Source organism: Actinosynnema sp. NPDC020468, from assembly GCF_040642015.1.
Classification (GTDB): Bacteria; Actinomycetota; Actinomycetes; order Mycobacteriales; family Pseudonocardiaceae; genus Actinosynnema.
The window spans coordinates 113779-168958 of the sequence record NZ_JBFAEO010000005.1; the positions used below are offsets into that span (position 1 = coordinate 113779).

61 protein-coding genes and 1 CRISPR repeat array (2 of these 62 running past the window's edge) are annotated in these 55180 nt (G+C 72.2%); of the genes, 38 read left to right on the forward strand and 23 right to left on the reverse strand.

The annotated features are described in order from the left end of the window. The 6 genes from AB0G50_RS06415 to AB0G50_RS06440 all read right to left on the reverse strand — a co-directional run. Positions 1 to 824: the 5' portion of a hypothetical protein gene (locus AB0G50_RS06415; RefSeq protein WP_360102939.1), read on the reverse strand. Its footprint begins 172 nt before the window's first position; the window shows 824 of its 996 coding nt (coding positions 1–824); the start codon lies at positions 822 to 824; its stop codon lies off the left edge, out of view. A 377-nt stretch (positions 825 to 1201) separates the two neighbouring features. Next, a complete protein-coding gene (locus AB0G50_RS06420) occupies positions 1202 to 1351 on the reverse strand; it encodes a hypothetical protein (protein ID WP_360102941.1) in 150 nt (49 codons plus the stop codon). Then, positions 1348 to 1902, reverse strand: coding sequence for a sigma-70 family RNA polymerase sigma factor (locus AB0G50_RS06425; protein WP_360102943.1), 555 nt, complete (start codon positions 1900 to 1902; stop codon positions 1348 to 1350). The genes AB0G50_RS06420 and AB0G50_RS06425 overlap by 4 nt, the downstream gene beginning before the upstream one ends. Positions 1903 to 2173: 271 nt before the next feature. Beyond that, a complete protein-coding gene (locus AB0G50_RS06430) occupies positions 2174 to 4447 on the reverse strand; it encodes an FtsX-like permease family protein (protein ID WP_360102945.1) in 2274 nt (757 codons plus the stop codon). Next, a complete protein-coding gene (locus tag AB0G50_RS06435; RefSeq protein ID WP_360102947.1) occupies positions 4444 to 5121 on the reverse strand; it encodes an ABC transporter ATP-binding protein in 678 nt (225 codons plus the stop codon). The genes AB0G50_RS06430 and AB0G50_RS06435 overlap by 4 nt, the downstream gene beginning before the upstream one ends. Further along, a complete protein-coding gene (locus tag AB0G50_RS06440; RefSeq protein ID WP_360102949.1) occupies positions 5118 to 5684 on the reverse strand; it encodes a PadR family transcriptional regulator in 567 nt (188 codons plus the stop codon). Before AB0G50_RS06440 ends, AB0G50_RS06435 begins: the two co-directional genes overlap by 4 nt. Positions 5685 to 5825: 141 nt before the next feature. On the opposite strand from AB0G50_RS06440, the gene AB0G50_RS06445 reads away from it, so the two are divergent. Further along, on the forward strand, positions 5826 to 6362 hold the full coding sequence (locus AB0G50_RS06445; protein WP_360102950.1) for a CGNR zinc finger domain-containing protein: 537 nt from the start codon (positions 5826 to 5828) through the stop codon (positions 6360 to 6362). Positions 6363 to 6444: 82 nt separating this feature from the next. On the opposite strand, the gene AB0G50_RS06450 is transcribed toward AB0G50_RS06445, so the two are convergent. Further along, positions 6445 to 7650 carry a DUF445 domain-containing protein gene (locus AB0G50_RS06450; RefSeq protein WP_360103132.1) on the reverse strand — a complete coding sequence of 402 codons (1206 nt, stop codon included), beginning with the start codon at positions 7648 to 7650 and terminating at the stop codon, positions 6445 to 6447. An 80-nt stretch (positions 7651 to 7730) separates the two neighbouring features. Between AB0G50_RS06450 and AB0G50_RS06455 the strand changes: the two genes are divergently transcribed. Beyond that, positions 7731 to 8903, forward strand: coding sequence for a pyridoxal phosphate-dependent aminotransferase (locus AB0G50_RS06455; protein ID WP_360102952.1), 1173 nt, complete (start codon positions 7731 to 7733; stop codon positions 8901 to 8903). On the opposite strand, the gene AB0G50_RS06460 is transcribed toward AB0G50_RS06455, so the two are convergent. Then, entirely contained in the window at positions 8862 to 10802 is a 1941-nt protein-coding gene (locus AB0G50_RS06460; RefSeq protein ID WP_360102954.1) for an NACHT domain-containing protein, read from the reverse strand. The two genes, AB0G50_RS06455 and AB0G50_RS06460, sit on opposite strands and share 42 nt — an antisense overlap. Before the next feature lie 73 nt (positions 10803 to 10875). Between AB0G50_RS06460 and AB0G50_RS06465 the strand changes: the two genes are divergently transcribed. Further along, positions 10876 to 11247, forward strand: a complete 372-nt coding sequence (locus AB0G50_RS06465; protein ID WP_360102956.1) for a zf-TFIIB domain-containing protein — start codon at positions 10876 to 10878, stop codon at positions 11245 to 11247. 7 nt (positions 11248 to 11254) lie between these two features. On the opposite strand, the gene AB0G50_RS06470 is transcribed toward AB0G50_RS06465, so the two are convergent. Further along, entirely contained in the window at positions 11255 to 12370 is a 1116-nt protein-coding gene (locus AB0G50_RS06470; protein WP_360102958.1) for a methyltransferase domain-containing protein, read from the reverse strand. Positions 12371 to 12493: 123 nt separating this feature from the next. On the opposite strand from AB0G50_RS06470, the gene AB0G50_RS06475 reads away from it, so the two are divergent. The 5 genes from AB0G50_RS06475 to AB0G50_RS06495 all read left to right on the forward strand — a co-directional run bounded on the left by AB0G50_RS06475 (position 12494) and on the right by AB0G50_RS06495 (position 15167). Continuing rightward, positions 12494 to 12877, forward strand: a complete 384-nt coding sequence (locus AB0G50_RS06475; protein ID WP_360102960.1) for a helix-turn-helix transcriptional regulator — start codon at positions 12494 to 12496, stop codon at positions 12875 to 12877. Between the two features lie 5 nt (positions 12878 to 12882). Then, entirely contained in the window at positions 12883 to 13518 is a 636-nt protein-coding gene (locus tag AB0G50_RS06480; RefSeq protein ID WP_360102962.1) for a hypothetical protein, read from the forward strand. A gap of 115 nt (positions 13519 to 13633) precedes the next feature. Beyond that, positions 13634 to 13954: a DUF2516 family protein gene (locus AB0G50_RS06485; RefSeq protein WP_360102964.1), complete on the forward strand. Its 321-nt coding sequence runs from the start codon at positions 13634 to 13636 to the stop codon at positions 13952 to 13954. Next, positions 13951 to 14634: an alpha/beta hydrolase gene (locus AB0G50_RS06490; RefSeq protein WP_360102966.1), complete on the forward strand. Its 684-nt coding sequence runs from the start codon at positions 13951 to 13953 to the stop codon at positions 14632 to 14634. Before AB0G50_RS06485 ends, AB0G50_RS06490 begins: the two co-directional genes overlap by 4 nt. Then, positions 14619 to 15167, forward strand: a complete 549-nt coding sequence (locus tag AB0G50_RS06495; RefSeq protein ID WP_360102967.1) for a type 1 glutamine amidotransferase domain-containing protein — start codon at positions 14619 to 14621, stop codon at positions 15165 to 15167. The genes AB0G50_RS06490 and AB0G50_RS06495 overlap by 16 nt, the downstream gene beginning before the upstream one ends. A gap of 45 nt (positions 15168 to 15212) precedes the next feature. Here AB0G50_RS06495 and AB0G50_RS06500 read toward each other — a convergent pair whose 3' ends face one another. Next, positions 15213 to 15971 carry a TipAS antibiotic-recognition domain-containing protein gene (locus AB0G50_RS06500; RefSeq protein ID WP_360102969.1) on the reverse strand — a complete coding sequence of 253 codons (759 nt, stop codon included), beginning with the start codon at positions 15969 to 15971 and terminating at the stop codon, positions 15213 to 15215. Positions 15972 to 16042: 71 nt separating this feature from the next. Between AB0G50_RS06500 and AB0G50_RS06505 the strand changes: the two genes are divergently transcribed. Next, positions 16043 to 16591 (forward strand): YbaK/EbsC family protein, encoded by a 549-nt coding sequence (locus tag AB0G50_RS06505; RefSeq protein ID WP_360102971.1) that lies wholly within the window; start codon positions 16043 to 16045, stop codon positions 16589 to 16591. Here AB0G50_RS06505 and AB0G50_RS06510 read toward each other — a convergent pair. Then, positions 16588 to 16776 carry a DUF397 domain-containing protein gene (locus AB0G50_RS06510; RefSeq protein ID WP_360102973.1) on the reverse strand — a complete coding sequence of 63 codons (189 nt, stop codon included), beginning with the start codon at positions 16774 to 16776 and terminating at the stop codon, positions 16588 to 16590. The genes AB0G50_RS06505 and AB0G50_RS06510 overlap by 4 nt on opposite strands. A gap of 13 nt (positions 16777 to 16789) precedes the next feature. Continuing rightward, a complete protein-coding gene (locus tag AB0G50_RS06515) occupies positions 16790 to 17692 on the reverse strand; it encodes a helix-turn-helix transcriptional regulator (RefSeq protein WP_360102975.1) in 903 nt (300 codons plus the stop codon). Positions 17693 to 17857: 165 nt separating this feature from the next. Here AB0G50_RS06515 and AB0G50_RS06520 point away from each other — a divergent pair, with 165 nt between their 5' ends. Further along, entirely contained in the window at positions 17858 to 18103 is a 246-nt protein-coding gene (locus tag AB0G50_RS06520) for a hypothetical protein (RefSeq protein WP_360102977.1), read from the forward strand. Between the two features lie 9 nt (positions 18104 to 18112). Here AB0G50_RS06520 and AB0G50_RS06525 read toward each other — a convergent pair whose 3' ends face one another. The 6 genes from AB0G50_RS06525 to AB0G50_RS06550 form a co-directional block, all read right to left on the reverse strand. After that, positions 18113 to 19192 (reverse strand): hypothetical protein, encoded by a 1080-nt coding sequence (locus AB0G50_RS06525; RefSeq protein WP_360102979.1) that lies wholly within the window; start codon positions 19190 to 19192, stop codon positions 18113 to 18115. Positions 19193 to 19257: 65 nt separating this feature from the next. Beyond that, complete coding sequence (locus tag AB0G50_RS06530) at positions 19258 to 20139, reverse strand: hypothetical protein (protein ID WP_360102981.1); 882 nt, start codon at positions 20137 to 20139, stop codon at positions 19258 to 19260. Positions 20140 to 20237: 98 nt separating this feature from the next. Beyond that, positions 20238 to 21113, reverse strand: coding sequence for a formyltetrahydrofolate deformylase (gene purU / locus AB0G50_RS06535; protein WP_360102982.1), 876 nt, complete (start codon positions 21111 to 21113; stop codon positions 20238 to 20240). 28 nt (positions 21114 to 21141) lie between these two features. Further along, positions 21142 to 21882: a maleylpyruvate isomerase family mycothiol-dependent enzyme gene (locus tag AB0G50_RS06540; RefSeq protein WP_360102984.1), complete on the reverse strand. Its 741-nt coding sequence runs from the start codon at positions 21880 to 21882 to the stop codon at positions 21142 to 21144. A gap of 10 nt (positions 21883 to 21892) precedes the next feature. Further along, positions 21893 to 22696, reverse strand: coding sequence for a class I SAM-dependent methyltransferase (locus AB0G50_RS06545; protein ID WP_360102986.1), 804 nt, complete (start codon positions 22694 to 22696; stop codon positions 21893 to 21895). A 1118-nt stretch (positions 22697 to 23814) separates the two neighbouring features. Then, complete coding sequence (locus AB0G50_RS06550; protein ID WP_360102988.1) at positions 23815 to 24309, reverse strand: DUF2505 domain-containing protein; 495 nt, start codon at positions 24307 to 24309, stop codon at positions 23815 to 23817. On the opposite strand from AB0G50_RS06550, the gene AB0G50_RS06555 reads away from it, so the two are divergent. The 3 genes from AB0G50_RS06555 (at position 24308) to AB0G50_RS06565 (ending at position 27015) form a co-directional block, all read left to right on the forward strand. Then, positions 24308 to 25417 (forward strand): UDP-N-acetylmuramate dehydrogenase, encoded by a 1110-nt coding sequence (locus AB0G50_RS06555; protein ID WP_360102990.1) that lies wholly within the window; start codon positions 24308 to 24310, stop codon positions 25415 to 25417. The two genes, AB0G50_RS06550 and AB0G50_RS06555, sit on opposite strands and share 2 nt — an antisense overlap. A gap of 109 nt (positions 25418 to 25526) precedes the next feature. After that, positions 25527 to 26486, forward strand: a complete 960-nt coding sequence (locus AB0G50_RS06560) for a hypothetical protein (protein ID WP_360102992.1) — start codon at positions 25527 to 25529, stop codon at positions 26484 to 26486. A gap of 4 nt (positions 26487 to 26490) precedes the next feature. After that, complete coding sequence (locus AB0G50_RS06565; protein ID WP_360102994.1) at positions 26491 to 27015, forward strand: HIT family protein; 525 nt, start codon at positions 26491 to 26493, stop codon at positions 27013 to 27015. Here AB0G50_RS06565 and AB0G50_RS06570 read toward each other — a convergent pair. Further along, positions 26966 to 27700: an SDR family NAD(P)-dependent oxidoreductase gene (locus AB0G50_RS06570; protein ID WP_360102996.1), complete on the reverse strand. Its 735-nt coding sequence runs from the start codon at positions 27698 to 27700 to the stop codon at positions 26966 to 26968. The two genes, AB0G50_RS06565 and AB0G50_RS06570, sit on opposite strands and share 50 nt — an antisense overlap. Positions 27701 to 27780: 80 nt before the next feature. On the opposite strand from AB0G50_RS06570, the gene AB0G50_RS06575 reads away from it, so the two are divergent. The 8 genes from AB0G50_RS06575 (at position 27781) to AB0G50_RS06610 (ending at position 35810) form a co-directional block, all read left to right on the forward strand. Then, positions 27781 to 28938 (forward strand): Ig-like domain-containing protein, encoded by a 1158-nt coding sequence (locus tag AB0G50_RS06575; protein ID WP_360102998.1) that lies wholly within the window; start codon positions 27781 to 27783, stop codon positions 28936 to 28938. A gap of 59 nt (positions 28939 to 28997) precedes the next feature. Next, positions 28998 to 29798: an alpha/beta hydrolase gene (locus tag AB0G50_RS06580; RefSeq protein ID WP_360103000.1), complete on the forward strand. Its 801-nt coding sequence runs from the start codon at positions 28998 to 29000 to the stop codon at positions 29796 to 29798. Further along, on the forward strand, positions 29795 to 31048 hold the full coding sequence (gene mshA, locus AB0G50_RS06585) for a D-inositol-3-phosphate glycosyltransferase (protein WP_360103002.1): 1254 nt from the start codon (positions 29795 to 29797) through the stop codon (positions 31046 to 31048). Before AB0G50_RS06580 ends, mshA begins: the two co-directional genes overlap by 4 nt. Then, complete coding sequence (locus tag AB0G50_RS06590; protein ID WP_360103004.1) at positions 31045 to 31527, forward strand: YbjN domain-containing protein; 483 nt, start codon at positions 31045 to 31047, stop codon at positions 31525 to 31527. Before mshA ends, AB0G50_RS06590 begins: the two co-directional genes overlap by 4 nt. A gap of 69 nt (positions 31528 to 31596) precedes the next feature. Continuing rightward, positions 31597 to 32466 (forward strand): DUF4349 domain-containing protein, encoded by an 870-nt coding sequence (locus tag AB0G50_RS06595; protein WP_360103006.1) that lies wholly within the window; start codon positions 31597 to 31599, stop codon positions 32464 to 32466. 419 nt (positions 32467 to 32885) lie between these two features. Then, positions 32886 to 34445, forward strand: a complete 1560-nt coding sequence (locus AB0G50_RS06600) for a 4-coumarate--CoA ligase family protein (protein WP_360103008.1) — start codon at positions 32886 to 32888, stop codon at positions 34443 to 34445. A gap of 264 nt (positions 34446 to 34709) precedes the next feature. Beyond that, positions 34710 to 34940, forward strand: a complete 231-nt coding sequence (locus AB0G50_RS06605; RefSeq protein WP_360103010.1) for a hypothetical protein — start codon at positions 34710 to 34712, stop codon at positions 34938 to 34940. Positions 34941 to 35063: 123 nt separating this feature from the next. Continuing rightward, positions 35064 to 35810: a phosphoglyceromutase gene (locus AB0G50_RS06610; protein WP_360103012.1), complete on the forward strand. Its 747-nt coding sequence runs from the start codon at positions 35064 to 35066 to the stop codon at positions 35808 to 35810. A 38-nt stretch (positions 35811 to 35848) separates the two neighbouring features. On the opposite strand, the gene AB0G50_RS06615 is transcribed toward AB0G50_RS06610, so the two are convergent. After that, entirely contained in the window at positions 35849 to 36472 is a 624-nt protein-coding gene (locus AB0G50_RS06615; protein WP_360103134.1) for a DNA-binding response regulator, read from the reverse strand. 76 nt (positions 36473 to 36548) lie between these two features. Here AB0G50_RS06615 and AB0G50_RS06620 point away from each other — a divergent pair, with 76 nt between their 5' ends. The 13 genes from AB0G50_RS06620 to AB0G50_RS06680 all read left to right on the forward strand — a co-directional run bounded on the left by AB0G50_RS06620 (position 36549) and on the right by AB0G50_RS06680 (position 48830). Continuing rightward, a complete protein-coding gene (locus tag AB0G50_RS06620; RefSeq protein ID WP_360103014.1) occupies positions 36549 to 37361 on the forward strand; it encodes an oxidoreductase in 813 nt (270 codons plus the stop codon). A 108-nt stretch (positions 37362 to 37469) separates the two neighbouring features. Then, complete coding sequence (locus tag AB0G50_RS06625; protein WP_360103016.1) at positions 37470 to 38645, forward strand: ATP-binding protein; 1176 nt, start codon at positions 37470 to 37472, stop codon at positions 38643 to 38645. Next, entirely contained in the window at positions 38642 to 39322 is a 681-nt protein-coding gene (locus AB0G50_RS06630) for a response regulator transcription factor (protein WP_184665632.1), read from the forward strand. The genes AB0G50_RS06625 and AB0G50_RS06630 overlap by 4 nt, the downstream gene beginning before the upstream one ends. A gap of 27 nt (positions 39323 to 39349) precedes the next feature. Beyond that, complete coding sequence (locus tag AB0G50_RS06635; RefSeq protein ID WP_360103018.1) at positions 39350 to 40360, forward strand: Ppx/GppA phosphatase family protein; 1011 nt, start codon at positions 39350 to 39352, stop codon at positions 40358 to 40360. Continuing rightward, on the forward strand, positions 40360 to 41694 hold the full coding sequence (locus tag AB0G50_RS06640) for a hypothetical protein (protein WP_360103020.1): 1335 nt from the start codon (positions 40360 to 40362) through the stop codon (positions 41692 to 41694). Before AB0G50_RS06635 ends, AB0G50_RS06640 begins: the two co-directional genes overlap by 1 nt. Continuing rightward, positions 41691 to 42479: a sugar phosphate isomerase/epimerase family protein gene (locus AB0G50_RS06645; protein WP_360103022.1), complete on the forward strand. Its 789-nt coding sequence runs from the start codon at positions 41691 to 41693 to the stop codon at positions 42477 to 42479. Before AB0G50_RS06640 ends, AB0G50_RS06645 begins: the two co-directional genes overlap by 4 nt. A 30-nt stretch (positions 42480 to 42509) precedes the next feature. Beyond that, positions 42510 to 43421: a proline dehydrogenase gene (locus tag AB0G50_RS06650; protein WP_360103024.1), complete on the forward strand. Its 912-nt coding sequence runs from the start codon at positions 42510 to 42512 to the stop codon at positions 43419 to 43421. Between the two features lie 8 nt (positions 43422 to 43429). Further along, entirely contained in the window at positions 43430 to 44233 is an 804-nt protein-coding gene (locus tag AB0G50_RS06655) for a thioesterase family protein (protein ID WP_360103026.1), read from the forward strand. Positions 44234 to 44404: 171 nt separating this feature from the next. Then, positions 44405 to 45044: direct repeats of the CRISPR family, unit length 28 nt; unit sequence GGACCACCCCCGCGTGTGCGGGGAAGAC. A gap of 294 nt (positions 45045 to 45338) precedes the next feature. Next, positions 45339 to 46151 carry a pyrroline-5-carboxylate reductase gene (proC, locus tag AB0G50_RS06660; protein ID WP_360103028.1) on the forward strand — a complete coding sequence of 271 codons (813 nt, stop codon included), beginning with the start codon at positions 45339 to 45341 and terminating at the stop codon, positions 46149 to 46151. 122 nt (positions 46152 to 46273) lie between these two features. Further along, the gene (locus AB0G50_RS06665) at positions 46274 to 46477 is read left to right on the forward strand and encodes a helix-turn-helix domain-containing protein (RefSeq protein ID WP_360103136.1); all 204 of its coding nucleotides are present in this window, start codon (positions 46274 to 46276) and stop codon (positions 46475 to 46477) included. Between the two features lie 124 nt (positions 46478 to 46601). Continuing rightward, positions 46602 to 46703, forward strand: coding sequence for an AURKAIP1/COX24 domain-containing protein (locus AB0G50_RS06670; protein ID WP_015105422.1), 102 nt, complete (start codon positions 46602 to 46604; stop codon positions 46701 to 46703). Between the two features lie 155 nt (positions 46704 to 46858). Then, complete coding sequence (locus AB0G50_RS06675; RefSeq protein ID WP_360103030.1) at positions 46859 to 47899, forward strand: NAD-dependent epimerase/dehydratase family protein; 1041 nt, start codon at positions 46859 to 46861, stop codon at positions 47897 to 47899. A 61-nt stretch (positions 47900 to 47960) separates the two neighbouring features. Then, a complete protein-coding gene (locus tag AB0G50_RS06680; protein WP_360103138.1) occupies positions 47961 to 48830 on the forward strand; it encodes a lysophospholipid acyltransferase family protein in 870 nt (289 codons plus the stop codon). A gap of 4 nt (positions 48831 to 48834) precedes the next feature. On the opposite strand, the gene AB0G50_RS06685 is transcribed toward AB0G50_RS06680, so the two are convergent. The 3 genes from AB0G50_RS06685 to AB0G50_RS06695 all read right to left on the reverse strand — a co-directional run bounded on the left by AB0G50_RS06685 (position 48835) and on the right by AB0G50_RS06695 (position 51578). Then, the gene (locus tag AB0G50_RS06685; RefSeq protein ID WP_360103032.1) at positions 48835 to 49719 is read right to left on the reverse strand and encodes an HAD-IB family hydrolase; all 885 of its coding nucleotides are present in this window, start codon (positions 49717 to 49719) and stop codon (positions 48835 to 48837) included. 55 nt (positions 49720 to 49774) lie between these two features. Beyond that, complete coding sequence (locus AB0G50_RS06690) at positions 49775 to 50905, reverse strand: DUF5667 domain-containing protein (RefSeq protein ID WP_360103034.1); 1131 nt, start codon at positions 50903 to 50905, stop codon at positions 49775 to 49777. A 73-nt stretch (positions 50906 to 50978) separates the two neighbouring features. Continuing rightward, complete coding sequence (locus AB0G50_RS06695; protein ID WP_360103036.1) at positions 50979 to 51578, reverse strand: sigma-70 family RNA polymerase sigma factor; 600 nt, start codon at positions 51576 to 51578, stop codon at positions 50979 to 50981. 224 nt (positions 51579 to 51802) lie between these two features. Here AB0G50_RS06695 and AB0G50_RS06700 point away from each other — a divergent pair, with 224 nt between their 5' ends. The 4 genes from AB0G50_RS06700 to AB0G50_RS06715 form a co-directional block, all read left to right on the forward strand. Further along, positions 51803 to 53281: an AMP-binding protein gene (locus AB0G50_RS06700; protein WP_360103038.1), complete on the forward strand. Its 1479-nt coding sequence runs from the start codon at positions 51803 to 51805 to the stop codon at positions 53279 to 53281. A gap of 16 nt (positions 53282 to 53297) precedes the next feature. Further along, positions 53298 to 53534 (forward strand): glutaredoxin family protein, encoded by a 237-nt coding sequence (locus AB0G50_RS06705; RefSeq protein WP_360103040.1) that lies wholly within the window; start codon positions 53298 to 53300, stop codon positions 53532 to 53534. A gap of 58 nt (positions 53535 to 53592) precedes the next feature. Next, complete coding sequence (locus AB0G50_RS06710) at positions 53593 to 55089, forward strand: molybdopterin-dependent oxidoreductase (protein ID WP_360103042.1); 1497 nt, start codon at positions 53593 to 53595, stop codon at positions 55087 to 55089. 77 nt (positions 55090 to 55166) lie between these two features. Next, positions 55167 to 55180 carry the 5' portion of a fasciclin domain-containing protein gene (locus AB0G50_RS06715; protein WP_360103044.1) on the forward strand. It continues 652 nt past the right edge of the window, so 14 of the gene's 666 nt are visible here — the first part of the coding sequence; its start codon is at positions 55167 to 55169; its stop codon lies beyond the right edge, outside the window.

A 55180-nucleotide genomic window follows, 5' to 3' on the forward strand; every position in this document is an offset into this window, starting at 1 on the left:
GTCGGCGCGCTCGGCGTCGGCGTCTGCTGGGGGGCGGGCGCCGGGGTGTGGTGTGCGGGCTTCTCCCAGGTCACGTCCGACGGCGCCGGGGTTTCGGCGGTGGCGGGGGTGTCGGCCTGGGTGGTGGGGTCGACGGTGCGCACCGGGAGCGGTGACGTCGGCGCCGGGGGGAGCGGCGCGGCGATCACGCGGGGTGGTGCGGGCGTCGGTGCGGCCGCCGGTGGTGCGGGGGCGGGCGCGGGTGGGGCGGTTGCGGCTTTTTCGGCGGCTTTGGCCGCGGCCTTCGCTTCGAGGAGCGGCGTGGGCACGGAGTTCGTCACGGTGCCGCTCTGCTCGAACGTGGTGCCTGTGCCTGTGCCGGAGTCGAGGTCGGTGCCGGCGAAGGTGATCACCTGGGCCTGGCTCGGTGTGGACTCCGGCGACGGGTGGGTGGTGGGGCGGCGGACCGGCTGCCGCACCGGGCGGAGTTGGGGCGCTGCCTGGGGTGGTGCGGCGGTGATCGCCGTCGTGGAGAAGGCCGTGGTGGAGAAGACGGCGGTGGAGGCGGTCGAGAAGGTGGCCGTGGAGGAGGCTGCCGTGGAGGAGGCTGCCGTGGGGCGGTTCGCCACCAGGCCGGCCAGGAGTTCGGCGCCTGCCTCGTGGTGGTCGGCCACGATCTGCTGCACGGCTTCCAGGGTGGTCGGCTCGTCGGTCGGGGTGGACTCGTCGGGGGACGCGGTCGCCGCGCCGCCGCACACGAGCCACGCCGCGGTCGCCAGACCGCCCACCGCCACGGCTCGGAGGAGCAGTGACGCGCCGCGGCGCACGGACTTCGGGAATGCCACGGGATCGTCACCACCGTTCCGGGTGTTGGCGAACGGGACGGACCGTTCGAGGTCGACGTTGGGGTATGTGTAGCACTGGTCGGGGCATTTTCGTGGGTTCTCGGGAGAAGCCCACTCGGAAGGGCGGTCGGGTGCGGCTGTCCGGGTTGCCTCGGGCCTTGGTGAACACGGCCCGTCGTGTGGACCGCGACTTTCGGTGGCCAACATATGTCCGTTGTGGACGTCCGAGGAGAACCCGTTCGGGTGAGGGGTGTTGTCAGCCGAACGGTGCAGTGCGTGTCGGCGCTTGCGAATGCGGGTTTCCGGAGGTGTCGCTGTGATGTGCAAGCGCCGCTTGCAACTTGCGGATGGTATCTCTCCACTGTGGATTTTGTCATTCACGAGTGGTGATTCTTTGGCGCCGCGAGGTTGTGGAAGGTCGCGATTGCGCGCGGTTTCAGGTGCGGCGGGATCGGGTCGGCCTCGTTGATCAGGGTGGCCAGTTCGGTCAGCAGGGGGTGGTGCGTCGGGAGGGTGGTGGGGCTCATGCGGGTTCCGCGGTGAGGCGGCGGCGGAGCGTGTCCAGGCAGCGTTGGCGGGTCGGGCCGAGGCTGTTCGCGGGGATGCCGACCGCTTCGGCCAGGTGGCGGAAGGGGAGGTCCGGGGCGAAGGCCATCAGGCGGAGGATTTGTTGGCAGCGGGTGGAGAGGGTGGTGAAGGCCTGCCACAGGCGGGATCGGGTGTCCCGGGTGACGGCTTCGTCTTCCGGGGTGGGGAGGTCGAGCGGGGTTTCCGGGAGGGTGGGTGTGGGGTGTTCCCGGGCTTGGCGGCGGAGGGTTCGGAGGGATTCGTGGCGGGCTGTGGTGATCAGCCAGGCCGGTAGGCGGTGGGGGTGGGTGAGGCGGGTCAGGTTTTCCGAGAGGCGTAGCCAGGTTGTTTGGAAGACGTCCGCCGCGTCTTCCTGGGGGAGGCGGTGGGAGCGGGGGACGGACCAGACGAGGCGTTCGTAGCGGGTTACCAGGTGGTGCCAGGCTTCTGCGTTTCCCTGGGCGGCTTGGGTTACCAGGGTTTCCGTGGAGGGGGTTTCCGGGGTTTCCATGTCTGGTGGGAGGCGGGTGGGTGGGGTGTGGATTCCGGTGGGGCACGATCGTGTGTTCTTGGGAACCTGGAGGGTGGGGGTGGGGGTCCTAGGTTGTTTTGGGGTGTGTTGTTTGGGTGTTGCTCGTGTGAGGGTGTGTTTGTTTGGGTGTGGCCTGTGTCTGTTTGGGTGTGGGTGCTGTTCAGGGATTGAAGAGCGTCCTCGCCGGACGGGCAGCGCCTCCGGGGGTTAGGGCGAGGCCACCGGTCTGGTCGGGCGCGACCTTGGCTTGTTATTCGGCTCGTAGGCCTGTTGCGGCTGTTGCCCTGTTCAGGGACGGGAGGGTCAGGGCTGTTACCGCCAGGGTCAGCAGGGCTGCGGCTGTGGTCATGATTGCTATTCCCGCCCAGTCCAGGGTTGGGGGTTCGGCGGTGATTCTCACCAGTAGTGAGGCTGTTTCTCCTCCTACCGCCACGCCGGTTGCCAGGGCGAGGAGTAGGGGGAGGGCGTTTTGCAGGAGCAGGGAGGTGGCCAGGGTGGATTTCGGGACGCCTGTCGCGGCCAGGACTGCCAGGGGGCGGCGGCGTTCTCGGACTTGTTCCAGGGCCAGGACCAGGAGGCTCGCCGAGGCCAGTACGAGGGTCAGCAGGGAGCCTGCCAGTAGGGCCTTGCGGATGCTGGCGAATTGTTTTGCCTGGTTGGTGGGGGGTAGGTCGCCCTCGTAGGAGGTGTGGGTGCGCCAGGTGAGAGGGGCCGTGGCGTTGCGGACCTGTTCGGCCGTGTCCTGGTTGGACGGGTCCACGGTGACGACCACGGTGATGGAGGTCGGGGCGATTTCCAGGGTGCCCAGGGCTTGGGGGGTGAGCAGCAGGCCGCTCGAGTAGTTGTGTTCGGCGTGCCGGACGATGGTGTTCCGGGGGATTGTCCAGGTTGTGCCCTCCAGGGACTGGGGGGTTGTGGTCACCGTGACCTCGGTGCCCGCGGCCGGGAATGGCGAGCCGCCTTGTTCCGGGATTTGGAAGGCGTCTCCGTCCTGGCAGGACGGGAGTTCGCCGAGGGTGCGGAGGGCGTCGCACGTTCCCGTGTAGAGGGAGTGGAACTGGTTTTTCGCCACCACGATCGAGGTTGAGCGCAGGGTGAGCAGGTTGTCCTTGCCGACCGTGCGGTCGAGGATGCCCAGCAGGGTGGCGGCGGTGTCCGGGGTGCCGTTGTTCAGGTGCACCGCCAGGTGGGAGCGGTCGCCCGCGGTGCCGGGGGACTGCGCGACCCTGGACTGGGCACTGAGCATGATCGACTGGAGGGCGATGGCGCCGGCCAGGACCACCGCGACGCCTGCCACCACGCGGGCCGCGGTGCCGCTTTCCAGTTGGAGGCGGCGGATGGCCAGTTGCCAGGACGGCGGGCCGACGTTCAGGCGGGACACCGCGCGTTCCACCAGCCACGGGAGCAGCAGGGGGATGCTGAGCAGGGTCAGGGTCAGGCCGGCCACCACGATGACTTGCGCGGTGGTGCCGAAGGAGCCGTAGAGGGCGCCGTCCTGGGTGACGAGGGCCGTGACGCCGAGGATCAGCGGGATGACGCGCCACCACAGGACGCGGCGGGTGGGCTTGGTCTGGCGGACGACGCCCAGGGGCTCGATCACGGTGCGGCGCATGGCGATCAGGGACGTGGCGACGGCCAGCACCGGCACCAGCACGACCAGGAGGACGGTCGGCGCGACGGCCGGGGTCAGGTCGCCGACGAAGACCGACAGGCCGAGGAGTTCGACGTGCTCCACGAACCGGCGGGCGACGAGGAACAGGGCGGTGCCGGTGGCCAGGCCCGCCAGGGCGCCCAGGAGGGATTCGCCGGCGGCGATGCGGCGGACCCGGTGGGCGCCTGCTCCGACCAGGCGCAGCGCGGAGAGCCTGCGGTCGCGTTGGGCGGCGGCCAGGCGGGTGCTGACGCCGACGAAGACCAGGACCGGGAACAGCAGGGCCACCATGCCGACCATGATCAGCAGGGTCAGCACCGGGTCCTGGGCGATCTCGTCGGGTTGGCCGCCGTAGCCGGTCACCGACGTGGCGGAGGAGGGGTCGAGGGACGAGTCGCCGGCTACGAACCTGAGGTCGTTCGGCGCCATGAGGCCCGGCTCGGTGATCTTGCCGACGACCTGCTGCGGGAAGCGGTCGCGGAGCAGGGCGCCCTCCGGGGAGGCGAGCAGGGCGGCCAGGGCGGGCGACAGGAAGATCTCGCCGTCGCCCGGTAGCCGGGTCAGGCCCGGTGGCACGGGCGAGGTCGGGCTGGTGGCCTCGACGAACGAGCCGCTGATGGGCGTGCCGCGGTACTCGGTGACCCAGGGCGTCTCCAGCAGGGCGCGCGGGGTGTTCTCCCCGGTGATCGGCTGGTTCTCGGCCTGGTGCCGGTCGCGGGCGGAGAGGATCGTCGGCACGGACGACGCGGTCAGCAGCAGGGCGACGCCGATGCCGATGCCCACCGCGGTGAGGGCGAGGCGGGCCCACGAGGTGCGGCCGCCGCCCAGGGCCAGGCGGACGCCCAGGAGGAGGTCGGAGGTCCAGGACTTCACCGGGCGAACTCCGTTTCGCGGGACCGGCCGTCGCGGACGACCACCTCGCGGTCCGAGTACGCGGCCACCCTGGGCTCGTGGGTGACCAGCACGACGGCGGCGTTGGTGTCGCGGGCCGCGGTGACCAGGAGCTGCATGACGCGCTCGCCGTTCAGCGAGTCGAGCGCGCCGGTCGGCTCGTCGGCGAACACCACGCGCGGGCCGGTGACCAGGGCGCGGGCCACGGCGACGCGCTGGCCCTGACCGCCGGACGTCTCGCCGGGGCGCTTCGCGGCGACGTCGGCGACCTCCAGGCGCTCCAGCCACTCGCGGGCGCGGGCTTCCGCGGCGCGGCGCTTCACGCCGCCCAGGCGCAGCGGCAGCGCCACGTTCTCCAGGCAGCTCAGCTCGGGCACGAGCTGGCCGAACTGGAACACGAAGCCGAAGTCGGTGCGGCGCAGGTCGCTGCGCCGGGTGTCGGACATCGAGCTGAGCAGGGCGTCGCGGTAGCGGACGGTGCCCGTGTCGGGGGTCAGGATCCCGGCCAGGCAGTGCAGGAGGGTGGACTTGCCCGAGCCCGACGGACCCATCACGGCGACGACCTCGCCGGCGTGCAGGCTCAGGCCCGCGCCGTCCAGAGCGGGGGTCGGGCCGAACGACTTGTGCAGGTCGACGGCTTCCAGGATGGCGGTCACGGGGTCGGCTCCGGTCGGGTGGACGAGGTCGGGGAGGGCGTGGTGCCGACGCTGGCCCGGAGGGCGGACAGGCGGGCGGCGGTGAGTTCCAGCCAGCGCAGGTCGGCTTCCAGGTGGAACAGGGCGTGGTCGCAGATCAGCTGGTCCACCAGGTCGCCCGCGGCCTTGCGGCGGGTCAGGGCGCGCATGGAGCCCAGGTGGGCGGCGCGCTGGGTGTCGAGGACGTCGTCCGCGCTGCGGTCGGACAGCAGGGCCAGCACGACCTTCGTGTACAGCGTGTTCTGGAGGTACGGCTCGGGCTTCTCCGGCGTGGCCAGCCACTGCTCCACGTCCGTCACGCCGGCGTCGGTGATCGCGTAGCGCTTGCGCTCGGGCCCGTCGCCCGCCTCGACGCCGGCCTCCTGCACGAGGCCGTTGCGCAGCAGGCGGGACAGCGTCGTGTAGACCTGCCCGTAGTGCAGCGGCCGGTCCTGGCCGAAGCGCTCGTCGTAGGCCTTCTTGAGGTCGTAACCGTGTCTCGGGCCCTTTTCCAGCAGGCCGAGGAGGGTGTGTCCGATCGACATGTGGGCGACTATACACACGAGGTATACACATGGTTCATAGCCTGATCGGCGGTCATCCGGGCGGGTCAACGGGGTAACCCTTGAAAACCACTTGACGGTTACTTGCCCACATGAGCGCGCCGTGACGCCTACAGTGGAGGTGTGACTGGTCTGGCGGCCGGCTGGGACCACGCGGATTTCGCGCACGGTCGAGCCGGCGATGCGGAACACGATGTGGAGCTGCTGCTCGCTTTCCTGAACACCCGGGACCTCGAACTCGGCACCGACGTGCTGGACGACGCCGGCACCTGGAGTCTTTGGGTCACCGAGCGTGACCTGGGGCTCGCGGGCGACCCGGACGAGGCGCGAGCGGTCCGGAACTCGTTGCGGTCGTCACTGGGCGAACGCCACGACGGGCCCGACCCGACACCCGCCGCGGGTGTCATCCGGGTCGACCTGAGTCACGGCGTGCCGACGTTGGCCAGCGCGGACGCGGTCGGCGCGGTGCTGGGCGCGGCGGCCAGGCTCGCCGTCCTCGGCTCGTGGGAGCGGTTCAAGATCTGCCAGGCGGACGGCTGCCGGTGGGCCTTCTACGACCGCTCGCGCAACCGTTCGCGCACCTGGTGCTCGATGCAGGTGTGCGGCAACCGGGAGAAGGCGCGCAACTGGCGGGAGCGGCGGGCACTGAGCGTCACCTAGTGCCGCGTGGTCGCCCGGTGCGTCGAGGTCGGTGCGCTCCGGAGGGCGTCGCTCGGCGCGTCCTGGCGGGTGTGCGTCGTGGCTAGACGACCAGTTGGCCCACCGCGTAGATCACCAGGCCGGCCAGTGCGCCGACCACGGTGCCGTTGATGCGGATGAACTGAAGGTCGCGGCCGACCTGGAGTTCGATCTTGCGCGAGGTCTCCTCGGCGTCCCACCGCTCGACCGTGTCGGTGATCAGCGTGGTGATCTCGTCGCGGTAGTTCGCCACGACGTACCCGGCCGCGCCCTCCAGCCAGCCGTCGACCTTGGCGCGCACGGCCTCGTCGCCCACCAGCTTCGCGCCGAACGACGTCAGCCCCTCGCGCACCCGGCGGCGCAGTTCGGACGACGGGTCCTCGGCCGCGTCCAGCAGCATGCCCTTCGCGGTGCCCCACGCGGACCCGATCAGGCGTTGCACGTCCGGGTGGCCGATGACCTGCTGCTTCACCTGCTCGGCGCGCTGCATGGTCGCCGGGTCGGTGCGCAGGTCGGCGGCGAACTCGATCAGGAACTGGTCGACCGCGAGCCGCATCGGGTGGTTGACGTCGGTCTTCACCGCCCACGCGAAGTTCAGCAGCTCGTTGTAGACCTTGTCGCCGAGCATCGAGTCCACGAACTTGGGCGACCACGACGGCGCGCGGTCCGACACCACGTGGCTGACCTTGTCGTAGTTGTCCCGCACCCAGTCGTAGGCGCGGTCGCACATCAGGTCCACGAGCTTGTGGTGCGCGCCGTCGCCGAGCACCTGGCCGAGCAGCTTGCCCAGCGGCGGACCCCACGGCTGGTCGGTCAGCCGGCGCACCACGGCCTGTTCCACGACCGCCTGCACGTCCTCGTCCCGCAGCACGGTGACCGCGCCCTTGATCACGTTGGCCAGCTCGGAGGTGACCCGCTCCGCGTTCTCCTCGCGGACCAGCCACTCGCCGAGCCGCTTGCCGACGCCGACCCGGCGCAGCTTGTCCTTCACCACCGCCTCGGACAGGAAGTTCTGCCCGACGAACGACCCCAGCGCGTCGCCGAACGCGTTCTTGCGGCTGGGGATGATCGCGGTGTGCGGGATCGGCAGGCCCAGCGGCCTGCGGAACAGCGCGGTGACCGCGAACCAGTCGGCGAGCGCGCCGACCATCCCGGCCTCCGCCGCGGCGCGCAGGTACCCGATCCAGGCGGGTCCGCCGGCCTCGAACGCGAGCGCCGCGAAGAAGATCGCGGTCGCGGCGAGCAGGAAACCGGCCGCGACGAGTTTCATCCGGCGCAGGCCCTGGCGCTTGAGCTGGTCGGCCGAGGTCAGTTGCTCCACGCCGCCATTGTCCGTGAAGATTCGGTGTTGTGCGGTCACCGGAGCTGGTCACCAGGATGCGTCCCTTCACCTCGACGATCTTCGCGGAGATGACCGCGTTGGCGAACCGCCACGGAGCGGTGAACCTCGGGCAGGGTTTCCCGGACACCGACGGGCCCGTCGGGATGCTGGAGGCGGCCAAGGCCGCGATCGACGGCGGGGTCAACCAGTACCCGCCCGGGCCGGGGATCCCGGAGCTGCGGCAGGCGATCGCCGCGCACCGCTCCCGGTACGGCGTCGAGTACGACCCGGACACCGAGGTGCTGGTCACCGTGGGCGCGACCGAGGCGATCGCGTCGGCGCTGCTGGGTCTGGTCGAGCCGGGCGACGAGGTCGTGCTGATCGAGCCGTACTACGACTCGTACGCGGCGTCGGTGGCGCTGGCGGGTGCGACCAGGCGGACCGTCGGGCTGGTCGAGGACCCGGTGACCGGGCGGCTGGGGCTGGACGTGGACGCGCTCGCGGCGGCGTTCGGGCCGCGCACGCGGGCGGTGCTGGTGAACACGCCGCACAACCCGACCGGCACCGTGTTCACGCCCGGGGAGCTGGCCGCCGTGGCCCGGCTGTGCGTCGAGCACGACGTCGTCGCGATCACCGACGAGGTGTACGAGCACCTGGTGTTCGACGACCTCGCGCACGTGCCGCTGGCCACGTTGCCGGGCATGCGCGAGCGGACCGTGACGATCTCCAGCGCCGGCAAGAGCTTCAACTGCACCGGCTGGAAGATCGGCTGGGTGTGCGCGACGCCGGAGCTGGTCGGCGCGGTGCGGGCGGCCAAGCAGTTCCTGACCTTCGTCGGCGGCGCGCCGTTCCAGCCGGCCGTGGCGCACGCGCTGCGCGAGGAGCTGCCGTGGGTCGAGCAGCTGCGGTTGTCGTTGCAGGACAAGCGTTCCCGGCTCGCGGACGGGCTGGCCGAGGCCGGCTTCGCGGTGCGGCCGAGCGAGGGCACGTACTTCATCACCGCCGACGTGCGCCCGCTCGGGTTCGCCGACGGCGCGGAGCTGTGCCGGGCGCTGCCCGAGCGGATCGGCGTGGCCGCGGTGCCGGTGCAGGTGTTCACCGATCACCCGGACGAGTGGCGGCACCTGGTGCGGTTCGCGTTCTGCAAGCGCGACGAGGTGCTAGACGAGGCGATCCGGCGGCTGCACAAGCTCAACGCCTGACGCCCGGCCGGTCAGCCGGTCCTGGACGAGCGCGTGCCGGAACTGGTGGCACGCGCCCGCCTGCCGCAGCACGCCCAGCTTGCGCGCGTCGTCCAGGAACACGGTCAGCTCCCACGGCAGCTTGCCGCGCGCCGCGAGCCACACGCGGGCCACGGTGAACCACCACCAGCGCAGGTGCAGCACCGACAGGGTGAACCCGAGCAGCAGCCCGCAGGCGAGCCCGAGCCCGACCATGCCCGTCTGGTACGGCCCGAAGACCAGGCCCGCCGCGCCGCCGAACACCACCGCGAGCACCAGCGACCCGGTCCACACGGCGACCCGGTCGCGGGCCATCGTCCACTGCGGGCTCGACGGGTGGGTCAGCTCGGCGCTGCTGCCCAGCGCGAACCGCAGCGCGCTGGCGACCGCCAGACCCAGGCCGACGACGAGACCGGCGGACAGGCCGTAGAGCGCGCCGAACACGAGTCCTACGGCCGTGCCGACCACCCCGCTGACCACCACGAGACTGCGCCACACGCCCAGTCGCGGCTTCGGCGCGCGGTCCCGCGAGGCGGACAGCGCGGCCACCGCCACCGCGACACCGGCGGCCAGACCGGTGACGGGCGCGAGCTTCGGCGTGCTCGCGTACGCCATCAGCCAGCCGACGCCGAACCCGCCGATCGAACCCAGGACCAGCGCGCCCAGCAGGGCCAACCACGTCGCGTGCACCGAGCGGCGCAGTTCCCACCAGGCCAGCTCGCGGGTGCCGCGGCGGTCCATCGCGGACGCCAGGAACGCGAGCCAGCGGCGGGCCCGGTCGCGCGGCCACACCTGGCTCGCGCCGACCTGGTGGGCGATGCCGCGGTCGCCGAAGGCCTGGTCGACCACGCTGTCCACCAGGTGGTCCTCGATCGAGCGGCGGTCCGGGAACCGGGTCCGGTCGAGCAGTTCGCTCGGCTCGCCGTAGGCGTAGACGGTGCCCGCGAGCCACACCGCGAGGGGCGTGGCCAGCGCGGTCGCCAGCCGGCCGTCGGGTTCGCCGCGCAGGTGCAGGAAGATCGGCTCCCAGCGCGCGGCGGTCACCGGGTCCGCGTGGGCGCGCAGGTACCCGGCGATCTCCTCGTGGTCGAGCGGGTGCAGTTCGACCACGTCCGCGCCCGGCACGGTCAGGCCCTCGAACTCGTGGGCGCGGCAGGTGAGCACCAGCGGGGTGTGCGCGGGGAACGCCCGGACGAGCTTGTCCAGCGCGTCGGCGCGGTGCCGGACCTGGTCGAGGCCGTCCAGCACGGGCAGCACGCGGCGTTGCTCGACCATCAGGTCGCCCGCGTAGCTGCCGTACAGCTCGCTGTTGCGCAGCGCCGGGTGGTCCTCGTAGAGCCTGCGGGTGAGCCAGGCGCGGACGTCCTCGTGCTCCGGGTCCCAGGAGGACAGCGACAGCAGGAGCGGCACCGGGCCGCCGTCGTAGCGGTCGAGCAGCCCGCGGGTGAGCAGCATCGCGGTGGTGCTCTTGCCCGAGCCCGGTTCGCCGAGCAGCACCAGGCGGTGGGCGTGCTGGCGTTCGAACGCGCCGACGACGGCGTCGCTGCGTCCCGGCGGCGCGGAGCCGTCCGGCGAACTCCAGTGCAGGTCGAGGAGGTCGTCCAGGCCGCGGGCGCGGGTTTCCTCGGCCCACTGCGCGCGCAGGGCGGTGGTGAGGTCGCGCGCGGCGGCGTCCAGGTGCGCGTCGGTGGCCAGGACGGCCGCGCGGCGGCGGTGCAACCACGGGTCGAGCGCGGCCAGGAACAGCAGGAAACCGAGGGCCAGCCCGACCAGCCACAGGTCGGGGTCGATGCCGTAGTCGGTCACGAACAGCCCGGCCGCGGTGAGCACGGCCGTGAGCACACACCCGACGAGGACGAACCGCTGACGAGATCTCGACACCCCGGCATCATGGCCCACCGGTGACCCGCCGTGGTGACACGGCTACCGCTGTGTCGTGCGTACCCTCGACCACGTGATCTGCCCCAAGTGCGCCGACCTGATGAAGACGATCACGCGTGGCGCGGTCCACATCGAGCAGTGCGACAACTGCAAGGGCGTGTTCCTGGACGGCGGCGAGCTGGAGCAGATCGTCGCGGCCGAGCGCGACCACTACGCCCAGCCGGCGCCGTACGGCGGTCGACCCGCGCCCTACGACGCCCAACCCGCGCCGTACCCGGGTCAGCCCGCGCCCTACAGCGCACCGCCCGCCTCGCCCGGTGGGGCACCGCCGCCGTACCAGCCGCCGCCGGGCACCGGCGTGCCACCGCCGGTCTACCCCGGTGGTCACCCGGGGTACGGGTACCCGCCGCGACGGCGGAGCTTCCTGGAGGACCTGTTCGACTGACCGGGGGTCAGGCGGGCCAGGTCCGCCCGGTCGCGGTGTGCGTGAAGTGGGCGGCGGACGACGTCGCGGTGTAGGTGAAGTCCTGGCGGCGCGGGGTGCGCAGCGCGTGCCACCGCTTGTGCGCCTCCTCCAGGAGCGTCCACAGCGCGCGGGGACCGCCCTGGGCGACCGCGGCGCCCTCGTGCCGGACCCACGAGCCGTCGGGGTGCACCAGCCGGGCCGGCGAGAGCGCGGTGACCACGCCGGGGACGGTCAGGCCGGCGAAGAACTCGAAGGGGCTCGCCGGGTCCAGCACCGCCCGCGCGGGCAGCAACGTGGTGCGCCTGGTGGTCGGCACGTCGGCCAGGGCGCGGTGCAGGGCCTCGTCGGCCCAGGTCGGCGTGTGCGCGCGCAACGGCATGAACCGGCCGTCCTCCTGGAGGACCGGCCCGGTGGCGGTGCCTTCGTGGACCCGGAGCTTGAGCAGACCCGCGCCCAGCGGCCGGTTCAGCGTGGTGACGATCACCCCGCCGTCGACCACCTGGGCCAACCAGGCCGCGGGCACCCGGGAGACCGCGCAGGTGCCCAGCACGTGGGTGTACGGGGCGGCCGGCGGGTGACCGCGCTCGCCGTCGGCCAGCGCGCACGTGGGCGCGAAGCCGGCGGCCTCGAGGTGGGTCCGCGCGGCGGCCAGCACGTCCGGGTCGACGTCGACCGACGTGACGTTCCCGGCGCCCAGGAAATGGCTCAGCAGAGCCGCGTTGTAGCCCGTGCCGGTGCCGATCTCCAGCACCCGCGAGCCGGGCTCGAGGTCGAGCGCCTCCAGCATGATCGCCATGATCGTCGGCATCGACGACGAGCTCGTCGGCACGCCGCGCACCGCTCCGGGTGCTTGCAGCCAGGCGGCGGTCGAGCCGTTCAGCTGGGTCACGCAGACGTCGTTGCGGTAGACCAGCGACAGGTGGTCCCGATCGCCTGCGCGCACCGCCGACCAGCTGCCGTCGCGGTTCTGGGTGAAGCAGCCCGGGAGGAAGACGTGCCTCGGCACCTGCCGAAACGCGGCCTCCCAGCGGGGGTCGCGCAGCACGCCGGCGGCCACCAGCGAGTCGGCCAGCGCTGCGCGCAGCCGGGAGGCGACGTCCACCCGACTCACCGTAGTCCTGCGGGAGGCGCTGTGGGCGAGCCCACGCGCCGGTTGCTAGCAGAGCGCTTGCAGGAGCTAGCACCTCCGCGTACGGTCGATCGTGGACCGGGGAGGTGCCGACCAGTGGACAAGTCCATCGACCAGGCGGTCGCCGACCTCGGCCGGGGCATCGGCGAGTACATCCGCGAGCAGCGCAACACCGCGAAGATCTCCCTGCGGCAGCTCGCGAAGCTCGCCGGGGTGTCCAACCCGTACCTCAGCCAGATCGAGCGGGGCCTGCGCCGACCGAGCGCGGAGATCCTCCAGCAGATCGCCAAGGGGCTGCGGATCTCGGCCGAGGCGCTCTACGTCGAGGCCGGGTTCCTCCAGCAGCGCGAAGGCGGCGCGCTGGCCGACGCCATCGTCGCCGCGCCCGATCTCACCGAGCGGCAGAAGCAGGTGCTGCTCGACGTCTACGAGTCCTTCCGGCGGGAGAACGCCGCCGGCCAACCGAAGCCCGAGGAGTGATCTCCATGCCGAACCTGCCCACCACCGAGGAGCTGCGCAAGGCGGGCGAGCAGGCCGTGGCCGCCGCCCGTACACCGCTGCTGGCCGCCCTGGGCGCCGGCGACCTCGCCGCGAAGGCGGTCGTCGAGGCGCTCGGCAAGGCGCGCGAGCGCGCCGAGTCGGCCAAGCAGGCCGCCGAGACGACCCGGTTCGACCCGGCCGAGCTGCGCCGGGTGGTCGACGCTTACACGCAGTCGGCGCTGAACCTCTACCAGTTCCTGGCCGAGCACGGCCAGGAGGCGCTGGACAAGCTGAAGGCCCAGCCGCAGGTGCAGAAGGCGCTCTCGCAGGTCGAGGAGGCGGTCGAGAACGTGCAGAAGCGCACCGAGGCCGCCGCCGCCGACGCCCGCGAGATCACCGACGACGTGCTCGGCAAGGTGACCCGCCGGACCCGCACCGTCGGCGAGAAGGTCGCCGACGACGTGGACGAGGCCACCGAGAAGCTGGCCGAGACGCTGGTGGACGCCGGCGGCGAGGTCGCGCACGAGGTCCGCACCACGGCGCGCCGGACCGCCGACCGCACCGCGCCGCGCAAGCCGTCGACCACCACCCGGGCGACCGCGGGCCGCAAGACCGGCCCGACCCCTCCGACCGCGGAGTGACGCCCGGCGGGACGTCCCACGCCGGGACGTCCCGCCGCGCCGGGCGGGCGACTCGCCGAACCGACGCCCGTCCGTCCGCCCCACCGGGGTTGCGCCGCGCACGTAGGCTGGGGAGGTGTTTCCCGGCTTCCCCCCATTCAGCCCGGTCTACCTCGACTACTGGGTTCTGTTCTTCCTGTACTACGCGGCGCTGATCCTGGGTGTGTTCGCCTTCGCCCACGCGGTGTCGCAGAGTGCGGATGCCTACCAGGCGGCCGAGCGCCTGACCAAACCCGCGTGGCTCGGGATCACCGGCGGCGGCACGTTCGCGCTGCTGCTGTTCAAGCTCTACGGGCCGGGCGGGATGTTCTGGTTGGCGGGCCTGGTCGCGGTCACCGTGTACCTGGTCGACGTGCGGCCGAAGCTGATCGAGATCCAGCGCGGACCCCGTTGGTGAGCCACCGGGGCCACGGCTCCGGTCTGCCCGTGACGCTGGTCGGCCACGGTCTCGGCGCCACGCCCGGCGAGGCGCGCGTCCCGGCCTCCGGCCTGCCCGGCACGAAGGTCGTCGTGACGCTGCCGTCGCACGGCGACGAGCCCGACGCGCCCGAGGGCTACTGGGACTACCGCCGGATCGGCCGCGACCTGCTGGCCGTCGCGCGCGAGGTCGGCGCGACCAGGGCGATCGGGGTGTCGTTGACCGCCGGCGCGCTCGTGGCGGCACTGGCCGAGGAACCCGACGCGTTCGAGCGGGTGGCGCTGCTGCTGCCCGCCGTGCTGGACGAACCGCGCCCGCTGCTGTCCCGCGAGGACGCGATCACCTCTGTCGAGGGTCCTCCCGACTACCTCGCCCAGCGGCGCTGGGCCTTCACGCGGTTGGACGCGGCGTTGGCGCAACTGCCCGGGCAGACCCCCGTCGCCGACCGCGCGGTGCTCGCCGCGGTGCGGGCGCCCGTGCTGGTGATCGGGGCGGCGAACGACCCGCTGCACCCCGAGGAGGTGGCCAAGGCCACCGCGGCCGCGTTCCCGAACGGCCGGTTGGAGCTGGTCGAGTCGTGGCCCGCGGCCCGGCGCGACGTGCGCGGGTGGTTGGCCGACTTCGTCTCGGGTAGCCCCGGGGCATGGCCGACGAACTGAAGAAGATCGCGTTCCTGGTCGCGTCGGAAGGCATCGAGCAGGTCGAGCTGACCGACCCGTGGGCGCACCTGGAGAAGGCCGGCGCGCAACCGAGGTTGCTCGCGCCGAAGCTCGGGCAGGTCCGGGGGTTCCACCACCTCGACCCGGCCGACGCGTTCGACGTCGACGTGCCGTTCGCGCACGCGGACCCGGCGGACTACGACGCCGTGGTGCTGCCCGGCGGTGTCGCGAACGCCGATTTCCTGCGCTTGGACAAGGACGCCGTGGCCTTCGTGAAGGCGCACGTGGCGGCGGGCAAGCCGATCGCCGCGATCTGCCACGGGCCGTGGCTGCTGGTCGAGGCGGACGTGGTGCGCGGCAAGCGGGTCACCTCGTTCCCGAGCCTGCGGACCGACCTGCGCAACGCGGGCGCGGACTGGGCCGACGAGGAGGTCCGGGTGTGCGACGCGCACGGCTGGACGCTCGTGACCAGCCGGAACCCCGACGACCTCGCCGCGTTCGACGAGGCGGCGACCACCGCGTTCGGGCTCTGACACCACCCGCCGGTGGGGATGTGCACCTCCCCACCGGTAATGGTCCTACAGCCGCACGAGCGCGTAGTGCGCGATGGCGTCGCGCACGTACTCGGCGAGACCGTCGAGCCGCTCCTCGAACTGCGCCTTGAACTCGGGCGAGTCCACGTAGAACCGCCCGAGACCGGTGTAGGACTCGCGGTCCGGCGTCCAGCTGCGCCGGATCCACGCGTGGTGGCGGTCGGTGACCTCGACGGTCTCCGGCGCGTCCACCGGCACGCCCGCGCCCGCCAGCCCCGCGTACGCGCTCAGGATCGCGGCCCACTCGGCCTTGAACCCCGCGGCGTCGGCCTTCGTCCAGCCGCCCATCCGGCGCTTGGTCTCGTCCACGTACGGCTGCACGCCCTCGCCGAACCGCTCCACGAGTTCGGCCTCGTAGCGCGCCTGCGTCTCGGCGTCGAAACCGTCGAACAACTCCTCGGCGCCCATTTCGGCACCCCCTTCCAACTCCTCGATGGTGCGGGTCACGGTGCTCGCCAACGTGGCCAGCCGTTCCTGCTCGGCGTGCAGCCACCGCCGGTGGTTGCGCAGCACGTCGACCTCGCGGTGCCGGCCGTCGAGCACCTCGGCCACGGTGTCCAACCCGAGCCCGAGGTCGCGCAGCAGCAGGATCCGCTGGAGCCGCAGCAACTGCTCCCGCTCGTAGTAGCGGTAGCCGTTGTCGCCGACCCACGCGGGCGGCAGCAGACCGATCGAGTCGTAGTGCCGCAGCGTCCGCGACGTCACCTTCGACATCCGCGCGACCTGTGCGATCGACCAGGACATTCCCGTTCCCCTCCCTGACGCGGACCACGCTAGAGGTTGACGCCGCGTCAAGGTCAAGGCGAGCCGGCAGGATGGGCGGGGTGTGGACCATCGCAGGAACCCTGACGCCCGTTCCCGCCCTCGACCGGCTCGACCTGCTGGCCGACCCGGTGGCGGCGCTGCTCCGGACGTTCGCCGACGCCGACCGGTTGGCGGTGTCCGAGATCGACCCGACCCTGGCCGACACGGCCGAGTTCTGCGCGCACTACGGCTCGCCGCTGGAGGCGTCCGCGAACTGCGTCGTGGTGGCCGGCAAGCGCGGTGACGCGGTGCGGTACGCGGCGTGCGTGGTGCTGGCGACGACGCGTGCCGACGTCAACGGCGTGGTGCGGCGGCGGCTGGACGCGCGGCGTGCGTCGTTCGCGCCCATGGACGACGCGGTGTCGATCACCGGCATGGAGTACGGCGGCATCACGCCCGTGGGACTGCCGGCCGACTGGCCGATCCTGCTGTCCCCGGAGGTCGCCGCCGCACCGGAACTGGTGATCGGCAGCGGCATCCGGGGCAGCAAGTTGTTGGTACCGGGCGAGGTGCTGGCCAAGCTGCCCGGCGCCGAGGTTGTCGAAGGCGTGGCCCGCTAGCGCTTCAGGTGCGCCGTGAAACCGGCCCAACTACGGGCCGGGAACACGAGCATGCCCGCGCCCCGGTTCTTGCTGTCCCGCACCGCGACCGCACCGTCCGACGCGGCCTCGACGCACTGCGCCCCGCTCTGGCTGCGACTGCTGGTCTTCCACCGGGCGTGGGTCCACTGACCGGCATTCGTCATGTGCCGTGCCTCCCTACATGTCGCGCTTGAGAGCGTGGAGGAACGCGGCCGATTCGGAGGGCTTGAGGGCCACCTTTTCGGCCAGCTCAAACGCGATCTTATAGCGATCGACATGGTGCGGGCGATCGAGGTATTCGGCCGAGGTGAGCGTCTCGACGTAGACGATGTGGGCTTTGGCCTCGGCGATGTAGAGCATGCTGAACGAGTACCCGAGCGCGGCGTGCGACCCGACCGAGGTGGGGATGACCTGGATGGTCACGTTCGGCAGGTCGGCGAACACCAGCAACCGGTCGAGCTGTTCGGACATGACCGCCGGTGTGCCGATCTGCCGCCGAAGCGCTTCCTCGTCCAGCAGGACGTGGAGCAACCGGTTCGGGTCGGTGGTGAAGCGGTCGCCCCGGGCCACCCGTTCCACCGCCATCGACTCCATCTCGGGTGGCGAGACCACGAGGCTGGTGCTCAGCTGCGCGAGTGCGTACTGCCTGGTCTGGAGGTTGCCCGGGAGTGCGCACGGGTAGTGCTCCGCGATCTGGTCGGCCGCGTGCTCCAGCCAGACGAACCGCCGTGAGTGGTCCGGGACCCGGACCTTGGGCTGCTTGCGCCGGGCCTGGACGCCGAGGTTGCGCAGGTCCTCCGCCTCCGGGCCGGTGACCCGGTAGACCGCGAGCGCGGCCTCCAACTCCTCCTCGTCCATGCGGAGGGTGCCGCTCTCGATCTTGCTGAGTTTCCCCTCGTACATGCCTTTGCGCTTGCGCGTGCCCTCCTTGGGAAGGCGTGCGGTGATCGCGTCGGAGGCGTCGTCGACGGTCAGGCGGGAGGTTTCCCTCAGCTCCTTGAGCCGTGCGCCGAAGATCAGCTTCTGCACGATCGGCCCGGGTTCGTCGTGCTCCGCGTGGGCAAGTGCGCCCGGTCCCATGATCCTGGCCTCCGGTTAATCCGAATGGGTACGAATGATGAATGCAGAGCACCTCGGCTCTTGCATTCCTTGCACTGCATAGGCACTCTGTGTTGTGGCAGCACAACAAGCGGTGCGAGGCCACAACGTAGCAGTCGCGCCGAACCGAGGAGAGGAGACCCGCTCATGTCCGCAGCAGTCACCGCGAGCGCCTACGTGTCGCTCAAGGACGCCGTCGACATCCGGATGCGCGTGATGCCCGACAACCGGGTGGAGGTGGCGTTCGACCGCGACGTCGACCTGGCGCTGACGCCGGGCGCGTTCGTCAAGCTGGTCGACGCGGTGAAGGGCGTGCAGGCGGAACTGGTCGCGGCGTTGGCCGCGGAGGAGTCGTCGGTGGCGCGGGAGGTGGGTGCGCTGTCGCTGGACTGAGCGGTCGGCTCAGGCGGGGAACTCCGCGGCGTACTCGCGGAGCAGGGCGACGGCTTCGGCCGCGTCGTCGGTGACCAGGATCCAGCGCTCGGCCTCGCGGCCGCGGGCCAGCTGCCGCACGAGGGGCGCGGCGGGGACCTCCGAGGTCCAGAAGTCCTTGCCCAGGAACACCATCGGCGCGGCCGGGCCGACCGAGCCGTAGTGGTTCTGGGTGTAGTCCTGGAAGACCTCCTGGACGGTGCCGGCGCTGCCCGGCGTGTACACGATGCCGCCCGTCGCCACGGTCAGCAGACCTTCCTCGCGCACCGAGTTCGCGAAGTACTTGGCGTGCAGCTCGCACGCCGGGTTCGGCGGCTCGTGGCCGTAGAACCAGGTGGGGATGCCGATCGTGCGCGGCGTCGCGGAGGTCGGGAGGTCGGTCGGGAAGGCGCCGATCCAGCGGCCGATGGACTCCGCGTCGTGGCCGAACTTGGGCGCCTGCGCCAATTCCTTGAGCACCGCGTCGTCCACGCCGATCCGCACGCCGAGCGGCACGGCCTCCATCGCGCCCGGGCCGCCGCCGGTCAGCACGGTGAAGCCGGCCTCGCCCAGCGCCGCGCCGAGCTCGACCGCGCGCCGGTAGCCCGCCGTGTCGCGGCCCAGCGCGTGACCGCCCATCACCGCGACCGGCGCGCCGGTCAGCACCTCGTCCAGCGCCTCGGTGATCGCGTGGTCGTGCAGGCGTTCGGCGAGCGCGTGCAACGGGTCCGGGTGGTGGCCCTGCTGCTTGCTGTGCCGGTAGATCCGGGCGTCCGGGGTGTCCGCGTAGGACGCCGGGTCGGCCGGGTCGAAGCCCGCGAACAGCTCGGCCGGGGTGTACAGGCGCGACCGGTAGACCTCGTAGGGCAGGTCGGGGATGGTCGGGAACAGCAGCGCGCCTGCCGCCTCGGCCCGGCGGCGGGTCGCGGCCGCCAACGCGCAGCCGAGGAACAGCGCGCCGTCCAGCGGCACGCGCAGGTCCACGTCGGTCAGGTCCAGGCCGATCAGCACGGCTCCACGCAGGTCGTCGGCGGCGACGGCGGTCGCGACGTCCTTGATCTCGGTGCGCACGGCCGCAGCGTACGTCCGCCGACCCGATCGGGTGACCGGGTCGGCGGAATCGGTGCACGCGGTTGCTAGAAGAACAGGGACTTCGGGCCGTTCGGGAAGCCGAGCGCGGTCACGTCGGCCACGTCGGCGGTGACCACCTTCGACGTGCCCTTGCAGCCGGGCTCGGACCACAGCTTCACCGCGCCGTCCACCGCGACCGAGAGGAAGTCGCCGCGCACGTCCTGGCAGCCCGGCCCGGCGATGCCGGTGGCGAAGTTGTTGCCGGTGACGTCATCGAAGTTCTTGCCGGAGAACAGGGTCGCGGATGTCGCGGGCTTCGCGGCGGGGTCGCTCGTGGGCGGGGTCGGCTTGGTCGCGCCGGCCTTCTTCCCGTCCGGCGTGACGCCGAACCACGTCCCGCCGACGCCCTGGCCCAGCGTGTCGCCGGGCTTGGCGTCCTTGCCGAAGCGGTACACCGGCCACCCCGCGATCGTGAGCTGGCGGCTGCCGTCGGAGCGGGTCACGACGCCGACGTCGGCCTTGCGGACGCCGGTGATGAACACCTTGCCGCCCTTGGCGATCGTGACCGGCGGCCAGGTCTTCGCGCAGTCGCCGTCGCACGAGGACTTCGACGGGTTCGCGGTGTCCTTGTCGAACCGGTAGAGCGTGCGGCCCGCGCCGTCGACCACGACCGGGTCCAGGTCGCCTGCCTTCGCCGCGCGCAGCTGCACCCACCGGTCCCTGACCTCCTGGGCGGCGTTCGGGGGCGCGAGGTCGCCGGAACTCTCGTCGGCTTTGTTGGAGCGGGCCGAACCGGTCAGGAACGCCGGGCCGGCCTGGTCCGCCGGCGCGTTCTCGCTGGTCTGCTGGGCGGCGGGGATCGGCGCCCCGGCGGTCGAGCACGCGGTCAGGGCGAGGGCCGCCGAGGCCAGGAGGGCAGCAAGGGGCACGACATGCTTGTGCGGCACGGGTTTCTCCGAGGGGTTCGCGTCGATGGTGACGACAGGTGCACGTGCGCCGTCGCCGATCGGTTCAGAACTCGTCGGAGTTTCCTGCTTCGCCCAGGTCAGAAGATGACGGTCTGGTTGCCGTGCACCAGGACCCGGTCTTCCAGGTGCCAGCGCAACCCGCGCGCCAGCACGACCTTCTCGATGTCGCGGCCCTTGCGGACCATGTCCGAGATCGAGTCGCCGTGGTCGACCCGGATCACGTCCTGCTCCACGATCGGACCCTGGTCGAGGTCCGCCGTGACGTAGTGGCACGTCGCGCCGACCAGCTTCACGCCGCGGCTGTGCGCCTGGTGGTACGGGCGCGCGCCGATGAACGAGGGCAGGAAGCTGTGGTGGATGTTCAACGCCCGACCGGCCCAGTCCGCGCACAGCTCGGGCGGCAGGATCTGCATGAACCGGGCCAGCACCACGGCGTGCGGCAGGTGGCCGTCCACGATCTGGCGCAGCTGGGCCCAGGACGCGACCTTGCCCTCCGGGTCGTTCGGCGGGAACGGCACGTGGTGGAACGGGATGCCGTGCGCGCGGGTGATGTTCGCGAGGTCGGGGTGGTTGCCGACGACCGCGCTCACCTCGACGTCCAACTCCTGCGCGGCGACCCGGCCCAGCAGGTCGTACAGGCAGTGGCCCTCCTTGGACACCAGGATCACCACGCGCCGCCGTTCACCCGTGTCGGTGACGCGCCAGTTCGCGTTGGCGCCCAGTTCGCGGGCCACCGCGCCGAAGCGCTCGCGCAACTCCTCGACGTCGAACGGGAGCGAGTCGGCGCGCACCTCCTGGCGGGTGAAGAACCAGTTGGTCACCGGGTCGGTGTGGTAGGCCGCCTCCACGATCCAGCCGCCGTGCTCGGCCAGGAACGAGGAGATCCTGGCGACGATGCCGGTGCGGTCCGGGCAGCCGAAGGTGATGACGTAGCGACGCTCAGGCGAGGGCACGGCGGACAGTATCCCCTCGGACGCGCGGTCACGGCCTGGGGAGGGAGTCCAGGAGGTGTCGGTCGCCGGTGACGGACGCGTGGTTCGGGCGGTCCCAGACGGCGCGGAACAGCTCGTCGGCGGTGCCCGAGACGGTGGTGTCCGGGCCGGTGGTGCCCGGGCTGGTCGCGGGCGGGCCGGTCACGGGTCGTTCGCCTTCGGTCAGCGCGACCTCCCAGCCGCGGCCGGCGTCGGTGGCGTGGAACAGGATCCGGCCGGTGGTGGTGATCGGCTTGCGGGCGCTGACGTAGCCGAGCATGTCGGTCAGGTACTCGTCGACGCCGTCGGCGGCCAGGTCGGGGTCGAACCGGTGGGTCGGGCGCGCGTCGGGGCTCTTGGCGTGCTCGGCGTCGAGGCGGTGGATCGCGGCCTCGTGCAGCTGGCGACGGGCGGCCCGGGCGTAGGTCTTGGGGTTGACGTGGGTCCACGTCGGGGTGGCCGGGTCGGTGGTGGCGAAGAGGTCGAGCATGGTGGCGAAGGCCGCGCGGGCGTGGGGGACGAGGTCGGTCCACCGCTCCGGGCGGTCGCCCCACGCCGGGCGGTCGCCGTCCGGTGGGGTGCGCAGCGAGCGGGCGACCCAGTCGTGCACGCCGGCGACGTGGTCGACCAGGTCGTGGACCGTCCACTTCGGACAGGTCGGGACGGGTGCGCCGGGTGGCAGGGCGACGAGGGTGTCGAGCAGGGCGTCGTACTCGATTTCCAGGCGCCGCAGCGTGTCCGCGTAGTCCACGGCGGGGAGCCTAGGGGCTGACGGCGTCCCAGGGCACGGTCATTTCGCCGAGGCGCCAGCGCTTGCGGGTGTCGAGGACGGGCCAGGTGCGGGCCAGGAGGGTGATCGTCTCGACCCAGCGGGCGCGGGGGCCGAAGGGTGCGAACGGCGCGGCCGTGGCCCAGCAGGTGTCGAGGTCGGTGAGGAGGGCGTGGACGCGTTCGCCCTCGACGTTGCGGTGGATGAGGGTTTTGGGGAGGCGTTCGGCCAGGTCGCCCGGGGTGTCGAGGTCGGCGGGGAGGCAGGAGAGGGTGAAGGTGCGGGGGCCGTCGGCGGTGAGGGAGACCCAGGCGCACCGGCGGCCGATCTCGTCGCACGTGCCCTCGACCAGCACGCCGCCGGGCGCGAGCCGGGAGGTCATGGTGTCCCAGGCTTCCCACGCCTGCTCCTCGGTGTACTGGCGCAGCACGTTGAACGCCCGCACCAGCACGGGCCGTCGCCCGGCGAACTCGAACCCGCCCCGCCGGAACTCCAGCCACGGCGGATCCGCCACGGCCACCCCGGCCGCCACCCGCTCGGCGTCGAGCTCGAGCCCGAGAACCCGCACATCGGCCCGAATCCGCCGCAGCCGGGCAGCCATCTCCACCGTGGTGACAGGCGACGCCCCGTACCCGAGATCGATGACCAGAGGATCATCCCCTCGTTCAACAATCCCCCCGTAGAACCACCCCACCCACCGATCAACCCGCCGCAACCGATTGGGATTGGTCGTACCGCGGGTGGGCAACCCCAACGCCCGAGCCCGCCCGGCGGCAAAACGAGGAGCCCGGACCATGCCGCCCAGTGTCGCTTCCCGGCCTCCGCCCACAGAACCCACCCCGACTCCCCGCCTGACCCGCCACTCCACCCAGCCTCCGCCGCCAGACAGCGCAAGGATTGTTGAACAATAGAACAATCCTTTAACTGAACACCGTTTCCCACCGGGAATCGAGATCCAGGCGACCGGTCAACGCATAAGGATTGTTGAACAAGAGAGCGATCCCCCAATTGAACACCGCTCCGCGCGCCAGACCGAATGCCAGGCGACCATGTGGCGCCAAGGATTGTTGAACAAAGGGGCAATCCGACAATTGAACACCCGACGGAAGACGAGCCGGCGGCAGGCGAGCAGACGCAAGACGAGCAGGCGGAAGGCGAGATCGACCGACCGGCCTCAACCCAGGTGTGAATGATCACGCAACCCCAAGCCCGCCCCGCCCCGACGCCCAGCCCCGCCCCGACGCCCAGCCCGAGCCCAGCCAAGCAGGAGACCAGCCAAGCCGGGGCCGGGCGCAGCCCAAGCCCGAGTGCCAGCCCGCCCCGACGCCCGGCCAAGCCAAGCCCGAGCCGGAGCCGCGCCGACGCCCGGCCAAGCCAAGCCCGAGCCGGAGCCGCGCCGGAGAGGGGCGCAGCCCAGCCCGAGTGCCAGCCGAACCGAGCGCAAGCCCGAGCACAAGTGCGAGTCCGAGCCGAGCCGTCGCGCGAGGCCGAGTCGAGCGCAAGCCCGAACGCAGGCCCGAGCCGAGCGCAGCCCGAACCCGAGCCCGAGCCGAGCGCAAGCCCAAGCCCAGCCCCAGCCCCAGCCCCAGCCCAAGTGCGAGTCCGAGTCGCAGCGAGGCCCAGGCCCAGTCGAGCGCAAGCCCGCGTGCAGGCCTGAGCTGAGCGCAGCCCGAGCCTGAGTGCGAGCCGAACCGAGCCCAAGCGCAACCCGGAGCGCGAGCCGGAGTCCGAGCCCAAGTGCAAGCCGAGCCCTAGCCGGGCCGAAGCGCAAGCCCGGGTTCGGGTCTGAGCCCGAGTGCGAGCCCGAGTCGAACCGAGCCGAGCCCAGGTGCAAGTAGAGCCCTAGCTGTGCTGAAACGAGTCCAGGTGCGTGCTCGGGACTGAGCGTCAGCCCGAGCGCGGGGCAGGGGTGGGTCAGGGGTGGGTGGCGAGCCATTCCGTGGTGAAGGCCGACTCGCGGTCCAGGAGGGCGGCGACCTGTTCGGCGATCAGGGACTCCAGCTTGCCGCCCATCAGCGGGATGGAGACCTTGACCTGGCCCGCGAGGGTCAGGGTCGAGCCGGAAGTGGTGTCCGCCAACGTGATCGTGCCGTCCAGGCGGCCCGGGACGCCGTTCAGCGTCACCTCGACCGTGCCCGCGTAGCCCGCCTCCGTCCACGACTCGGCGCGGTCGATCACCAGGTCCCCGCCGAGCAACCCGCGCGCCACCGACGGCAACCGGTCCGCCGGCACGCCCTGCCTGAGCTGGTACGACGTGCTGCCCCCGCCACCGGTGAACGCGAGCAGCGCGGCGTTCGTCCCGCCCAGCACGGTCAACCGGTCGCGCAGGTAGGCCTCGTTCGTGAGGGCCGAGTACACCTCCCCCGCGCTCCGGGGGGACGTCGTCAGGTGCTCGATGCGGCGTGCCATGGCGCGGAGGCTACCGTTGACGGTCGTGACCACCCCGCTGTCCAGTGCCCACGTGCGGCTCGCCGAGCGCACCACGCTACGGCTCGGTGGCCCGGCCGCGCGGTTCGTGCGCGCCACCACGGCCGCCGAGATCGTGGACGCCGTGCGTGCCGTCGACGCGGAGGGCGATCCCCTCCTGCTGCTCGGCGGCGGCTCCAACCTGGTGATCGCCGACGCCGGTTTCGCCGGCACCGTCGTGCAGGTCGCCACCACCGGCCGCCGGCTCGACCCCCTCGGCGACGGGCTCGTGCAGCTCACCGTGGAAGCGGGCGAGGACTGGGACTCCGTCGTCGCCGAGGCCGTCGCGCAGGGGCTCGGCGGGCTGGAGTGCCTGTCCGGCATCCCCGGTCTCGTCGGCGCCACGCCGGTGCAGAACGTCGGCGCGTACGGCGTCGAGATCTCCCAGGTGCTGACGTCGGTCGACCTGCTCGACCGCCGCACGGGCCGCGTCCACCAGGTGCACGCCGACGCGCTGGGCCTGGCCTACCGCACGTCCATCCTCAAGGGCACCGACCACGCCGTGGTCCTGCGCGCCCGCTTCGCCCTCACCGCGGGCGGCCTGTCCGCGCCGATCCGGTACGGCGAACTGGCCCGCGTGCTCGGCGTCGCGCCGGACGACCGGGTGCCGGCCGACGCCGCCCGCAAGGCGGTGCTGGAACTGAGGCGCGGCAAGGGGATGGTGCTCGACCCGGCCGACCACGACACGTGGAGCGCGGGCTCGTTCTTCACCAACCCGCTGCTGGACGAGTCGACCCTGTCCGGCGTGCTGATCCGGATCGCCGAACGCCTCGGCGCGGACGTCGACGTGCCCACCTACCCGGCGGGTCCGGGCCACCGGAAGCTGTCCGCCGCGTGGCTGATCGAACGGGCCGGTTTCACCAAGGGTCACCGGGGCCGGGACGGTCGGGTGGGCCTGTCCACCAAGCACACCCTCGCGCTGACCAACCGCGGCGGCGCGAGCACCGAGGACCTGCTGGAGCTGGCGCGGGAGGTCCGCGACGGCGTCCGGTCGGCGTTCGGCGTCGAACTCCACCCCGAACCGGTCCTGGTGGACTGCGCCCTTGACTAGCCGAACGGACAAAGTGAACACAAGCGGCTGACCGGCCGAACGGGTGACTCCGTGTGACGGGGGCTCACTCCTCGCGTTTCATTGAGGTAGAGCACTCCTGGAGGTCGTCATGGCGCACCTCTCCGACCCTCACGCACGCGACGCGGCCCGGGCCATCAAGCGACTGGTCGAGGTCGATTTCCTGAGCCGGCCCGGTGTGGTCGGAGTCGACCTCGGCGAGAAGACCGCGCGCGGCCGCGGGACCGGCGAGCTGGCCATCATCGTCTTCGTGCGCCGCAAGGGCCCCGCGGCGCAGTACACCCTCCCGTCGGACGTGCTGGGCGTGCCGACCGACGTCGTCGAGGACGTCTTCCAGCCGCACCACACGGTCGCCTGGGCCGAGGGCGTGAACGGCGCCGAGCGCCACCACGTCATCCGCGGCGGCATCGGCGTCGGACCCGGCCGGGCGGTGCGGTTCGTGCCGCCGGACGTGCCGACGGCCGCCGACTACCTGGTCGCGGGCACCATCGGCGCGCTGGTCACGCCGCGGGGCAGGCACACCGCGATGGCCCTGACCTGCTTCCACGTGGCCTGTGTGGACGACGCCTGGGCGGTCGGCGACCCGATGGTGCACCCGTCCCGGGTGGACGGCGGCCACCCCTTCCACGACCGCGTCGGCACGCTGGCCAGGGCCGCCCTGTCCGGCGCGGTCGACGCCGCCGCGATCCGGCTGACCACGCCGCACTGGCTGCCCGAGGTGGTCGGCATGGGCCGAGTGGAGGGCCACGCGCGGGCCGAGGTGGCGCAACGGGTCCGCAAGCGCGGCCGGACCACGGCGTGCACCGAGGGCGTGGTGGCGTCCACCGACGCGGTGATCACCCTGGACTTCGGCGTCGGCCTCGGCGTGCGCACGCTGCGCGACCAGATCCGCGTCGAGGGCCCGTTCGGCGACCACGGCGACTCGGGCGCGGTCCTGCTGGACGACCTCAACCGCGTGGTGGGCCTGTACTGCGGCGGGAGCAGGCGGCGCGCCTTCGCGAACCCGATCACCCCGGTCCTCGACCAGCTCGGTGTCGACCTGCTTGCCTAGGGAGGTGGACCGCGCACCCTGGGACCTGGACGACTACCTCGAACTCGCCCGTCGGGCCTGCTTCGTCTGCGAGGTGGTGCGGGACAACCCCGAGTACCCGCACCACGTCGTGCACCGCACCGACGAGCACCTGGTGTTCCTGAGCCGGTTCCCGGTGCTGTGGGGCCACCTGCTGGTGGTGCCGACCGGGCACCGGGAGCACGTCGTGGACGACTTCACCGAGGACGAGTACGTCCGGCTGCACCGGCTCGTGCACCGGGTCGGCCGCGCGCTCACGTCGGTCGTGCCCACCGAACGCCTCTACGTGCTCAGCTTCGGCAGCGCGCAGGCCAACCGCCACGTCCACTGGCACGTCGCCCCGCTGCCGCCCGGCGTCCCCTACCCCGACCAGCAGGCGGGCGCCTTCGCCGCGGACAAGGGGTTCCTGCGGGCGTCCGAGGAGGAACTGGCCGACCTGGCCGCGGAACTCCGCTCCGCGCTCAGGAATCCCGGTGCAGCCGCGACGCCGAGGCCTGGGCGCGGGGCTTGAGGACGATCGTGTCCAGGTTCACGTGCGCCGGCCGGGTCACCGCGAACGCGATCACGTCCGCCACGTCGTCCGCCGTCAACGGCGTGAGGTCGGCGTACACGGCGGCCGCGCGCTCGGCGTCGCCGTCGAACCGGTTGACCGAGAAGTCCGTTTCCACCATGCCCGGCAGGACCTCGGTGACCCGCACCGGCTTGCCCAGCAGCTCGCCGCGCAACGTCCGGTGCAGCGCCGACTGCGCGTGCTTGGCCGAGGTGTAGCCGGAGCCGTTGTCGTAGGCCTCGTAGGCGGCGATCGAGGTGACGGTCACCACGTGCCCGTCACCGGAGGCGATCAGCGCCGGCAGCAGGCCCTTGGTGATCCGCAGGGTGCCCAGGACGTTGGTCTCCCACATCCACCGCCAGTGCTCCTCGTCGGCCTCGTCCACCCGGGCCAGACCGCGCGCGCCGCCCGCGTTGTTCACCAGCACCCGCGCCGCCGGCACCTCGGCCAGGAACGCGGACACGGACGCGGCGTCGGTCACGTCCAGTTCGAGCGCCGTGCCGTCGACGTCGGCCGCGATATCCTGGAGGCGGTCCAGCCGCCTGGCGCCCAGCACGACGTGGAAGCCCTCGGCGGCGAGCCGGCGAGCGGTGGCCTCACCGATGCCTGCGCTGGCTCCGGTGACGACTGCGATAGGTCGGGTCACGGTGCGATCCTAGGCGTGTGACGCAGTTCACCCGCACCGGAAGCCCGCTGACACGTCCTTCGCTGTGGGAGGTCGAAAACGTGCTGAGGAAGTTGACCGCGCTGCTCGTCGGGGGCGCCCTGCTGGTCGGGTGCTCCGCCAAGGTCGAGCAGGGTTCCGCGAAACCCGAGGGCGCCGCGGGTTCCAGCGACCCGGCGGCGGTGGCGAAGTTCACCACGGCACCCGTCGACGGAGCCAAGGACGCGCCGGTGAACACCCCCGTCCAGGTGACCGTGGCGCAGGGCTCGATCGACCAGGTGACGCTGTCCAACCCGGAGGGCAAGCCGGTGGCGGGCAAGGTCGCCGACGACAAGAAGTCCTGGGCGAGCACCGAGGCGCTCGGGTACGGCAAGACCTACACCTACGCGGGCAAGGCGACCGGGACCGACGGCAAGTCCGTCGAGCTGAAGGGCGCCTTCACCACCCTCACGCCGGCCTCCCAGGTGCGCGCCACGCTGTTCCCCAGCGACGACCAGACGGTCGGCGTCGCGGCCCCGATCATGGTCAAGTTCGACTCCGACGTCACCGACAAGGCGGCCGTGGAGAAGGCGCTGACGGTGACGAACACGGCCGGCGTCAAGGGTTCCTGGGCGTGGCTCGGCGCGACCCAGGTGGACTACCGGCCCGAGGCGTACTGGCCCGCGAACACCAAGATCCACGTCGAGGCGAAGCTGTACGGGGTGCCCTACGGCGGCGGCGCGTTCGGCAAGGCCGACGTGACGAGCGACTACACCGTGGGCCGCAACCAGGTCGTGAAGATCGACACGCCGACCCACCAGCTCGTGGTGCAGCAGAACGGCCAGACCGTGGCGACCTACCCGGCGTCGTTCGGCAAGGACGCGGACCCGGACCTGACCACGCCGAACGGCACCTTCGTGGTCATGCAGAAGGACGAGCAGTTCAGCTTCGACAACCCGCGCTACGGGTACACGAACGTGCTGAAGAAGTGGGCCGTCCGGTTCTCCAACCACGGCGAGTTCATCCACGAGAACAACGACAACGCGGCCAACATCGGCAAGAACAACACCTCGCACGGGTGCGCCAACCTGCTGGAAGCCGACGCGAAGGCGTACTACGACAGCGCCCTGATCGGCGACCCGGTCGAGGTCACCGGCTCCATCACCACGCTGCCCGCCCAGTTCGACTGGTACGACTGGCAGATCCCGTGGGCCCAGTGGCAGACGATGTCCGCGCTCTGACCGGTGTGATCCGGTGCGGTCCGGGAAGTCCTGCGACCGCACCGGCGTTGTGGTAGCTCGTGCAGACTTCTCTCCTCACCGCGGGCGGTGTGCGGCTCAACGTCCGCGAGGCGGGCCGGCCCGGCGACCCGGCGGTCGTGCTGGTGCACGGGTGGGCGCAGTCGGGAGCGGTGTGGTCGGTGCGGTCCGACGTGCCGCTCCGCGTCGCGGCGCCCGACCTGCGCGGGCACGGCGAGTCCGAGGTGACCGCCGACGGCTACCGCGACTCCGCCGCGTGGGCGGCCGACCTGAGGGCGGTGCTGGACCACACCGGACCGGCGGTCCTGGTCGGCTGGTCCTACGGCGGTCTGGTGATCACCGACTTCCTGCGCGCGCACGGCACCGCCGACGTCCGGGGACTCGTGCTGGTCGACGCGATCACCGAGATCGGGCCCGGCCGGCCGGGAGGGTCGATCGGCCCGTTGATGCGCAAGGTGCTGCCGGCCGCGCTGTCCGAGGACCCGGCGGTCGCGGTGCCGGCGCTGGCCGAGTTCTGCGCCGGGCAGGGCGGGGGCCTGTCCGGCGAGGTGGTGCAGCGGCTGCTGGGCGCGGCGCTGCGGGTGCCGCCGAGGGTGCGCGGCGAGCTGTTCCGCCGGGACGTCGACTCCGCGGCCGTGCTGCGCGCGGTCGACCGGCCGACCCTGGTGCTGCACGGCACCGCCGACGAGGTGGTCGACGTGACCGCCGCCGAGTACGCCGCCGCCACGATCCCCGGCGCCGTCCTGCGCCGCTACGAGGGTGTCGGGCACTCCCCGTTCCTGGAGCGGCCCGAGGAGTTCGCCGCCGACCTGACCGCGTTCGCGGCGGAGGTCTCCCGGTGAAGCGGGTCGCGATCCTCTCCGTGCACACCTCGCCGCTGGAGCAGCCGGGCACGGGTGACGCGGGCGGCATGAACGTCTACATCGTCCAGACCGCGACCCGGATGGCCAAGCGCGGCATCGAGGTCGAGATCTTCACCCGGGCCACCTCCTCCGACCTGCCGCCGGTGGCCGAACTCGCGCCGGGCGTGAAGGTGCGGCACGTGGTCGCGGGTCCGTTCGAGGGCTTGGACAAGGGCGAGCTGCCCGGCCAGCTGTGCGCCTTCACGGCGGGCGTGCTGCGCGCCGAGGCACGTCACGAGCCGGGCTACTACGACGTCGTGCACTCGCACTACTGGCTCTCCGGCCAGGTCGGCTGGCTGGCCCGGGAGCGCTGGGCGGTGCCGCTCGTGCACACGGCGCACACGTTGGCCAAGGTGAAGAACCTGGCGATGGCGTCGTGCGACACGCCGGAACCCCGGATGCGGGTCATCGGCGAGGAGCAGGTCGCCGCCGAGGCGGACCGGCTGGTGGCGAACACCGACGTGGAGGCGGCCGAGCTGGTCGACCTGTACGGCGCGGACCGGGCGAAGGTGCTCGTCGTACCGCCGGGTGTGGACCTGGAGCGGTTCGTGCCGGGGTCGCGCGAGGACGCGCGCGCCGCGCTCGGGCTGCGGCCGGACGCGGTGGTGCTCGCGTTCGTGGGTCGGATCCAGCCGTTGAAGTCGCCGGACATGCTGATCAAGGCCGGCGCCGAGCTGCTCGCGCGGGACCCGGGGCTGCGGTCGCGGCTGGAGGTGCTGATCGTCGGCGGACCGTCCGGCACCGGCATGAAGACGCCGGAGGACCTGCGCCGGCTCGCGGGCGAGCTGGGTGTGTCCGACGTGGTCCGGTTCCTGCCGCCGCAGGGCGGCGCGGAGCTGGCAGGCGTCTACCGGGCGGCGGACGTGGTGGCGGTGCCCAGCCACAACGAGTCGTTCGGGCTGGTGGCGCTGGAGGCGCAGGCGTGCGGGACGCCGGTGGTCGCGGCGGCGGTCGGCGGGTTGCCGGTCGCGGTGCGGGACGGGGTGTCCGGCGCGCTGGTCGACGGGCACGACCCGGCGGCCTGGGCGCAGGCCCTGCGCGCGATCGCGCTGAACCCCGCCTACCGTGAGGAGTTGGCCGGCAACGCCGTCGGCCACGCGCGCCGGTTCTCCTGGGACCGCACGACCGAGTCCCTGCTCGCGGGGTACGCGCAGGCGCGCGACGTGTTCCGCGAGGAGGTCTTCGCTTGAGCCCGGAGTCGGTGATCAGGTCCACTTTGGACGATCGTGGGCTGGCCTACGAGAACCCGGAGCCCGGCAGGTTCTTCGTGACCCTTCCCGGTACCAAGAAGTTGCAGACCAACTGCTGGCTGGTGCTCGGCAGGCACGCCCTGGTGGTCGAGGCGTTCGTGTGCCGCCGACCGGACGAGAAGTTCGCCGAGGTGTACCGGTTCCTGTTGCGCCGCAACGCGAGGCTGTACGGCGTGCACTACACGCTCGACCCGGCGGGCGACATCTACCTGGTGGGCCGGATCGCGCCGCACGCGGTGACGCCGGACGAGCTCGACCGGGTGCTGGGTCAGGTGGTCGAGGCCGCCGACGGCGACTTCGACACGGTGCTGGAGATCGGGTTCGCCTCGGCCATCCGGCGCGAGTGGGACTGGCGGGTGTCGCGCGGCGAGTCGCTCGAGAACCTCCGGGCGTTCCGGCACCTGGTGTCCGAATCGTGATCTTGACCGTTGCAACTGCCCGTCTGCCCTGATCCGTCCTCCGACCGACGTCGGAATCGGGAGGGGACCATGGGCGGACGGGTGGGAGCGGCGGTGGCCGTCGCGGCGGTGCTGGCGCTGGCGGGGTGCGCGTCGGACATGTCGTCGTCGAGCGCGGGGATGGCGGTCGACCAGGCCGCGCCGCAGCAGGGCGTGGCGCAGCAGGGCGTGCCGGGGCAGAACCCGGGGCAGCCCGCGAAGGAGGCCAAGGGCGAACCGGCGGCCGTGTCGGGCAGACAGCTGGTGCGGACCGCGACGGTGAACCTGAGCGCGGCGGACGTGCCGGACGCGTTCGGACGGCTCAAGGACGTGGTGACCGGGCAGGGCGGGTTCGTCGCGACCGAGAACGCGCGCGACCGGCGGGCCGAGGCGACGCTGCGGGTGCCGGCGGACCGGCTCGACGCGGTGCTGAAGGCGGTGAAGGCGCTCGACGGGACGCGCGTGGTCGACAGCACGGTGCGCACCGAGGACGTGACGGACCAGGTGGTCGACGTCGACGCGCGGCTGGCGAACCAGCGGGCCAGCGTGGAGCGGGTGCGGGCGTTGCTGGACAAGGCGTCCTCGACCGCGGAGATCACCTCGATCGAGGGCGAGCTGACCAAGCGCCAGTCCGACCTGGAGTCGTTGCAGCGCAGGCACGACCAGCTCGCGGACCAGGTCGCGCTGTCCACGCTGACGGTGTCGGTGGTGGAGTCCTCGGCCGCGCCCGCGCCGCCGGCCGACCCGGACTTCCTCGACGCGTTCGCGGGCGGCTGGAACGCGCTGGTGAGCGGCTTGAACGGGCTGGTGGTGGCGCTGGGCGCGGTGCTGCCCTTCGCGCTGGTCCTGGCGCCCTTCGCGGCGGCCTGGTGGTACCGGCGGCGGACCCGGCGGCAGCGGAAGTTCCTCACCACGGAGTGACCCCCGTTGGGGTGAGGATTCCTATCGAAAATTCTACCGAGAGCAACACGCGCGGAGCGCGGGGCGGCTTGGGAGAGAGGGGGAGTCGCGAGTCAAGCCGCCCCGCGTCGGTCCCCGCACTGGTGGGACGCGGGCGGGGGGAGCCCGGTGTCCCAGCGGGTCGGCCCACGGCGCGACGGGGGGAAGCGGCCGCGGGCAGGTGCCGCACAGGTCGATCGGAGTGCGTGGGCGCCGACCCGTGAGGCCCTGCCAACTTGGCAGATCGCCGGTGATCACCACAAGACCTGGGGTTACTCCGTTCGAGTGTTCTTAGCCCCGACAAGTAACGCCTCGGTGTCGGCGTTCGAGGACCTTGACCAGGGTTGTGGTGTGGCTCACGATGTCCAGATCGTCCGCCGCCGAACGAATGGGGCCGCCGCATGGTCTTCCGGAGTCCGTTCCCCGATGTCGCGGTCCCGGACGTCACCCTGCACGAGCTGCTGTTCGCCGACCTCGGCTCCCGCGCGGACCGCGTGGCCCTGGTGGACGGCGGCTCCGGCGCCTCCCTGACCTACGCGCAGCTGTCCGCCGCGGTCGACCGGCTCGCCGCCGCGCTGGCCGAGCGCGGTGTCGGCAAGGGCGACGTCGTCGGGATCCTCAGCCCGAACACGCCCTACTACGCCGTGGTGTTCCACGGGATCCTGCGCGCCGGCGCCACCGCGACCACCGTCAACGCGCTCTACACCGCGGACGAGGTCGCCCACCAGCTCCGGGACGCGGGCGCGAAGCTCCTGTTCACGGTGTCCGCGCTGCTGCCCAACGCGGTTCCGGGCGCCGCTGCCGCGGGCATCTCCGACGTCGTGGTGCTCGACCGCGCCGAGGGCCACCCGTCGCTGACCGACCTGCTCTCGTCCACCGGCCCGGTGCCGAGCGTCGAGGTCTCGCCGGACGACGTGGCCGTGCTGCCGTACTCCTCGGGCACCACCGGCCGGGCCAAGGGCGTCATGCTCACCCACCGCAACCTGGTCGCGAACATCGTCCAGTGCGGGCCGCTGCTGCGGATCGGCGACACCACGAAGATCCTCGCCGTGCTGCCGTTCTTCCACATCTACGGCATGCAGGTGCTGATGAACAACGGCCTGCACGTCGGCGCGACCGTGGTGACCATGCCCCGGTTCGACCTGCCCGAGTTCCTCCGGGTGATCCAGGACCACCGGACCGACCGCGTCTACATCGCGCCGCCGGTGGCCGTGGCGCTGGCCAAGCACCCGCTCGTGGACCAGTACGACCTCTCCGGCATCGACACGATCTTCTCCGGCGCCGCGCCGCTGGACGTCGACTTGGCCGCGGCGGTCGCGAAACGCCTGGGGTGCAAGGTCTCCCAGGGTTACGGCATGACCGAGATGAGCCCGGTCAGCCACGCGATCCCGGACGGCCGCGACGACATCTCCGTCGGCACGGTCGGCGTGATCGCGCCGAACATGGAGTGCCGCTTCATCGACCCGGCGACCGGCGAGGACGTCGGCGTCGGCGAGCGCGGCGAGCTGTGGTGCCGCGGCCCGAACGTGATGAAGGGCTACCTGAACAACCCCGAGGCGACCGCCGCGACGCTGGACGCCGACGGCTGGCTGCACACCGGCGACGTGGGCGTGATCGACGCGGACGGCCTGGTCAGCATCGTGGACCGGGTCAAGGAGCTGATCAAGTACAAGGGCTACCAGGTGCCGCCGGCGGAACTCGAGGCGCTGCTGCTCACCCACCCGTCCGTCGCGGACGCGGCCGTGGTCGGCGTGCGCGACCAGGAGGGCGAGGAGGTGCCCAAGGCGTTCGTGGTGGCGCAGCCGGGCGTCGAGCTGACCGCCGCCGAGGTGATGGACTTCGTCGCCGCGCACGTCGCGCCGCACAAGAAGGTCCGCGTGGTCGAGTTCATCGACGCGATCCCGAAGTCGGCGTCCGGCAAGATCCTGCGCAAGGACCTCCGGGCCCGCGAGAACGCCTGAGCGCCGGCGGGCGCGGACCGCGTGCCGGCGACCGCGAGAACGCGTGGGGCGCGGACCGCGCGCCGGTGACCGTGGGAACGGGTCGGGGCGCGGACCGCGTGCCGGTCCCCGTGCCCGCGAGAACGGGCGTGGCACGGCCGGTCGCTCCCGGAACCGCCCCGGCGTTCACCCGCCCGCGTGAGAAACGGGCTTTCGAATTGCGCCGCGCACCCGAATTGACCACCGTGCGCGGTGCAATTCGCATTCTCTCATCGGAGTTCTCACATGCGTTTTCTCGGTAAAATGGCGCTCGTCGTCGGCCTGCCCGCGGCGGCCATGTTCGCGACCGCGTCCGGCGCTTCGGCCACCACCGCCGACGGTCCCGGCGCGTTGTTCGACGACGTGGTCGGCGCGGAGGTCAACGTGATCAAGCTCGGCGGCGGGTCGGGCTCCAGCGCCTCGGCGCTGGACCTGGGTCAGGTCACCGGCGTCCTGGGCAGCCTGCTGGGCGGCTGACCGCGCGACGGCCCGCGCGAACCCCCCTCGCGCGGGCCGTTCCGGCAGGTCGGCGCTACACCGATTCAGATCGTGGTCAGCGCCACTGCGGCGGGTCGCGCGCCATCTGGCAGGCTGACGCCCATGTCTGTCGGAACCCTGGTGCTGCTCCGCCACGGCGAGAGCGTGTGGAACGCCGAGAACCTGTTCACCGGCTGGGTGGACGTCGCCCTGTCCGAGAAGGGCGTCGGCGAGGCGAAGCGCGGCGGCGTGCTGCTGCGCGAGGCGGGCGTCCTGCCCGAGGTGGTGCACACCTCGCTGATGCGCCGCGCGATCCAGACGGCGAACCTGGCGCTGGACTCCGCGGACCGCCACTGGATCCCGGTCCGCCGCGACTGGCGGTTGAACGAACGCCACTACGGCGCGTTGCAGGGCAAGAACAAGAAGCAGACCCTCGAGGAATTCGGCGAGGAGCAGTTCATGCTCTGGCGCCGTTCCTACGACACCCCGCCGCCGCCGATCGCGCCGGGCAGCGAGTTCAGCCAGGACGCCGACCCGCGCTACGCGGGCCTCGGTCCGGACCTGCCGCTCACCGAGTGCCTGCTCGACGTGGTCAACCGGATGATCCCGTACTGGGAGACGGCGATCGTGCCGGACCTGCGCGCCGGGAAGACGGTGCTCGTCGCCGCGCACGGCAACTCGCTGCGCGCGCTGGTCAAGCACCTCGACGGGATCTCCGACGAGGCGATCGCGGGCGTGAACATCCCCACCGGCATCCCGCTGCGCTACGACCTGGACGAGGACCTGCGCCCGACCAACCCGGGCGGCACCTACCTCGACCCGGACGCGGCGGCCGACGCGATCAAGGCCGTGGCCAACCAGGGTCGCTGACCCCCGAGCGGGCCGGGGCCGGAAAGGTCCCGGTCCGCTCACACCAGTCCGAGCTCCCGGGCCCGCGCGCCCGCCTGGAACCGCGACGTCGCGCCCAGCGCGGCCATCAGCTCCGCGACCCGCCGGCGGTAGGTGCGCACCGAGATCCGCAACGCCCGCGCGGCCGCCTCGTCGGTCGCCCCCGAGTTCAGCGCGTCGAGCAGCCCGGGCACCAGCGGGCGCAGCTCGGCCATCCCCGCCTCGTGCACGGCCAACGCGGTGCCGGCCCGCCAGGCCGCCTCGAACAGCGCCACCACCCCGTGCACCACCGTCGGCTGGGTGATCACGCTGTAGGCGCGCTCGCCCGCCGAGCGGTCGCCCGCCAGGATCACCACCCGGCGGTCCAGCACGATCGTCTCGCTCACGTCCGACGTGGACACCCGCACGTCCGCGCCGTGCCCGGCCATCCGCCGCACGTGCTCGCCCCACGTCGGGTCGAGCAGCGTGTCCAACCGGAACAGCTTGCGCAGCCTCGGAGTCCGCGCCGGCCGCGGCCCGTCCTCGCGTGGCCGGCCGCTCGCCCACGTGTGCAGGTCGTTCGCCGCGCAGGACACCTCGGTCGCCGCCGCGAACAGGTGCGCCGTGCGCCCGAACAGCTCTTCCTCGCCCCGCACCACCGCCACCGCGTCCACCGGTCGAGCATGGCAGCAACCTGCCGGCGGCGGGCGCGGCCGGCCGCCGCGGACCAGAGTGGACACCATGCTGAACGTCAAGCGGATCGGGTACGGGGCCATGCAGCTGGCCGGGCCGGGCGTCTACGGACCGCCCGCCGACCCGGAGAACGCCAGGACCGTGCTGCGCAAGGCCGTCGAACTCGGCGTCGACCACGTCGACACCAGCGACTTCTACGGCCCGCACGTGGTCAACGAGCTGATCAGGGAAGCGCTGCACCCCTACCCGGAGCACCTCACGATCGTCACGAAGGTCGGCTACCGGCGCACGCCGGACAAGGCGTGGCTGCCCGCGCACTCGGCCGAGGAGCTGCGCGCGGCCGTGCACGACAACCTGCGCAACCTCGGCGTCGAGCGGCTCGACGTGGTGAACCTGCGGGTGCCCGGCCGGGACTCGGGTTCGCTGGAGGAGCCGTTCACCGCGCTCGCCGAGCTCCGCGAGCAGGGGTTGATCCGGGACCTCGGGCTCAGCAACGCCGGTCCGGAGCAGTTGGCGCGGGCGTTGTCGATCGCGCCCGTGGTGTGCGTGCAGAACCAGTACAACGTCGCCGACCGGCAGGACGAGGACACCCTGGCGGAAACGGTCGAAAAGGGCATATCCTACGTGCCGTTCTTCCCCCTCGGCGGGTTCACCCCGGTGCGCTCGCGCGTCCTGGACGAGGTCGCCGAGACGCACGGCGCGACCAGTCGCCAGGTGGCCCTGGCGTGGCTGCTGCACCGCGCGCCGAACGTGCTGCTGATCCCCGGTACGTCCTCCGTGCGTCACCTGGAAGAGAACCTCGCGTCCGGAGATCTCCACCTTTCCGCCGCTGACCTCACTCTTTTGGACACGACTGGGTGAACGAAAATCGACCGGTCGGGAAACATCGGTGCCAGACGGTGTCGCCGGCGTCACGAACCACGCGTGTGGTCTAGGCCGGACCCCGTCTGACCTGCTTACCATGCGCTTGTGACCGCAACGGGTTACCTCGTCCTGTCGATCGGCGCTCTGCTGATCGGCGGTGGGGCGTTTCTCGCGGGGCGGGCCACCGCCCGCCCGCGCGAAGAGCGCCCGACCGGCCTGACCGTCGCCGACCTGATGGGCATGATCGTCCAGTCCTCCCACGACGGCATCGTCGTCCTCAACGGTTTCGGCGACGTCGTGCTGCACAACCCGCGCGCCGAGGAACTGGGCGTGGTGCGCAACAACCGGGTGGACGACCGCGCCCGGCGCGCCGCCGAACTCGCCCGCAAGGGCAACGAGGTCGTCGCCGTCGACCTGTCCTCGCTGGAGGTCAAGGGCAGGCAGCCGCAGGCCGTGCACGCCGACGTCCGGGTCCTGGTCGAGGGTTTCGTCGTGGTCGACGCCTCCGACGAGTCCGACGCGGTGCGGCTGGAGGCGACCAGGCGCGACTTCGTCGCCAACGTCAGCCACGAGCTGAAGACGCCGGTCGGCGCGCTGGCCCTGCTCGCCGAGGCGGTGCTCGACGCCGCCGACGACCAGGAGGAGGTGCGGCGGTTCAGCGCCAAGATCATGCAGGAGGCGACCAGGCTCGGCACACTGGTCACCGAGCTGATCGCGCTGTCCCGGCTCCAGGGCGCGGAGAAGCTCCCCGAGCTGTCGCACGTGTCCGTGGACGAGGTGATCAGCGAGGCCATGAGCCGCACCAAGCTGGCCGCCGAGTCCGCCGACATCGACGTGACCACCGACGAGCCCAACGGCCTCGAGGTCGAGGGCGACCGGACGCTCCTGGTCACCGCGCTGAGCAACCTGCTCGACAACGCCGTGGCGTACTCGCCGCCCGGCAGCCCGGTCTCGGTCAGCCGCCGGCTGGTGAACGGCTACGTGGAGATCGCCGTCACCGACCGCGGCATCGGCATCGCCGAGAACCAGCAGACCCGGGTGTTCGAGCGCTTCTACCGGGTGGACAAGGCGCGCTCCCGCGCGACCGGAGGCACCGGCCTCGGTCTCGCGATCGTCAAGCACGTGGCCGCCAACCACGGCGGCGAGGTCAAGCTGTGGAGCCTGCCCGGCACCGGCTCGACCTTCACCCTGCGGATCCCGGCGCACCCCGACCGGGACGAGCCCACAGCCGATCTGCCCAAGCCGGAACTACTCAGCACGAAAGTCGGAGGAGAGCTGTGACCAGGGTGCTCATCGTTGAGGACGAAGAGAGCTTCGCGGACCCGCTCGCCTTCCTCCTGCGCAAGGAGGGCTTCACCGCCGCCCTCGCCGGCACCGGTCAGGAGGCGCTCGAGGAGTTCGACCGCAACGGCGCCGACATCGTGCTGCTCGACCTGATGCTGCCCGGCATGAGCGGCACCGACGTGTGCAAGCAGCTGCGCCAGCGCTCGGCCGTGCCGGTGATCATGGTGACCGCGCGGGACAGCGAGATCGACAAGGTCGTCGGCCTCGAACTCGGCGCGGACGACTACGTGACCAAGCCCTACTCGGCCCGCGAGCTGATCGCCCGGATCCGCGCCGTGCTGCGCCGCGGCGGCGAGTCCGAGGAGCTGCTGCCGCAGGTCCTGGAAGCCGGCCCGGTCCGGATGGACGTCGAGCGGCACGTGGTGACCGTCGACGGCGGCGAGGTGTCGCTCCCGCTCAAGGAGTTCGACCTCCTCGAGTACCTGCTGCGCAACGTCGGCCGGGTGCTGACCCGCGGCCAGCTGATCGACCGGGTGTGGGGCGCGGACTACGTCGGGGACACGAAAACCCTGGACGTGCACGTCAAGCGGCTGCGCTCGAAGATCGAGCCCGACCCGTCGGCACCCCGCCACCTGGTCACCGTGCGCGGTCTTGGCTACAAGTTCGAGAGCTGACGCACCCGACCAGGTACGGTGCACGCCGTGCGCCTAGGAGTGCTGGACGTCGGATCCAACACCGTCCACCTCTTGGTGGTGGACGCCCATCGGGGTGCCCACCCCACGCCGATGAGTTCGGAGAAGTCCGTCCTGCGGCTCGCCGAGCAGTTGGACGACGGTGGGCTGCTGACCAAGGCGGGCGCGGACCAGCTGGTCCGCGCCGTCGCCGCCAGCAAGGCCTCCGCGGTCCGGTTGGGCTGCGAGGACCTGATGGCGTTCGCCACGTCGGCCGTGCGCGAGGCGGCCAACTCCGCCGAGGTGCTCGACCGGGTGCGCACCGAGACCGGTGTCGACCTCAAGGTGCTCTCCGGCGAGGACGAGGCGCGCTACACGTTCCTCGCCGTGCGCCGGTGGTACGGGTGGTCGGCGGGCCGGCTGCTGTGCCTGGACATCGGCGGCGGCTCGCTGGAGCTGGGCGTCGGTCGGGACGAGGACCCCGAGATCGCGCTGTCCGTGCCGCTGGGCGCGGGCAGGCTGACCCGGACCAGGTTCGCGAACGACCCGCCGACCCGGCAGGAGGTCGCGGACACCGTCGAGTGGCTCGACGACCAGCTGGCGCCGGTGGTGAAGAAGCTCCGCCGGGTGGGTGAACCCGACCGGGTGGTGGCGACCTCCAAGACGTTCCGGACGCTGGCCAGGTTGACCGGCGCCGCGCCGTCGTCGGCCGGACCGCGCGCCAGACGTGTGCTCACCCACGCCGGTCTGCGTCAACTGATCGCCTTCGTGTCCCGCATGCCGGCGGACGACCTCGGCGAGCTCGAGGGCGTCAGCCCCGGTCGCTCGCACCAGCTGGTGGCCGGCGCGCTGGTCGCGGAAGCCGCGATGCGCGCCCTGTCACTCCACGAGCTGGAGATTTGCCCCTGGGCGCTCCGGGAAGGTGTCATCCTGCGCCGCTTGGACCAGACTGACGGCGCAGACCAGGACACCCCCGCGGCCCGCACCCGGCGGTCGGGTGACACTGGACGGACTGGCCGCCACGGGGCACGGTGGAGTTGATGAGTCGAGAGAGCGAGTCGGAGCAGACCCAGCGCACGGTCGCGGAGTTGCTCGCCCAGTACGGCGGCGGGTCCGGCGACCCGCAGCCGCGCAGGCGACGCCGTCGTGCCGAGGACGCGTCGGACACCGCTCCGCAGACGATCATCGACCGGGTCAACTCGGACAGCGGCCGGCTCCTGCCGATCCGCGACGAGCCGCCCCCGTCGAGCCCTCCGCCGCCTCCGCCACCGCCCGCCGCGCCGCCGCCGGGATCGCTGCCCCAGCGCCGCCGCCGGCCAGATCCGGAGCGCACCACGTTCGCCGCGCCGGTCCGGCCGGAGCCCGCGCCCGTGCCGGCCGAGCCCCTGCGCACCGACCCGCTGCGCACGGACCCGCTGCCCAGGCCGGACAACCGGGCCGAGGCGACCCGCGCCGACCTGACCCCGCCGCCCGTGCCGCCGGCGTCCTCGCGCCTGGACCCGTTCGGCGAGGCGTCCGCCCGACCCGACCCGCTGTCGGCCAGGCTCGACCCGTCCAGGTCGGACCTGCCCCGGCCGGACCCGCGCAGACGCGGCGTGCCCGACGTGGACGCGGCCGAGGAGACCCGGGTCGTGCCGCCCATCAGGGACGCCGACTACGACGAGTTCCTCGGCGAGCAGTCCCGGCCGAACCTGCCCAAACCGGCCGAGCCGACCCGCGCGAACCTGCGCCCGCCGCCGCCTCCTCCGCCACCGGTGCGCGAGCCGGTCACCGAGGTGCTGCCGCGCATCGAGGACAAGCTCAAGCCCAACGTCCCGCTGGAGTCCCTGCCGACCGAGTCGGTGCTGATCGTGCCGCCCGCGCCGCCGCGGCTGCCCGACCCGCTGCCCGGCCAGGCGCCCGAGGACTGGTTCGGCGACGACGACGAGCCCGGAGGCGGCGCGCCCGCGGGCGAGAGCACCCAGTTCCACCCCTACGTCGACCTGGACGACGAGGAGGCGGACCGGGACGACGACTACGAGCTGCCGCGCCGCGAGTTCGCCGACGAGGGCCCGGCCGGTCTGGCCGACGTGGACGAGGACGTCGAACTCGACGACGAGCCCGTCCGCCGCTCGCCCGGCAAGGAGTGGCTGGTCATGATCGGCCAGCTGGCCATCGGCGTCGTCGGCGGCGCCGCGCTGTGGCTCGGCTTCAGCTTCCTGTGGCGCACCCTCGCGCCCGCCGCGCTCGTCGTGGCGCTCGCGGTGACCGTCGGACTGGTGCTCGTGGTCCGCAAGATCCGCCGCGCCGACGACCTCCAGACCACCGTGCTCGCCGTGCTGGTCGGCCTGATCGTCACCGTGTCACCAGCGGCGATGCTGCTGGTGAAGTCTTGATCCCGGTAGGCCTGTCCACCGCCGCCGTCTGGCCGCAGCCGGCGGGCGCGGGGTTCGAGGCCGCCGCCGACCTCGGCTACGACGGCGTCGAGGTCATGGTGTGGGCCGACCCGATCAGCCAGGACGTCCGCGCGCTGCAACGCCTGTCGCGCGGCAGCGGCGTGCCGGTGCTCGCGGTGCACGCGCCGTGCCTGCTGATCAGCCAGCGGGTCTGGTCGCCGGACCCGGCCGAGCGGTTGCGCCGCAGCGTGCGCGCCGCGTCCGACCTGGGCGCGCGGACCGTCGTGCTGCACCCGCCGTTCCTGTGGCAGCGCCGGTACGCCGAGGGGTTCGCCGACCTCGTCGCCGGGCTCGAGGACGAGAGCGGGGTGCGGATCGCGGTCGAGAACATGTTCCCGGTCCGCCGCGAACTCGGCCGCGGCCGGTCGGTCCAGGTGACCGCGTTCCGGCCGTCCATCGACCCGACCGACGTCGGCCACCGCAACTACACGCTCGACCTGTCGCACGCCTCGGCCGCGTCGATGGACGCGATGGAGCTGTTCAAGCGCATGGGACCGGCGCTGACCCACGTCCACCTGGCCGACGGCAGCGGGTTGCCGAAGGACGAGCACCTCGTGCCCGGACGGGGCAACCAGCCGTGCGCCGAACTGTGCCGCGCCCTTCGCCCGTCCGGTTTCGCCGGTCAGGTCGTGCTGGAGGTCAACACCCGGCGCGCGAAGACGGCTCCCGAACGGCGCGAACTGCTCGCCGAGTCGTTGCGGTTCGCGCGGGCGCACCTGGTGTGACCCGGTCGGCCCTGGTTTAGGGTCTTGATCGTGACTCCGCTGCGCTCGTCGCTCCTCGCCGCCGCGGGCAGCGACGCGGTGCGCCGTGCGATCGCCGGATCCCGGCTCGGTGCCGCCGCGGCACGTCGGCTGACCGCCGGTCCCACCACGTCCGACGCCGTGGACGCGGCGGGCGACCTGGTCGAGGACGGATTCCGGGTCGTGGTCGAACTCCTCGGCGAGCCGGGCGCCTCGCGCGCCGCCGTCGAGCGGACCGTCCGGGAGCACCTGGCGCTGCTGGACTCGCTGCACCTGCACGGGTTGGGCGCGGACGTCGAGGTGGCCGTGACGCTGCCCGCGCTCGGGTCGGCGCTGGCCGAGCGGGTCGTGGTGGACAGCGTGTCCCGCGTGTGCGCCGCCGCCGACCAGTGCGGCACCGCGGTGACGATCGACTCCGGCGACCACACCACCGGCGACCTCGCGCTGCGGGTGCTCGCGGAGGTGCGCCGGCACTGGCCGTCGACCGGGATCGGGCTGTACGCCTCCTCGCGCGCCGCGCGGGCGCGGTGCGCGGCGTTGTCCGGCACGCGCGTCCGGCTGTCCGGCGACCGCGGCGCCGAGCCCGCCTCGGTGGCGTTCGTCGACCCGCACGAGGTGGACCTGAGCTACGTGCGCTGCGCGAACGCGCTGCTGGCCGGGTCGGGTCGGCCGGTGTTCGCCACCGACGACCCGCGGTTGACCGAGATCGTCGCCGAGCGCGCGCAGTGGTACGGGCGCGCGCCCGGTTCGTTCGAGTTCCTGGCGCGCCACGGGGTGCGCGCGACGGGGCGGCTTCGGCTCGTGGCCGAGGGGCACTCGGTTCGGGTGCGCCTGCCGTACGGCGCCGAGTGGTACGGGTACCTGGTGCGCACGCTGGTCGAACGCCCCGCGTTCGTGGCGGCTGCGCTCGTCGGCCGGTTTTAGGGAGCTCAGTGTCGTTCTCGCTTGCCAGTGCGGTCCGCCCGTTGGGTGACGGCACCTACACCGCCACCCTGCCGCCGGAGTGGACCATCGGTCCCAAGCCGCACGGTGGTTTCCTGCTGGCGCTGGCCGCCCGCGCCGCCGTCGCCTCGGCGTGCGCCGCGTCCGGGATCGCCGAGCTCGACCCGTTGGCGGTGTCGGCGCAGTTCCTGCGGGCGCCGGAGGTCGGGCCCGTGCTGGTGCGGACCGAGGTGCGCAAGGTCGGTCGGACGGCGACGGTGGTGAACGCGTCGATCGAGCAGCGGGGGCGGTCGTGCGTCGAGGTGGCGGTGACGGTCGGTCGGCTGCCGTCCGGCGGGGTGTCGTACGCGGACCTGCCCGATCTGCCGGCCGTGCCGCCGGCGGACGCCATCGACCTGGCCACGCTGGGGCCTGCCGGGGTGTACAAGCTGGGCGCGGTGTGCGAGGTGAGGTTGTCGCCGCACACGGCGGGTTTCCTGACGGGCCGCACCACGGACCCGTTGGTCCTGGACCTGTGGGTGAAACCACTGGCGGAGCGCCCGGACCCGTACTTCGCGCTGATGACGGGCGACATCTCCATGCCCGTCACCTTCAACCTGGGCCGCTTCGGCTGGTCCCCGACGGTCCAGCTGACCGCCCTCCTCCGAGCCGCCCCGGCCCCGGGCTGGCTCCGCACCCGCTTCTCCGCCCGAGCCGTCCACGGCCAGTGGTTCGACGAGGACGCCGTGGTCATCGACTCCACCGGCACCCTGATCTGCCAGGCCCGCCAACTGGCCCTGACCCCGGTGGCATGAGCAGTTCGTAGGATTGTTGAACGATCCAATCACTCAACAATCCTACGCGCGCAGTATTCACAGGTAGAATCGTCCAACAATCCCACAATCCAACGACCCAAGCCACGCCGACCGGGGACACCCCCGCTTGCACGGGGAAGACGGCCATGTCGCGGCGTACGTGGGCGACCGGCTGGCCCCCCGCGCGTGCGGGGAAGCCCCGAACTTCGCCCAGCCCGCCCCCTCGGGGTTGGGACCACCCCCGCGTGTGCGGGGAAGACGATGTAGGTGTCCTGTGCCCGGTGGGACGCCAGCGGACCACCCCCGCGTGTGCGGGGAAGACCCGGCCGTCATCACCGCATGGCCGGAGATCGACGGACCACCCCCGCGTGTGCGGGGAAGACGGATCAGTGCCGTCCCGCACGGGACGGGGTTCGGGACCACCCCCGCGTGTGCGGGGAAGACGAACGCGCCGACGACCCGGACGGGTTCTGGGCCGGACCACCCCCGCGTGTGCGGGGAAGACCCGCGCTGCTGGCCCGAGCCGGACACCGTGAGCGGACCACCCCCGCGTGTGCGGGGAAGACGTCGACCTGATCACGGTGACCGGGACGTTCCAGGGACCACCCCCGCGTGTGCGGGGAAGACGCAGCGGCGCGTCCGCGTCACCGGTCGGGGCCGGGACCACCCCCGCGTGTGCGGGGAAGACCCGAACGGGGCCAAGCCGTTCGTGAAGGTGACCGGACCACCCCCGCGTGTGCGGGGAAGACGACCCCGGTCACGACCTCGTGGGTGTGAACGTGCGGACCACCCCCGCGTGTGCGGGGAAGACACTTTCTGACGTGGCACTTTAGGGCCACCGTGGCTGGTTTTCGTTCGGTTTGCGCGAGTCGGTGCCTGCGCGGCGAGCCGTGCGTGGTGCGTCTCGGCGGGTTGCTCGATTCGGTGGCTGCACCCGGGCGAAACCCCAGGGTCGTCTCCCCCCTGCGGCCCCCTCCGTCGCCTCCCGCACCTCGCCTCCCGCCGTCGCCCCCCCAGGGGCCCGGATCGGCGCTGCCCCATTCCACCTCCTCGGCCCCGGGTAATGCGTGCGTTGGGCCGAACGGGGGCGTGGCAGGCTTGGCGCATGACGACGATTGCCGTGCTCGGGGCCGGGAAGATCGGAGAGGCGCTGCTCTCCGGGTTGTTGCAGGGCGGGCGGGCGGCGGGGGAGTTGCTCTTCACCGAGAAGCACCCCGAGCGGTCCAAGGTGTTGGCCGACGCCTACGGGGTGGAAGGGGTCGACGTCGTGGACGCGGCTCGGCGGGCCGACGTGCTCGTGGTGGCCGTCAAGCCCCAGGACATCGAGCCGTTGTTGGCGCAGCTCGCGCCCCACGTCACCGCCGACAAGCTCGTCGTCTCGCTCTGCGCCGGCCTGCCGACCGCCCTGTTCGAGGCCAGGCTGGCCGCCGGCACGCCCGTCGTCCGGGTCATGCCCAACACCCCCATGCTCGTCGGCGAGGCCATGAGCGCCATCTCCGCAGGGCGCAACGCCACCGACGCGCACCTGAACCTGGTCGAGGAACTGCTGTCCACCGTCGGCAAGGTGGCCCGCGTCCCGGAGAGCCAGCAGGACGCCGTCACCGCGCTCTCCGGCTCCGGCCCGGCCTACTTCTTCTTCCTGGTCGAGGCGATGATCGACGCCGGGATCCTGCTCGGCATCCCGCGCGACCTCGCCTCCGACCTGATCATCCAGAGCGCGGTCGGCGCGGCGACCATGCTGGCGCAGGGCACGGAGCACCCGGTGATCCTCCGCGAGGCCGTCACGAGCCCCGCCGGCACGACCATCATGGCCATCCGCGAGCTGGAGCGGCACGGGGTGCGGGCCGCGCTGCTGGCCGCCATCGAGGCCGCCCGGGACCGTTCGGTCGAGCTCGGACAGGCCCACCGAGCGGATTGATACCGCCATTGGCCGTCGCACCAGTCCCACCTGTCCCGTTACTCTCAGGACAGCACGTGCGTGTCGAACCGTCGGTGGGGAAGCCGACGGCACGACGCGTGTCGAAGGACGCGGTGAAGACGATGGCTGCGGAGGAGAAACCGATCGTCGGGGTCAAGTTCCTGACGGTCGCGGAGGTCGCGCTCGTGATGCGCGTCTCGAAGATGACGGTGTACCGGTTGGTGCACGGCGGCGAGCTGACCGCGGTACGGGTCGGCAAGTCGTTCCGGGTGCCCGAGAAGGCGGTCCACGAGTACCTGCGGAACGCCTACTTCGACGCCGGGTGAGGTGCCCCGCCGACCGCCGGGTAAAGTGGTAGGCCAGTTCGTGCCTGGTGTCGGCGCGCCCTCTTGACGGGTGTCTCCAACCGGCGCATGGAGACCACCGACGTCTAGTAGTGAAGGAACCCGCATGGGCTCGGTCATCAAGAAGCGCCGCAAGCGCATGTCGAAGAAGAAGCACCGCAAGCTTCTCCGCAAGACTCGCGTGCAGCGCAGGAAGCGCGGCAAGTAACCCCTGCGGGTTCCGCACGGCGCCGCCGGTCTCCCAGCGGGGGTCCGGCGGCGTTGTCGTGCGGGTGACCTGCGGCAGGAGTGGGACGCGGTGGACCGGGTAGCCGGTCACCGCGACTACCATCAGGCCTGTCGCAGCACCCCACCTGGAGTCGCATGGCGCCCAAGGTCGTTCTCGTCACCGGTTGCAGCCGCTTCCTCGGCGGTCACCTCGCCGCGCGCTTCGCCGCGAACCCGGACGTCGGCCGCGTCCTCGCGGTGGACACCGAACCGCCCGCGCGCGACGTGCTCCGCCGCATGGGCCGCGCCGAGTTCGTGCGCGCCGACATCCGCAACCCCCTCATCGCCAAGGTCATCGCCACCGCGCGGGTCGACACGGTCGTCCACGCGTCGGTCACGGCGAACCCGCCCGGCCCGACCGGTCGCACGGCGATGAAGGAGATGAACGTCATCGGCACGATGCAGCTGCTGGCCGCGTGCCAGAAGTCGCCGCACGTGCGCAAGCTGGTGGTGAAGTCGACCAGCGCGGTCTACGGCTCGTCCTCGCGCGACCCGGCCGTGTTCACCGAGGAGATGGGCCCGAAGGACCTGCCCTCCAGCGGCTACGCCAAGGACGCGGTGGAGGTCGAGGGCTACGTCCGGGCGTTCGCCCGCCGTCGACCCGACGTGCTGGTCAGCACGCTGCGGTTCACCAACTTCATCGGGCCGCGCATCGACACGGTGCTCACCCGGTACTTCGCCCTGCCGGTCGTGCCGACGGTGCTGGGCTACGACGCCCGCGTGCAGCTGCTGCACTCCGAGGACGCGCTGGCGGTGCTCGAACGGGCCGCGCTGCACGACCTGCCCGGCGTGTTCAACGCGGGCGGCGACGGGGTGCTGATGCTGTCCCAGGCCATCCGCCGGGCCGGGCGGGTCAACCTGCGGGTGCCGAGCGTGGCGGTGCCCGCGACCGGCCGGCTGTTCCGCAGCGCGCGCCTGGTGGACTTCTCGCCCGACCAGATGCGGTTCCTCAACTGGGGTCGGGTGGTCGACACCACGCTGCTCAAGCAGGAGTTCGGCTTCGCGCCCCGGTGGACCACGCAGCAGGCGTTCGACGACTACGTGAGCGGCCGGGCGCTGCGTCCGATGATCGACCCCGGGGTGGTGGACTCGGTCGAGGGCCGCGTCCTGGACCTCGCCGCCCGGCTGAGGAGGTAGCACGGTGCCCGAGGCCCGAGTGATCCCGTTGCACGGCGACCGCGAGCCCGAGCCGCCGAGGTTGGCCGCGGTCGAGCCCCCGGCGGCCGGACCGACCGAGTGGGAACGCCGGCTGACCGACCTGTTCGCGTTCGCCAGGCGGCGGCTGCGCGGCGAGTACGAGGTGGACGAGTTCGGCTTCGACCCCGACCTCACCGACACCCTGCTGATGCCGCCGCTGCGGCCGCTGTACGAGAAGTGGTTCCGGGTCGAGGTGTTCGGCGTGCACAACCTGCCCGTCGAGGGCGGCGCGCTGATCGTGGCCAACCACTCCGGCACGCTGCCGCTGGACGCGACCATGACCGCGTACGCGGTGCGCGCCGAGGTCGACCGGCACCTGCGGATGCTCGGGGCGGACCTGGTGTTCAAGACGCCCGTGCTGGGCGCGCTGGCCCGCAAGAGCGGTCAGACGCTGGCGTGCAACCCGGACGCCGAGCGGCTGCTGCGCGGCGGTGAGCTGGTGGGCGTGTGGCCGGAGGGCTTCAAGGGCATCGGCAAGCCGTTCAAGGACCGCTACAAGCTCCAGCGCTTCGGCCGCGGCGGGTTCGTGTCGGCGGCGTTGAACACCGGTGTGCCGATCATCCCCTGCTCGATCGTGGGCGCGGAGGAGATCTACCCGAAGATCGGCGACCTGAAGCCGCTGGCCAGGCTGTTCGGGTTCCCCTACTTCCCGGTGACGCCGTTCTTCCCGCTGCTCGGCCCGCTGGGCGCCGTGCCGCTGCCGTCGAAGTGGTACATCGAGTTCGGCGAGCCGATCCCGACCGACGTGCACGGCGAGCACGCCGCGGACGACCCGATGCTGGTGTTCAACCTGACCGACCAGGTCCGGGAAACCGTCCAGCAGACCCTCTACCGGCTGCTCACCCAGCGCCGCAACGTGTTCCTGGGCTGAGGGTTCAGGGGTTGCGCCTGCGGTAGGCCAGGCCGGCCGCCACGGCCGCGGCCAGGGCTCCCGCGCCCAGCACCGACGGGACGCCGATCTTGGCCGCCTTGCGGCCCGTGCGGAAGTCGCGGATCTCCCAGGAGCGCTTGCGGGCCACCTCGCGCAGGCCGGAGTCCGGGTTGACGGCCACCGCCGTGCCCACCACGGACAGCATCGGCACGTCGTTCACCGAGTCCGAGTAGGCCGTGCACCGGCGCAGGTTCAGGCCCTCCTTGGCGGCCAGCGCGCGGACCGCGTGCGCCTTGGCCCGGCCGTGCAGCAGGTCGCCCACCAGGCGGCCGGTGTAGATGCCGTCCGAGGACTCCGAGACGGTGCCCAGGGCGCCGGTCAGGCCCAGCCTGCGGGCGATGATCTGGGCCAGCTCCACCGGCGTCGCGGTGACCAGCCACACCCGCTGGCCCGCGTCGAGGTGCATCTGGGCCAACGCCTGGGTGCCGGTCCAGATCTTGTCCGCCATCAGCTCGTCGAAGATCTCCTCGCCGAGCGACACCAGCTCCGCGACCGAGCGGCCGGCCACGAACGACAGGGCCTGCTCGCGGGACGCCTTCACGCTCTGCGGGTCCTCGCGGCCGCCGACCCGGAACTTCAGCTGCTGCCAGGCGAACCCGACCAGGTCGGAGTTCTTGAAGTACTTGCGCGCGGCCAGGCCGCGGGCGAAGTGGAAGATCGACGCGCCCATCATCATCGTGTTGTCCACGTCGAAGAACGCGGCGGCGGTCAGGTCGGTCGTCGCGCCGGACGAGGGGTCGAGGACCGGGGCGTGCGCGATCGCGGCCTCGGCCGAGGCCTCACCGGCCAGCTCGGCGAGCCTCTCCCGTTCGGCCGTGCTCTCCACCACACGCCTCACCACGTCCGCGCCTCCCAGGGGTGTCCTGTGGGGACAAGGGTAGCGATCAGCCCACCAGGCCGGGCAACGGCAGCGGGAGGGGCAGCGGCAACGGCAGCGTGAGCCCCGGGGTTTGCGTCGGCACGACGGTGACCGGCGGCAGCGGCAACGGCAGCGAGGGCACCGGCGCCGCGGTCGTGGGCACGCCCGGACGGGTGGTCTGCGGTGCGGCCGTCGGCACGGCGCCGGGCGCGGTGGTCGCCGGGACCTGCGCCGGCGGCGCGCTGACCAGCACCGACGACGGCGCGTCGGTCGGCACCGAGGCCGAGGGCGCGGTGTACACCGGCACGCAGTCGCCGGTGGCGGGCACCGGGCCGATGTCGTCGGCGGTGCCGTCGGTGACGGTCGAGCAGTTGGCCCGCGCGCGCAGGTCCGCGGCGCGGCGGCCGATCCGGTCGAGCAGTTCGAGCGACGCGCGGGCCCGGGCGGCGGCTTCGGGCGGCAACCCGCCGCGCAGGTCCGACAGCCGCGCGGTGTGCGCGGTGGCCCAGTCCTGGAGCGCCGCGAGCGTGCGCTGGTCGGAGGCGACGCCGTAGGAGGAGAGCACCCTCGACCCGGCCGAGGCGTCGGTGTCGAAGTCGGTCAACGCGGTCAGGTAGCTGCCGAGCGGGCCGCCGCCGGAGTCGCGGTAGCGGTCGACGAGCGTGCCGATCTCGGAGACCCGCGCGGAGGCGAACTCCATCCGCTTGAAACCCTTGGACTGCTCGTCGAACGTCAGGCCGAGCGTGGCCGACTCGGCGGTCCTCTTCACGCCGTACAGCGGGTCGCCCGGCAGCGCGTCGCGGCTGAGCAGCAGGCTCATGCCGGCCAGCGAGAACACCATCAGCAGGGCCGCGGCGAGCGCGATCACCAGTCGGCCGCGCGCGCCGGAGCCGGGTCTGGCCTGGCGTGGTTTCCCGACGACCTCGAGCCTGGTGGTGACCTCCGGCGCGGCGGCCAGGATCCGGGCCCGCATCCGGGCCTTCGCGGCCTCGTCCGGTCCGCTCGTGACTGCGGACTCCCGTAGCAGGGCGACGACCGCCAGCTCGTCGGCGAACGGTGAGTCCGGACCGGTCTCGTCCGGCTGCGCGTCGACGGCGCGGGCGAAGTGCTCGCGCTCTCTGTGACGCCCTAGCGGCGTGATACCTCTGCCCACCATTCCGCAACCGTTCGCCGGGAGAACCCTGCACCGGACAACGAACCGGACCGCACCGGGGTTACGCGACCGCGTTTCACCGCAGCCACGAGGGCAGCAGCTGGGCGAGTCGGCGCACCGCGCGGTGTTGCAGGGCCTTGATGGCGCCTTCGTTGCGACCCATCCTCGCGGCCGTCTCGGCGACGGACAAGCCCTGGATGAAACGCAGCGTGATGCATTCTCGCTGGTCGTCACCGAGCTGGGCGACACACCGGAGGAGCTCGGCGTTCGTCGCGTCGGTGAGAACCTCCTGCTCAGGGCCGTCCGCGACCTCGCGGTTGTCCGCCAGTTCCGCCGTGGTGACCTCCAGCCGGTAGCGGCTGGACTTCACGTGGTCGAAGACGATGTTGCGGGCGATCGTGACGAACCACGCACCCACGTCGCGGCCCTGGTAGCTGATCGACCCGATGCTGCGCAGCGCGCGCAGGAACGTCTCGCTGGTGACGTCCTCCGCCAGGGTGCGGTCACCCACCCGGAAGAGGACGTAGCGGTAGACGACGTCGACGTACCGGTCGTACAGCGCGCCGAACGCGTCCGTGTCGCCCCCCTGGGCGGCACGGACGAGGTTCCACGGCTCTTCCGCCGCGTCGGGTTCCACGTCCTCGATCGTGCTGGACTGCCCTCCAGTGCTCCACATCGAGCGGAGCGTCCGGTTGGTTCGGACGGTGTTCGAGCGTGCCCTGGCGGTCATCGGCTCGCGGCACCTCCACAGCGTCGCCGTGCCGGCAGCATACGTGTTGTTACTCCCTAGTAGGTAACGGCTGGTGGTCTCGGGACTGCGACGGGTCCGACAGCGGTGCGTGACGCGGCATCACCGTGAAAGACTGCCCCGACGTCCGATGTGTTCACCAGGAGGTCACCTTGACCGATCCCGCACGCAACGTCGCCGACCTGGTCCGCGTGTCCGCGCACCGTGGACCCAAGCACGTCGCACTGGTGGATGTCACGACTGCGAACAGCCTCACCTGGGAGCGGCTCGACGCGGCGGTCGACGGCGAGGCCGGGAGGCTGCGCCGGGCGGGTCTGGAGCCGGGTGACCGGGTGGCGATCAGGCTGCCCACCGGCATCCCCTACTGCGTCGCGGTGTTCGGCGTGCTGCGCGCGGGCGGCGTGGTCGTGCCGACCGGTCCGGGTCAGCCCGCGCGCGAGCTGGAGCGGGTGCTCGCGGACAGCGGCGCGCGGTTCCTGGTCGCCGAGGGGGCCGACACCGGGGGACCCGCCGACGTCGAGGTGCTGCCCGTGCCCGACCTCGCGCCCGGCGAGCCGTTCGCGGACGTGCGGGGCGGCGAGGACGTCGCGGTGCTCGGCTACACCTCCGGCACCTCGGGCGTGCCGCGCGGCGTCATGCTGTCCCACCGCGCGCTGCTGGCCAACGTCGCGCAGTGCGCGGCGCTGCGCCCGGCGCCGGTGACGGCGGGCGACCGGGTGCTGCTCGCGTTGCCGCTGTTCCACGTGTACGGCCTCGGTCCGGGGTTGTTGCAGGTGGCGGGCGCCGGCGCGACGGGCGTGCTGCTGGAGCGGTTCGACGCGGACGCCGCCCTGACCGCGATCAGGGAGCACCGCGTGACCACGCTCGTCGGCGTGCCTCCGATGTACCAGACGATCCTGGCGCAACCGGCCGACAGATTGCGTGACGACCTCGCAACGGTGCGCTTGTTCACCTCCGGCGCCGCGCCGCTGCCCGCCGGCGTGCTCGACGCGCTGCGCGCCGTGGTCGGCCTCCCGGTGTACGAGGGCTACGGGCTCACCGAGACCGGTCCCGTGCTGACGTCCACGCTCGCGGGCGGCGTCGCCAAGCCCGGCTCGGTGGGCCGCGCGCTGCCCGGCGTGGAGATCGCGCTGGTGGACAGCGACGGCCGGCCGCTCGACCCCGAGGACGAGCCGGGCACCGGGCTGGTCGCGGCCCGCGGCGACAACCTCTTCTCCGGCTACTGGCCCGACGGCGCGCACGGCCCGAACCCGGACGGCTGGTTCCGCACCGGCGACGTCGGCTACCTCGACGCCGACGGCGACCTGCACCTGGTCGACCGGGCGGGCGACCTGATCATCGTCAACGGCTTCAACGTGTACCCGCACGAGGTCGAGCAGGTGCTGGCCGAGCTGCCGCAGGTCGAGGAGGCGGCGGCGGTCGGCGTGCCGGACGGGCGCACCGGCGAGAGCGTCAAGGCGGTGCTCGTGCTGCGCGCCGGCGCGGAGCTGACCGAGGACGAGGTGCGCGAGCACTGCGCGGCCAGGCTCGCCAGGTTCAAGGTGCCGGCCGCCGTCGAGTTCACCGACGCGCTGCCGCACTCGCCGACCGGCAAGCTCGCCCGCTCCCGGCTGCGGCTGCCGCGGTCCTGAGCGCGATGATGGCGGCGTGAGCCACCACGTCACCCTCGTCACCCGAGTCGACTGCCACGCCTGCGAGCAGGCGAAGGCCGATCTGGAGCGCGTCTGCGGCGAGCTGGGCGTGCCCTGGTCGACCGTGGACGTCGACTCCGACCGCGAACTGCGCGCCGAGTACGGCGACCGGGTGCCGGTGATCCTGGTCGACGGCGAGGAGCACGGGTACTGGTCGGTCGAGGAGACCAGGTTGCGAAAAGCACTCGAATGACTACGGAGTGCGCGTCCGACACGCGAACCGGATGGGCGTGGGTGTCGAATCTAGGGATATGAAGCGACGGACCGCTGCCCTGATCGGACTACTCGGCGTCGCGGCCGCGCTCGCGGCGGGACATCTGGTGGCGGGCCTGGTCGGACCCAGCGCCTCGCCGTACCTGGCGGTGGGCAACACCGCGATCGACTTCACGCCCATCCAGCTCAAGGACTTCGCGGTCCGCACGTTCGGCACCTACGACAAGCTGGTGCTGCTCTCCGGCATGGCCGTCACCATCGCCGCGCTGGCCGTGATCGCCGGGTTGCTGAGCAGGCGCAGCCCGCTGCCCGGGACGGTGTTCGCCCTCGGGCTCGGCCTGGTGGGCATCGGCGCGGTGCTCTACCGGCCGGACGTCGGCACGCTCGGCGTGCTCGCGCCGGTGGCGAGCCTGGTCGTCGGCGTCGTGGTGTTCCGGTGGCTGCACGCCGCCGCGACCGCGCACGAGCCGCTCTCCGGCGAGGGCAGGCGCAACTTCCTGATCGTGGCCGGCGCGTCCGTGCTGGCCGGTGTCGGCGGGCAGTTCCTCGGCACCAGGGTCGACGTGGAGAAGTCGCGCGCCGCGATCGGCACGCTCACCCCCGCGACCAAGGCGCCCGCGCTGCCCGCGATGGCCGACTTCAGCGCCGACGGGACACCGTCGTTCATCACGCCCAACAAGGACTTCTACCGGGTCGACACCGCGCTGAGCGTGCCGCGGGTGACCGCGGAGGACTGGGTGCTGCGGGTGCACGGCCTGGTCGACCGCGAGCTGAACCTGCGCTACGCCGACCTTCGTCAGCGCGACCTGGTCGAGCGCACGATCACCATGACGTGCGTGTCCAACGAGGTCGGCGGCCCGTACGTGTCGACGGCGAACTTCGTCGGCGTGCCGCTGCGCGACGTGCTGATGGAGGCGGGCGTCAAGCAGGGCGCCGACCAGCTGTACTCGACCAGCGTCGACGGCTGGACCGCGGGCAGCCCGGTGGACGTGGTCATGGAGGCCGAGCGCGGCGCGATGATCGCGCTGGCCATGAACGGCGAGCCGCTGCCGGTGGAGCACGGGTTCCCGGCGCGGCTGGTGGTGCCCGGGTTGTACGGCTACGTCTCGGCGACCAAGTGGGTGGTCGACCTGGAGGTCACCACGTTCGCCGCGAAGCAGGGGTACTGGTTGCAGCGGGGTTGGGGCCAGAAGGGTCCCATCAAGACCATGTCCCGCATCGACTTCCCGAAGGGGCTGGCCACCACCAAGGGCCCGAAGGTCGTGGTGTCCGGCGTGGCGTGGGCGCAGCCGACCGGGGTGGCGAAGGTCGAGGTGCGGGTGGACGGCGGTCCGTGGCGCGCCGCCGACCTGACCACCGAGGTGAACCGGAGCACGTGGCGGATGTGGAAGGCGGAGCTGGACCTACCGACCGGTGGTCACACGGTCGAGGCGCGCGCCACCGACCAGAGCGGGTTCACGCAACCGCAGGACCGGGTGGCCCCGATTCCGGACGGCGCGACGGGGTGGCACTCGATTTTCTTCACGGTCGAGTGATTTCGGTGAACCGGACGGGCGTTCGTGTCGAACGTCTTAATGACTACCGAAGCCGGTTAAACAAGGAGTGATCCGCAGTGCGGAATACCAA

What these genes read in the sequence shown, in the direction of transcription:
- AB0G50_RS06550 (WP_360102988.1), bottom strand. Translation starts at nt 24,309, where the DNA reads ATGGCACGCCGCATCGAGCACCTGACGACGTCCCCCCGGAGCGCGGGG.
- AB0G50_RS06675 (WP_360103030.1), top strand. Translation starts at nt 46,859, where the DNA reads ATGGCGCCCAAGGTCGTTCTCGTCACCGGTTGCAGCCGCTTCCTCGGC.
- AB0G50_RS06515 (WP_360102975.1), bottom strand. Translation starts at nt 17,692, where the DNA reads ATGGGACCGGGCGCACTTGCCCACGCGGAGCACGACGAACCCGGGCCG.
- AB0G50_RS06600 (WP_360103008.1), top strand. Translation starts at nt 32,886, where the DNA reads ATGGTCTTCCGGAGTCCGTTCCCCGATGTCGCGGTCCCGGACGTCACC.
- AB0G50_RS06620 (WP_360103014.1), top strand. Translation starts at nt 36,549, where the DNA reads ATGCTGAACGTCAAGCGGATCGGGTACGGGGCCATGCAGCTGGCCGGG.
- AB0G50_RS06640 (WP_360103020.1), top strand. Translation starts at nt 40,360, where the DNA reads ATGAGTCGAGAGAGCGAGTCGGAGCAGACCCAGCGCACGGTCGCGGAG.
- AB0G50_RS06480 (WP_360102962.1), top strand. Translation starts at nt 12,883, where the DNA reads ATGCCGAACCTGCCCACCACCGAGGAGCTGCGCAAGGCGGGCGAGCAG.
- AB0G50_RS06505 (WP_360102971.1), top strand. Translation starts at nt 16,043, where the DNA reads ATGGGCGGGGTGTGGACCATCGCAGGAACCCTGACGCCCGTTCCCGCC.
- AB0G50_RS06595 (WP_360103006.1), top strand. Translation starts at nt 31,597, where the DNA reads ATGGGCGGACGGGTGGGAGCGGCGGTGGCCGTCGCGGCGGTGCTGGCG.
- AB0G50_RS06605 (WP_360103010.1), top strand. Translation starts at nt 34,710, where the DNA reads ATGCGTTTTCTCGGTAAAATGGCGCTCGTCGTCGGCCTGCCCGCGGCG.
- AB0G50_RS06665 (WP_360103136.1), top strand. Translation starts at nt 46,274, where the DNA reads ATGGCTGCGGAGGAGAAACCGATCGTCGGGGTCAAGTTCCTGACGGTC.
- AB0G50_RS06510 (WP_360102973.1), bottom strand. Translation starts at nt 16,776, where the DNA reads ATGACGAATGCCGGTCAGTGGACCCACGCCCGGTGGAAGACCAGCAGT.
- AB0G50_RS06545 (WP_360102986.1), bottom strand. Translation starts at nt 22,696, where the DNA reads ATGGTCCGGGCTCCTCGTTTTGCCGCCGGGCGGGCTCGGGCGTTGGGG.
- AB0G50_RS06495 (WP_360102967.1), top strand. Translation starts at nt 14,619, where the DNA reads ATGGCCGACGAACTGAAGAAGATCGCGTTCCTGGTCGCGTCGGAAGGC.
- AB0G50_RS06670 (WP_015105422.1), top strand. Translation starts at nt 46,602, where the DNA reads ATGGGCTCGGTCATCAAGAAGCGCCGCAAGCGCATGTCGAAGAAGAAG.
- AB0G50_RS06560 (WP_360102992.1), top strand. Translation starts at nt 25,527, where the DNA reads ATGGCGCACCTCTCCGACCCTCACGCACGCGACGCGGCCCGGGCCATC.
- AB0G50_RS06425 (WP_360102943.1), bottom strand. Translation starts at nt 1,902, where the DNA reads ATGGAAACCCCGGAAACCCCCTCCACGGAAACCCTGGTAACCCAAGCC.
- AB0G50_RS06500 (WP_360102969.1), bottom strand. Translation starts at nt 15,971, where the DNA reads ATGTCCTGGTCGATCGCACAGGTCGCGCGGATGTCGAAGGTGACGTCG.
- AB0G50_RS06420 (WP_360102941.1), bottom strand. Translation starts at nt 1,351, where the DNA reads ATGAGCCCCACCACCCTCCCGACGCACCACCCCCTGCTGACCGAACTG.
- AB0G50_RS06440 (WP_360102949.1), bottom strand. Translation starts at nt 5,684, where the DNA reads ATGTCGATCGGACACACCCTCCTCGGCCTGCTGGAAAAGGGCCCGAGA.
- AB0G50_RS06710 (WP_360103042.1), top strand. Translation starts at nt 53,593, where the DNA reads ATGAAGCGACGGACCGCTGCCCTGATCGGACTACTCGGCGTCGCGGCC.
- proC (WP_360103028.1), top strand. Translation starts at nt 45,339, where the DNA reads ATGACGACGATTGCCGTGCTCGGGGCCGGGAAGATCGGAGAGGCGCTG.
- AB0G50_RS06610 (WP_360103012.1), top strand. Translation starts at nt 35,064, where the DNA reads ATGTCTGTCGGAACCCTGGTGCTGCTCCGCCACGGCGAGAGCGTGTGG.
- AB0G50_RS06450 (WP_360103132.1), bottom strand. Translation starts at nt 7,650, where the DNA reads ATGAAACTCGTCGCGGCCGGTTTCCTGCTCGCCGCGACCGCGATCTTC.
- AB0G50_RS06555 (WP_360102990.1), top strand. Translation starts at nt 24,308, where the DNA reads ATGGCGCGGAGGCTACCGTTGACGGTCGTGACCACCCCGCTGTCCAGT.
- AB0G50_RS06690 (WP_360103034.1), bottom strand. Translation starts at nt 50,905, where the DNA reads ATGGTGGGCAGAGGTATCACGCCGCTAGGGCGTCACAGAGAGCGCGAG.
- AB0G50_RS06695 (WP_360103036.1), bottom strand. Translation starts at nt 51,578, where the DNA reads ATGTGGAGCACTGGAGGGCAGTCCAGCACGATCGAGGACGTGGAACCC.
- AB0G50_RS06520 (WP_360102977.1), top strand. Translation starts at nt 17,858, where the DNA reads ATGTCCGCAGCAGTCACCGCGAGCGCCTACGTGTCGCTCAAGGACGCC.